Source organism: Companilactobacillus sp. HBUAS59699 (assembly GCF_036913575.1).
Taxonomy (GTDB): domain Bacteria; phylum Bacillota; class Bacilli; order Lactobacillales; family Lactobacillaceae; genus Companilactobacillus.
This window is the reverse complement of sequence record NZ_JAYKTV010000001.1, coordinates 634386-692056: the sequence shown is the minus strand read 5'-3', so window position 1 is coordinate 692056 and position 57671 is coordinate 634386. Positions and strand designations below refer to the sequence as shown.

Below are 57671 nucleotides of genomic sequence, written 5' to 3'. Positions count from 1 at the left end.
TATTCAATTAGCCGTCAACCACATTTCAAGGCTCAAAAACCTAATGAATTAGTTGTTTGGGTATACGGATTATTCTCAGATAAACCAGGAAACTTTGTAAACAAGAAGATCACTGAATGCAGTGGTGAAGAATTATGTGAAGAGTGGCTATATCATATCGGTGTTCCAACTGATAAGATCAAGGATATTGCTGAAAACCATGCAAGTACTATTCCAGCACATATGCCATATATCACTTCGTACTTCATGCCTAGAAAAGTTGGAGACCGTCCATTAGTAGTTCCAGAAGGTTCCAAGAACTTAGCATTTATCGGTAACTTCTCTGAAACAGAACGTGACACAGTCTTTACAACTGAGTATTCAGTACGTACAGCTATGGAGGCTGTCTACACATTGTTAGATGTAGATCGTGGTGTTCCTGAAGTATTCGCTTCAGCCTTTGACACACGTGTATTGATGAAGGCCGCATATTACTTGAATGATCAAAAGGGCTTGAAAGATATCAAACTTCCATTTAAGGAACGTATGGTAGAGAAACAAGTTCTTGAGAAGATTCATGGTACTTATATTGAAGAGTTGATGAAAGAAGCAAAACTTCTCTAATATAAGTCATGTTAAAGCAAAAGCAATCTCATTTGAGGTTGCTTTTTTGTATTATTCAGGCAGATTACTAATCAAAAATTCCGCAAGATTGTAGAATACGAGTATCAGAATGTGATATGCACTTGACATTCTTGATAAAGCTAGTAAAATGAAAAACTAAAAATTCGAACGTGGAGGTAAACAATATGAAAAAATATACTGTTTCAATGGACAAAAAGAAACATCTGTTTACCGTCGTAGAGAAAAATAATAAAAACGTTTCTGCATGCGGTAAATCGATCGAAGAGGCCGTTAATAAATTAATTAAAAAGAGCGCATAGTGAGTGCGTAAGTGGTGATTCTCAATTTGAGGATCACCACTTTTTTGTTACACTTAAATCACGATGATTTTTTGAGGGGGATGCAGATGCTTTTATTATTTTTATTACTAACGTTTGAATTTACGGCTTTATCGTTTATTCCATTTGTCTATGCGTTAGTTCAGAATCATAGCTCTAAGTTACGAATACAATTCCATGTTTTTGTCCAAATTGTTTTGTTCATAGTCGCGCTAGTGTTCATTTACTTCACTGGCCCAGATCAAACGTGGAAGGTTATTATTGAAGCTAATCTATTTACTTTTGCGATTTCTGCTGCGATCCATGGTGTTATCGTAGCTATTTCTAAACGCGAGATTCACAAGATCGAAGGCAACTTTTTTGTTGGAACGGTTGTTTCATTGATTGCACTGGGAATAATGATATTAGTAATAATTGCTGCAGGATATGCAACAACGAAGTCAGTCGCCAATATCACGGATGTAACCGAGAATTCAACGACTAAGACTGCACCAATGCCAGTGATCAACTCGAAGAGTAAAGAAGTTCCGGTGGTCAACTCGTATAAGACGGTGCGCAATCAAATGCAGAATTCACTGTCTAATGTTCCGGATTCAAATGTTTATTCGCTAAATCATGCTCGTGTGCAGTTTTATCATGATAAGTTAGTCTATATTTCACCACTAGACTTTGATGGATCATTCTTTAGATATAATCATTATAAGAAAGTTCCAGGGTACTTTATTGTCGATGCAACGTCTAAAAATGCTAAACCAAAATTTGTACGTAAGAGTATGAGATATACTCCATCAGCTTATTTTGGCCATGATGCTGGTCGAAGAATATATGCTTCAATAGTTGGTCGTGGCTTAGTCATGTCCGGTAGTGCTCCACAATTAGAAATCAACGAGGCAGGGCATCCTTATTATGTTCAGACTCTGTATAAGCAATATGGCTTATCAACTAGAAAAAATTATCGAAAAATTTATGTTGCAGTGTTAGATTCAGTCACTGGTAAAGTTCAAGTTTACAAGCAAGGTGATGAACCTAAGTGGATCGATGTTACATTCGATCCTAATATTGCTAGCGACAAGATTTATTCTTACGCTACTGAGCGCAATGGTTGGTGGAATGCCCACGGATTCGGTGGCTCACGTCTTGGAGTCATGAAGTCAGTCGAAAAAGTAGGTACTGAAGGATCTGATGATGTATTTACACCGATTGCTTATAAGAATAATATTTATTATTTCACGTCAATGACAAGTAATAATAAGAAACAGACTTCAGTTTTAGGATATATGTACGTTAATGCTAAGACAGGGAAGACGTATTATTATCGAGAAGAAGCTGATGCCATGACACCTAATCGTGCTGACAGTTTGGCTGAGAATCGGATGAAACAGACACAGTGGAAAGCTAATATGCCATTGTTGTACCAAATCGATGGCAAACCTACTTGGGTCGTTTCAATGATCGATGAAAATGGTGCTTTTATGTCATATGTCTATTTGTTGGCAAACGGTAATGGTACACAAGATACAGTTGCTGTAGGTACTGATGCCAAATCTACCTTGCAGAAGTATCGTAATTTGTTTAACGCAGATATGGGAACGGCTAGTTCCTCATATTCAGGTAAGAAGCAGAATTTTAATGGTACTGTGAAGCGTGTAGTTAAAGTCAATGACAATGAAATTGCCTTTTTGATGAACGACAATGAGAATGTCTTCTATGCTTCGATTAAAGATTATCCACGTAATATGTTCGTGCAGAGTGGGGATGAAGTTAGTTTTAGTGGATATAAAGATGGCAAGACAGTAGTTGTTGTTAAAGATATTAGTAATGAGAGTTTGTAATAAAATTAATAATAATGTATTGACAGGACAGCATATTAACAGGTAAACTGTTAATTGTTGTTTGATTGCCCGTTGGTCAAATGGTTTAAGACGCCACCCTCTCAAGGTGGAGTTATGGGTTCGATTCCCATACGGGTGATGATGTGTAAGAAAAGACCGGTAATAAGGAGTAAAACCCTTATATACCGGCCTTTTTTATTTTTCCTAAAAGTAATAATAGGTAATAAAATGTAGTGCGGGGTATTCAAAAGGGTATTCAATTTTAAATGATCATAAGGCTAATTCTTTTTATAACTTGCTTAATACAACTTTCATAATTCAAATAAAATATATTTATGTTTGAATATAAAAAATATCCAACTTCGTGTTGGATATTTTTATTACTATTTATAAATTTTATAACCACTTGAACTGAACACGGCACTACGTGCAATTGGTGTCCCGTCTTGTGTTTCAACTAGAATAGTAGGTACAGTATTCATATTCTCATTACTTAAGAATGTAATCATACGGTCATAGAGTGGATCAACATAGGCCTTTTTCTCTCTCTTGTTCAAAGCTGATATTTCATTAGGAACTGTGAATGAAGCCATTCCACGTGAATATTTGAACGAAACATCTGGATATTGATTATTTAAATATGCTTTCATATCAGCAACGAATGTCTGTTTATCTAATTTTTGATCATTTGCTTTAGTCGGTGTATTACTATCCGATGTGGCTTGACTATCAGACTTATTATTTTCATTGTCGTGACCTTGAGTTGGAGCTTTCTTAACGGGTACAGTGTAATTTGGATTAGTTACCGTAATGTCATAAGAATCGCTTTCTTGTAGTCCCCTATGGCGTGCAACAACACTATAAGTAATTTTCTTTTTAGTATCAGTTCCCTTCAAAGTTAATGACCACTTGCCATTGTTATCCACGTGAATTGACCTTATTTTTTCGTAGTTACTATCGTCTAACTCAATAGTGGCGTTCTTGGAAGCTGTACCAGTAATTGTTGCTTCTGTATTTTCATTCTGTTTAACTTTAATATCACCTATATCATCAGAATGATCAATGGATAACTTAGTATATGCGGAATCAGGAATATCGCCAACAGAAATATGAATTGTTTTTGATTTATTGGATCCGTTAATAGCGTTTAGTTTAAAATCAGAATTTGAATCTAAATTTCTAAATTCAAATTTACCTTTTGAATCAGAAGTAACGGTCCTTTTAACGTGATCTATTCCGTCAGACTCCTTTAGCTTGACCTTTAAATTCGGTTTGGTAGTTCCCTTTAATGTACCTTTAGTGTTAGTACCAGTTATTTTCACGTGCTTATTCGTTACTGCAAGTGCTGGTGTAGGGTGTGATAAATCGTAAATAGCCCCACCAATCATACCTATAGATGCCGGTATAAAGAATATGGCAACAACAATTGAAAGAAGAAACATAATATTTAAGTGAGTTTTGTCTTGTCTACGTTCTTGCCATGTTTTTCTTATTAAATAGATAATGCCTGCAATGACCATTAGCCCAGCTACTAATAAAGTAATGTCTAAAATCATTACGTTAATCCTCCCTGTTAAAAATATAAAGACGTCTAATAAGACAACTCATTAATTTTACTCATTATTTATTAATTTGTTAAATTGATATATTTTATTAATCATACTTTTTATTCAGGTTATATGAATTATAGATGTTAGGGAAAATGTTAAATTAACATTTAAATTACCGCTTTTTTTATGCCTCAATATCTAATTGACTATTATGTACAAAAAAATACCACTTGTTTACAAGTGGTATTAGGTGATTTTGATAACAATCAATCATTTAAATGTTGCATGGCATAGTTAGCCTCATCTTCAGTGAATTGTTCGCCGGCAGATGCAGTTAATTGGTCTTTAATGGCATCAGGTGACATAGCCATATCATCTTGATAACTTTTGGCTTTTTCTAAAGCATTTTTATTATAATTAACTTTTATATTGTCCACGGCATATTGTGCCTCTTCAGCTGTAAACTGTTCACCGCTTTGAGACACTAATTGATTGTAAATACCTTGTTTGGACATATACATTTCTTTAGCATACGTTGTGCCTTTTTTGAGAGCATTCTTATTGTAATCAGCTTTCAAATTATCTACAGCATATTGGCCAGCTTCTGCTGAGAACTGTTCACCAGCATCAGAAGTTAACTGATCATAAATTCCTTGTTTTGACATGTACATTGCGTTTGAGTATGTTTCCGCTTTTCTTAGTGCAGATTTATATTCAGTAGGTACGTTATCTTTTTTTGCTGATTCATCACTGCTAGATTTTGTAGCATCATCTGATTTTTTTACTTTGCTAACTTTTGTATTATCTGATTTGGAAGCAGTTTTATTGTCATCACTGCCACTATTAGACATATTAAAAATACCAATAAGAATAATAACTACAATCCAAAACCATATTTTTTTATAAAATGGCTTCTTTATTTTTTCCCTATTTTTACTTCTGGACATAATATTTCCCCCTGCAACAATATATTCAGCTTTTTGTGTCAATCAGTATTTGGACATGATTATTTAATAATTAATTTCCCCAAAGTCACTAATCTTGTGTTAGAACATAGTATATTATTAATATTATCATGTAATCGCTTTCTAAAAAATACTTAAATAATCAAAAAAGCCGTCACTACTGACGACTTTTAATAAATGCTATATAGAATAAAACACCAACTAGTACAATTGTATAAACCACGCTGGCGAGTCCAGCAAATTCCATGATTATCCAACCGGTGACTTTGGAAGTTGCCAATAATAACATCGACAATACTCCCCAGATAACTATTTTTCTCAAGACACTTTGATAAGCATCATTTAATTTTTTACGATCGTGTTCTTTCATTATAATAAGCCTGCTAAAATGGCAAGAAAATTGTTCAAGAAATGAACAGTAATGTTTGCCTTAATATTTTTGGTACGTGAGTACACTGCTGCGAGAATTATTCCCAATAGGACTTTGGATAGTGCATAGATCCAGTCGGTACTAGGAGAGAAGGGAGCGTGGACATAGCCGAAGATAATACCGCTCAACACTACTGATACTAGGGGATTATTAACGAAAAACCAATTCATGAATATTCCTCTAAAAAGTATTTCTTCTAATATGGGAGCGACAACGATTGTAAAAAAGACTAGAATAAGCATGTTATTCTTAGCAATTAATTCGAGGGCTGCCACGTTATCGTTGGTTGTTTTCATCATTGGTACGGTAATTAGATTTACTGCAAATACTAAGATTGATGCGATGATTATGATAAGCCATGTGGATTTATTAAATTTGACGGTTTTAAATTTTTGAACTCGTTTGAACACAAAATACAGAATTGCTGCAACGATCGCAAGTAGGACTAATGTGACTATTGGAGCAATTTTTAAATAGCTTGCATATTTTGCACCTAGATCTTTTTTGGTGAGAGTAAGTATACTTAATGGAATTTGTTCTGCTAAAAATAGCAATATAAATGCTATAATACGAAACAGTCCCTTGATCGGATTTAGAGTATTAGTTTTATTATTCAATGGGGAGACCACCTTGTTGATAATTATTATTAGTATTTTGATTAAATAAGTGCTTTAATACTATAATGAGTTTTTTATAAAGGAGTGAATGGATTGTTTAAGATTGCTCGTGGCAGGATCAACCTCTGGCAAGTACTTGGTGCGGTTTTATTTATGACTATTCAAGTAATTACCACGTTGTATCTGCCAAACATCACATCTGACATTGTTAACAACGGTGTTTCAACCGGTAACACTAATTATATTATACATGCCGGTATAAAAATGGTCTTGATTTCAATTGTCAGTGTTATTGCGGCCGTTGGTAATGTTTTGATGGCTGCTCAGGCATCACAAGGCCTGGGTCGCAAATTGAGATCTGATTTATTTAGAAAGATATTATTCTTCACTAATGATGAGTTTGATAAATTTGATACATCATCCTTAACTACTAGAACGACTAATGATGTTATTCAAATTCAAAATGTTATGATCATGATGCTTCGTATGATGATCATGGCACCAATTATGTTGATAGGTGCAAGTATCATGGCTTATCAAAAGAATGCGGAAATGACTAAGATCTTCTTGATTTCAATTCCTATTCTGATTGTCTTAGTTGGTCTTGTCATGTTTTTTGCTGTGCCATTGTTCAAAGCAATGCAGAAAAAGACTGATAGATTGAACCTGATCTTCCGTGAAGGATTGACTGGAGTTCGTGTTATCAGAGCATTCCGCCAAGATGCGTTTGAACAAGAGCGTTTCAAGGGTGCTAATGCTGATTATACAAACAATGCCATCAAGGTATTTACTATTGTAGCATTGATGTTCCCAATCGTTACATTGGTTATGAGTGGAACTAATGTAGGAATCACATGGTTAGGTGCCAAGTACATCGCTAACCAATCTATGCAAGTTGGTAACTTAATTGCCTTCATGACATATGCAATGCAAATACTAATGAGTTTTATGATCTTGTCATTAGTATTCGTATTTGTTCCTCGTGCTTCTGCATCAGCTGCACGTATCCAAGAAGTTTTCGCTACTGAAAGTACAATTGATACAGTCGCTAAGCCAGCCAAAGTAAAAGATGAACCATCACTAGGATTCAGTGATGTTAACTTCCGATATGACGGTGCTGAGAACTTAGCACTATCTAATTTGAATTTCAAAGTTGAGGCTGGTCAGACTTTGGCAATCATCGGTGGTACTGGATCAGGTAAGAGTACTTTGATCAATATGATACCTAGATTCTTTGATTCTGAAACTGGTGTTGTCAGTTTGAATGGTACTGATGTTAAGGCATTGAGTACGGAAGATATCAATGAAAAAGTTGCCATGGTTCCTCAAAAGGCTATTTTGTTCAAGGGAACTATTAGGAGCAATATGACTTATGGTAAGGACGGAGCTACTGATGACGAAATCTGGCATGCTCTTGAGGTTGCTCAGGCAGCTGATTTCGTTAAGGAATTAGATGGTCAATTGGACGCAATCGTTGAACAAGGTGGAGATAACTTCTCTGGTGGTCAGAAGCAACGTTTGGCAATTGCCCGTGCGCTTGTCAAAGATGCTTCGATCTATGTCTTTGATGATTCCTTCTCAGCTCTTGATTTCAAGACTGACTTAAACTTAAGAACCGCTCTAAAAGCTGACAAAAAAATCAGTAAGAGTGTAGTTGTTATTGTTGGTCAAAGAATCTCAACAGTTGCCGATGCTGATCAAATCGTTGTTCTTGATGACGGTAAGATGGTCGGATTAGGTACTCATGAGGAATTGAAAGAAAATAATAAGACTTATCAAGAAATTATCGAGTCTCAAATTAAGGAGGCTAAGTAATGGCTAAAGAAGATACTAAAGCTCCACAACCAACTGGCGGCCACGGTCCTGGTGGCCATGGACCAGGCTTAGTTGTGAAGCCAAAGAATTTTTGGAAGACAACAGGAAGATTAGCTAAGTACATGTCTTCGTATGTTGTTGGGATTGCTATTGTTTTGATCTTGGCAGTTGCTTCGGCTATTTTCCAAATCAGAACTCCTAAGATCTTGGGTGAAGCTACTACTGAGATTTATAAAGGTGTTATGACTGGTGCTGCTCAACAAAAAGCCGGTATTCAAGTCAGCCAATTACCAATCAACTTTACTAAGATCGAACACATTATTTTGATCGTTATGTTGATGTATTTAGCTTCAGCTTTATTTACATTTTTACAACAGTTTACTATGACTCGTATTTCACAGAAGACAGTTTATAAGTTAAGACGTGATTTGAAGTCTAAGATGGAACGTTTGCCGATCAGTTATTACGATTCACATTCTAACGGTGATATTATGTCACGTGCGATCAATGATATGGATAATATCGCCGGTACTTTGCAACAGAGTGTTACCCAAGTGGTAACTAGTACGGTTACTTTCATCGGTGTTTTGTGGATGATGTTCACTATTAGTTGGAAGTTAACTTTGATTGCTCTAGCAACTATCCCAGTCAGTTTGTTAGTTGTTGGTGTGATTGCACCACAGTCACAGAAGTTCTTTAAGAGACAACAGAAGTCACTTGGTTTGTTAAATAATCAAGTTGAAGAGAATTATGCTGGACACGTTGTGGTTAAGAGTTTTAATCACGAAGGGGATTCGATCGAAGTTTTTGAAAATGAAAACGAAAAGTTATACAAGGCTTCTTGGAAGGCTCAAATGATCTCTGGTATCGTTATGCCTTTGATGACATTCTTAAATAACTTAGGTTATGTTTTTGTAGCCATGTACGGTGGTATTTCCGTAGCCAATGGTAATTTACCACTTGGTGATATCCAAGCGTTCCTACAATACATGAATCAGTTCTCACAACCAATTTCACAACTTGCTAACTTGACCAATACTATTCAAGCAACTATCGCTTCAGCAGAACGTATTTTTGAAATCATCGATGAACCTGAGATGAACAATGATAAAGTCGATGTTCCAGATGTAGAAACTGACGATAAGGTTACTTTGGATCACGTTAAATTTGGTTATGAAGGTAAGCCGATCTTACTTGAGGACTATAATTTGCACGTTAAACCAGGTGAAATGGTAGCTATTGTTGGACCAACTGGTGCTGGTAAAACTACTATCATCAACTTACTTGAACGCTTCTATGATGTTAGCGGTGGTTCTGTTAAGATCAACGGAAAAGACGTTAGAAATATGACTCGTGAAGAGGTCAGAAGTCACTATGCGATGGTTCTTCAGGATACATGGCTCTTCACTGGATCGATTTATGATAATTTGAAGTATAGTAACGAGAATGCAACCAAAGAAGAGATCATCACAGCTGCCAAAGCAGCCCACGTTGACAACTTCGTTAGACAGCTTCCAGATGGATACGATACAGTTCTAAATGAAGAGGCATCGAATATTTCCCAAGGACAAAGACAATTAATAACAATTGCCAGAGCCTTCGTGGCTGATCCTGAAATATTGATACTTGATGAGGCCACTTCTTCAGTTGATACAAGAACTGAAGTTCATATTCAACATGCTATGGAAAGATTACTTAAGAATAGAACTAGTTTCGTTGTTGCGCATAGATTGTCAACAATTAGAGACGCAGATAGCATCATCGTTATGAATCACGGTTCAATTATTGAAACCGGAAATCATGAAGAATTGATGGCTAAGAATGGTTTCTATGCTGATCTTTATAACTCACAATTTGCCGGAAATGTGGCAATGTAATCAAAAATCCCAACACAACAGTGTCGGGATTTTTTTGTGTTAGAGGACTATTTTTACGATACAATTGAAGCATTAACAATCATGGAGATAATGGCATGAAAAAATTTCAACAAACAGAAGCACAAATTTTGGATCTAGTGAATCAACAAGTTGTACCGGGTGTTAGTTATGGTTTCATCAGTAATCAAGGCAAGAATGATATACAAACGAGTTATGATGAATCCAACTATGCTGGTAGTAAATCATGGATCCCTGAGATCACACCTCTTCAAGGTAATGAATTGTATGATCTAGCATCTTTAACAAAAATCATGGGGACTGTTCCAGTGATTTTGAAGTTGATTGACGAGAAAAAAATAAGCTTACATGATCCAATCAAAAAATATTTGTCACAATTTAAAGATGACCGAGTAGAAATATTTCACTTACTAACTCATACTTCTGGTATCGCTGGTTATATTCCCAACCGTGATAGTTTAAATGATCAACAATTGATCGAGGCTTTACTGAAGTTACCAGTGACTGATAATTTCAATAAAAAAGTTGTCTATACGGACACGGGCATGATCTTTTTAGGATTGATCATTGAAAAGATTTATAACAAACCAGTCCAAGAAGTACTTGAGGACTTTGTACGTAATACTTGGAATCTGACTGATACGACGTTTACACCTGATATCAAGCGTTGTACTCCTACCTATGAGGTTAATGGAGAAATGCTTACTGGTATACCAAATGATCCCAAAGCGCGCCAGTTGGGCAAACATTGCGGATCTGCAGGTATGTTTTCAAGCTTGATCGACGTAATGCAATTTTCTAGAGCAATGTTAAAAAAGGATTATAAGTTCTTATACAAGAATTTTACTGATTTGAACCCGGGACGTTCACTGGGGTGGGATATCAAACCTGGTAATATTTTGTTTCATACTGGTTACACTGGGCATTTTATTGCGTTGGATTATATTCATCAGAATGCAATGGTAGTTTTGACTAATCGAGTACATCCAATTGAACACAATCAAATCTTTTTGGAACGTCGTCAGACGATATTAGACAGTTTTATTAACGAAAGCAAATAAATAAAGCGAAGCCATTGGCTTCGCTTTATTTAATATATCCATTATCATTGAGGACTTTTCTAAGTCCTAACATAGCTGTATATGTTGCAAGAACGTAGATTTTTTTAGTTGGAATATTAGGAATTTGCTTAACAAAATCTTCGATTTCAACTGTTTCGATGTTCTTTTTCATATCTAAGCCAGCAATCTTAAAACGATAAGTGACGTCCTTGACACGTTTACCACCAGTGATGACTAGTGGAATTTGATCGTAATCGAAGTCTTCAAAATTAGCGTCCCAGATCCAACTAGTATCGATACCATCGGCATAGTTGGCATTTAATAAGAAGGCCAATGAGTAATCGGACTTATCACTTAGGATAGTTTCAATAACTTGATTAAGACCGACAGGATTCTTGACTAAGATAATGTTGACGTCTTTATCATCAACGGCGATTGTTTCTTGGCGACCGAAGACTTTTTCGTCATATGAGAAGGCCTTTCTCATTTGTTCGACGCTAATGCCCATTTCAGATGCGATTGCAAAGGCAGCCAGGGCGTTGTAGATGTTATATTTACCACCGATATTCATTGTGAAAGGATGACCATCGATTTCAAATTCAGTCTTGTTTGGTAACAGAGTTTTGATGTCAGTAACTTGATATTTAAGCTCGTTTTGTTTGAATCCACAGTTAGGACAGAAATAACTGCCTAAATTAGCATAAGAGATCGTATGATAGTGCATGATGTGGTTGCATTTAGGACACAAGACACCATCTGTATTAGTTGGTGCTTTGATATCGTCGTTCTCATGACCTTTACTAGAGAAGCCATAATAAACAACTTTGTTGGGCAGATCCTTTGAAGAAAAGATAGCTGCATCACCATTAGCGATAATTGTTGCTTCAGGTGCTAATTTGATTCCGTTAAGGATTTTTTGATAAGTAGTGTAGATTTCACCATAACGATCCATTTGATCACGGAAAATATTCGTAAGAACAAAGTACTTTGGCTTAATATACTTACAAATGATCTCAACGTTAGCTTCATCAACTTCCAGAACGGCTAATGGACGCTTACTCTTCTTGTGATGTGTAACAAAACTAGTAACAATACCTTGAATCATATTTGATCCAGTTGGGTTGGTTAAAACATCATCGTACTTTTGTGTGACCATTTTGTTGATCAGTGAAGTTGTTAGAGTTTTACCATTAGTACCAGTCACGATAACTAAGTCGTAGTTTTTACCGAGACTTTTTAAAATATCTGGATCGATTTTATAAGCAATCTTTCCTGGATATGAAGATCCACCGTTAAAGAACTTACTCAGAATGAAATAAGATGTTTTTCCAGTAAGTGTTGCAATGCTTGATTTAAATGTCATTTTAAAACCCCAATTAGTTTGTATTAAAAATATATTATCACAACTAATTTACATTTTATCTGATTTTGATTCAATTTAGTCAATGTTTAATATGTTCAAGCGCCATTTTTTTAGTTATAATCTTCAAGGACGTAAATTTGGAGGCAGAGTATTGGCGCAATTATTTTTTAAGTATGGTGCTATGAATAGTGGAAAATCGATTGAGATTTTGAAGGTAGCACATAACTATGAAGAACAAGGTAAGTCAGTTATTCTGATGACGAGTATTTTGGACACTCGATCAGGAACTGGTAAAATAAAAAGTCGAATGGGTTTGACTAGAGATGCAATCGCATTGAAGAAAGACTCGAATATTTATGATATTGTTAAGGGTGAGAATCCTGATGCAGCTTGTGTATTGATCGATGAGTGTCAATTCATGAATAAGGCTCAAGTTTTAGAAGCAACTCAAGTTGTAGATGATCTTGGAATACCAGTTATGGCATTCGGCTTGAAGAATGACTTCAAGAATGAATTGTTTGAAGGAACGAAGTATTTGTTGTTGTACGCTGATAAGTTGGAAGAAATGAAAACTATTTGTTGGTTCTGTACTAAGAAAGCAACGATGAATATGCGTGTCTCTGATGGCAAGCCTGTATATGAGGGTGCGCAAGTATCGATCGGTGGCAATGAAGCATATTATCCAGTATGTCGCCGTCATTATAATCATCCTCCATTGATAAATAATAATTAAGAAAGGAAAATAAATTAATTGGACAAAATACTAGAACAACTTGAAACACTAGTTGAAAGATATGCCGAACTACAAGAATTAATGAGTGATCCTGAAGTCATTAATGATACAAAGCGTTATATGGCCTATTCAAAAGAAGAAGCTGATATGCGTGACGTTGTTAAAGCATATAACCGTTACAAAGAATTACAAAAGAGCATTTCCGATAGTGATGAGATCATGCGTGAGACTGATGATCCTGAAATGCAAGCTATGGCAAAAGACGAAATGAATTCATCTAAGGAAGAGGCTGAAAAACTAGAGCATGAAATTACATTACTGATGCTTCCTAAGGATCCTAATGATGACAAGAATATCATTATGGAGATCCGCGGAGCTGCTGGTGGTGATGAAGCTAGTTTATTCGCAGCTGATCTTTTGAGCATGTACAGTAAATATGCTGAAAAACAAGGCTGGAACTTCGATATTATTGATGAAAACTCGACTGAGGTCGGCGGCTATAAAGATGTCGCTGTAATGATCACAGGTAGTCGTGTTTATTCTAAATTGAAGTATGAGAACGGGGCACACCGTGTTCAACGTATTCCAGCTACTGAGTCTGCTGGTCGTGTTCATACTTCAACCGCAACTGTCGCAGTTATGCCTGAATATGATGAAGTTGATATTGATATCGATCCTAAGGATATCCGTACAGATGTTTATCGTTCATCTGGTGCTGGTGGGCAGCATATCAATAAGACATCATCTGCTGTTCGTATGACCCATTTACCAACTGGTATTGTTGTTGCCATGCAAGACCAACGTTCACAACAACAAAACCGTGAAAAAGCTATGCAAATTTTGAAATCACGTGTTTATGATTACTATGAATCAGAGAACCAAAGTGAATATGATGAAAAGCGTAAATCAGCTGTTGGTACCGGAGATCGTTCCGAACGAATCAGAACTTACAACTATCCACAAAATCGTGTGACTGATCACCGAATTGGATTATCATTAAACAAACTAGACCGCATTATGAATGGTGAATTAGATGAAATCATCGATGCCTTGATTGTTAATGATCAAACTCAAAAATTGGAGCAAATTCAAAGTGGAGAGACTAAGTTATTCTAGTGCCCTGAAAAGGGCTTTTTTAATGCTAAAACAGCAAGACAAATATCCAGAAGATGCTGAATATCTGATGGAAGAATTGACTGGTTTCAACTACACACAGTTGCAGCTACACCGAAATGATCCGGTTCCTAGTAAAATTATGCGTCAATTTCGTGATGGTGTGGTTAGATTAGGGATGGATGAACCAGTGCAATACATCTTAGGTTATGGGTATTTTATGAATAAGAGTTTTACTGTCAGTCAGGATACTTTGATCCCTCGTCAGGAAACTGAAGAAATGGTTCAAAAAATCATTGATGATCATGACGGGAGAACTAAAAATATTTGGGATATTGGAACTGGTTCTGGTGTTATTGCAATAAGTCTAGCTTTGGAGTTTCCAGATGATGATATTTTAGCGACTGATATTTCTGAGGGAGCACTGAAAATCGCTCAGCTGAATGCTGATAATTATCAGACTAATAACGTCTTTTTGAAACAAAGCGATTTGTTTCAGAACGTCAAACCAGAACCGTTCGATATTATTGTTTCTAATCCACCATATATTTCTCAAGCAGAAAAAAAGGTCATGGATCAAAGTGTTATCAAATATGAACCGGATTTGGCTTTATATGGAGAAGAAAATGGATTAGAATTTTATCAAGACATATCGCAAAATGCTGACGATTACCTAAGTGACGATGGCATTTTGTATATGGAGTTCGGTTATCACCAAAAATCTGCTTTGGAAGAAATTTTTGCTAAAAATATGCCTGAGTATAATGTAGAATTTCATAAGGATATGAGCGGCAATTATCGATATCTTAAAGCTGAAAAGGAGAGGGTATAGATTTTGGAGACAGAGATATTAAAAAATACGCAAATAGCGGAAGCGGTAAAGTTTCTTGCCGATGGTAAGCTTGTGGCGTTTCCAACTGAGACTGTATATGGTCTTGGCGCTGACGCTACACGTCCAGATGTTGTGAAGGACGTATACGCTGCTAAGGGTCGTCCTAGCGACAATCCTTTGATCGTCCACGTATCTAGTCCAGAGATGGTTTGGAAGTATGCAGATACTAGTTATAAGCCAGTGGCAGAGAAGCTGATGAACAAGTTTTGGCCAGGCCCATTAACCATCATTATGCCTATCCAAGCTGGTGCATTGTCTAAAGAAGTAACAGGTGGTTTAACCACTGCTGCTTTTAGAATGCCTAATAACAAGACGACATTGAGTCTTATTGAGACATTTGGTAAACCGATCGTTGGACCATCTGCCAACACAAGTGGTAAACCAAGTCCAACTTTGGCTAAGCACGTTTATCATGATCTAAATGGTAAAATCTCGGCTATTTTGGACGATGGACCTACTAAGATCGGTGTGGAATCGACTGTTATTGATCTTTCAACAGCTATACCAGCTGTCTTGCGTCCAGGGATGATAACTGTAGAGGATTTGTTGCAAGTATTAGATAATGTTAATAGCGATCATCATAAAGTGGCCGCTGGGGAGACTCCAAAGGCTCCAGGGATGAAATACAAGCATTATGCACCAAGCGCACAAGTCGTTATTGTCGATAAGACTGAAGATTTCTCTGACGCCGTATCTATGTACGGTGACAAAAAATTAGGTATTATGGCAACAGATGACATTTTGTCTACAATTGCTGATGAGGATAATTTTATTAAGTTCTCATTAGGCAATGATATTTACAGTGCATCTAAAGAATTATTTGCCGGTTTGCGTGGATTAGACGGTAAAGGTGTCGAATACATCCTTGCACAAGGATTCCCAGATGCGGATCATGGCGAGGCATATAGAAACCGTTTGAACAAATCTGCCGGTCAAAAACATTTCACTAAGTAATAAAATGGCTATAAAAAAGCCAATAAAAAAAGGAGAGTTACAAAATGTCTAAATTTCAAGTACTAAATCACCCATTGATTCAACATAAGTTAACAATTATCAGAAACAAACACACAGGAACTAAGGTATTCCGTGAAGTTGCCAACGAAATTGGTGAATTGATGGTTTATGAAATTACTAGGGACTTGCCATTGAAAGATATCGAAATTGAAACTCCAATGGGTAAATCTACACAAAAGGTACTTGCTGGTAAGAAGCTGGCTGTTATTCCTATTCTTCGTGCCGGATTGGGCATGGTTGACGGTGTTCTAGAACTAATTCCTGCTGCCAAAGTAGGTCATATCGGTATGTATCGTGACGAAAAGACACTTCAACCTCACGAATATTTTGTAAAATTACCTAGTGATATTGATGAACGTGAATTGTTCATCGTTGACCCAATGTTAGCTACTGGTGGTTCAGCAAATATGGCCATTGAAGCACTTAAAAAACGTGGAGCAAAACACATGCGTCTAGTAGTTCTAGTTGCTGCCCCAGAAGGTGTTAAGGCTGTTCAAGAAGCTCACCCTGATGTAGACATTTACGCTGCTTCACTTGACGAGAGAATTACCGATAGCGGCTATATCTTCCCTGGTTTAGGTGATGCTGGTGATAGATTATTTGGTACTAAATAAAATAAAAACATTGTTTGAATATATTTTTAGAAGTGTTATTATTTTGTGGTATCAATTGTTTTCAATAAGCGAAGAAAGGGGGGGGTATTATTGGATGATAAATATAAGTTTATTGATTTCTTAGGTTTGAGATTCAATGTTGCTAATGACTTGTCAGCATTGATCTCCGCTATAATTGTATTTGTCTTCGTCTACTCGTTATCTCGTAAGGTTACGATGAGACCTGGTAAGGCTCAAAACGTACTTGAATGGATTATTGATTTTACAAATAATATTATTAAGTCGTTGATGCCTGATGCAGCGGTCAAACAATTCGGATTGTATGCTTTTGTATTGTTTACATTCGTATTCTTTGCAAACCAACTGGGATTAATATTCCAAGTTAAAGTAGGTGGTTATACTTATATTAAATCTCCTACGACGAATCCAATGGTAACCATGGCACTTGCCTTGATATCGTTACTGATCTCACATTATTATTCAGTGAAGAAGTTTGGATTTGGCGGTTATGTAAGCAACTACGTAAAACCCGTAGGTTTCTTGTTACCAATAAATATTCTAGAAGAGTTCACTAACTTCTTGACGTTATCACTACGTCTTTACGGTAATATTTTTGCCGGTGAAGTACTTCTTGCACTTATTGGAACTGTTGCTAAGAGTTTTGGAGTTGTTTCACTCGTGGTCGCTTTACCACTGGAAATGATTTGGCAAGGCTTTTCAGTCTTTATTGGAGCCATCCAAGCGTATGTATTTACCACATTATCAATGGTTTATATTTCACGTAAACTGGAACAAGAATAATTTTTATTGGAGGAATTTTAAATCATGAAAGAAATCGCGGCAGCTATTGCAGCTAGTTTTGCAGCTCTTGGAGCATCTATTGGTAACGGACTTGTTATCTCAAAGACAATGGAAAGTATGGCTCGTCAACCAGAAATTTCTGGTGACTTGAGAGCTACAATGTTCATCGGTGTTGGTTTGATCGAAGCTGTTCCTATCATCGCCATCGCTATTGCATTCGTTATTCTTTTCGTATAATACATACAGTATTGATTCGGCGATAATAAAATAAGTCGCCTTTTTATGTTTTATAGGAAAGGAAGGAGTGGAGAATATTGGCAAGTTTATTAGTGCTTGGAGCAGGTAAATTAGCTTTGGGTGACATGCTTTTTATTCTTATCTCATTCGTCCTTCTTACTGCACTTGTTAAGAAATTTGCATGGGGTCCTGTCACAAAAATGATGGATGCTAGATCAGAGAAGATATCCGGTGATCTGGATTACGCTGATCAAGAACGTGCACGTGCTGACAAGCTTGCGAAGGAACGTGAAGAAGCACTTAAGAATTCACGTGCTGAAGCTATCGACATCGTTAATAAGGCCAAGGAAAATGGAGAAGATCAAAAGAAATCCATCATGGCCGATGCCCATAGTGAAGCAGAATCAGTAAGACAAAAAGCTAAGTCAGATGCTGAACGAGCTAAGCAAGAAGCTATGAGCGATGCACAAAATGACATCGCCAGCTTGTCTTTGGAAGTAGCCTCAAAAGTTATTGCCAAGGAGCTTAATGCAAATGACCAAAAGTCACTGATCGACTCTTATATTAAGGAGTTGACTGTAAACAATGAAACTAAGTAAATTCCAAGTGGGAAAACGTTACAGTAGAGCGCTTTATGAAGTAGCACAAGAGCAAGATTCAGTTGATGATACTTTGGAAGAGATCAAATCTCTTGCAACAGTGTTTTCAGAAAATCCTGGTTTAAATATTGCTTTTTCAGGACGTTCAATTTCTCGCACTGAAAAATTAAAGATCGTAGATACTTTAAAATCTGGACACAGTGAGTTAGTTCAAGATTTTATCAGCATGCTTTTTGATCGTGATCGACTCAGCAACGTTGATGATATTGCTGATGCTTTTATCAAACGATATGATTCTGATAATGGTATCGTAGAAGTTACAGTGAAGTCAGTTGTTGAATTAGATGCAGATCAAGAAGCAAAGTTAAAGTCTGTGGTTAAAGATAGATTTTCAGTAAATAAAGTAAATTTAACGAAAATAGTAGATCCATCCATCATCGGTGGGATTATTATCCGTGTTGGTGATCAAGTTATAGATGGAAGTGTCGTTAAGAGATTTAACGACATTAAACATATGCTATTGGTTAACAAATAAGTCGAGGTGAAAAGAATGAGCATCAAAACTGAAGAGATTAGTTCACTGATCAAAGAACAGTTGAAGAACTATAAAAATGAACTCTCAGTTGATGAAGTAGGTACAGTTACATACGTCGGTGATGGTATCGCTCGTGCTAATGGCCTTGAAAATGCTATGGCATCTGAGTTACTTGAATTCCAAGACGGTACATATGGTGTAGCTCAAAACCTTGAAAGTGATGATGTTGGTATCATCATTTTAGGAAATTACGATCAAATTCGTGAAGGCGATACAGTTAAAAGAACTGGTCGTATCATGGAAGTTCCAGTTGGTGAATCATTGATTGGACGTGTCGTTAATTCTTTGGGTCAACCTGTTGACGGTTTAGGTGACATTAAGACAGATAAAACAAGACCTATTGAATCACCTGCACCAGGTGTTATGCAACGTAAATCAGTTTTTGAACCATTACAAACAGGTTTGAAGGCTGTTGATGCACTTGTACCTATCGGTCGTGGTCAACGTGAATTGATTATCGGTGACCGTAAGACTGGTAAAACTTCAATCGCTATTGATACAATTATCAATCAAAAAGACCAAGATATGATTTGTGTTTATGTCGCAATTGGTCAAAAGGAATCAACAATTAGAAGTCAAGTTGAAACACTAAGAAAGAACGGCGCAATGGATTACACTATTGTTGTCGAAGCTGGACCTAGTCAACCTGCTCCTATGTTGTACTTTGCCCCATATGCTGGAGCAGCTATGGGTGAATACTTCATGTATAATGGTAAGCACGTTCTTATCGTATATGATGATTTAAGTAAACAAGCTAATGCCTATCGTGAAGTGTCACTATTGCTCCGTAGACCACCTGGGCGTGAAGCATATCCTGGTGATGTTTTCTACTTGCACTCACGTTTACTAGAACGTGCTGCTAAGTTGAGTGACGATCTTGGTGGTGGTTCAATGACTGCCTTACCAATCGTTGAAACACAAGCCGGTGATATCTCCGCATATATCCCAACAAACGTTATTTCCATCACTGATGGACAGATCTTCTTGAGTAGTGATTTGTTCTATTCAGGTACTCGTCCAGCTATCAACGCTGGTGAATCTGTTTCTCGTGTTGGTGGTGATGCACAGATCAAGGCCATGAAGAAAGTTGCTGGTACATTACGTCTAGACCTTTCATCATACCGTGAGCTAGAATCATTTGCTCAATTTGGTTCTGACCTTGATGAAGCTACAAAGGCTAAGCTAGATCGTGGTAGCCGTACAGTTGAAGTTCTAAAACAACCTGTACACGCTCCAATGCCTGTTGAAAAACAAGTTTTGATCTTGTTTGCTTTGACAAGAGGCTTCCTTGATAAAGTTGCAGTTGATGATCTTCAAGAATATGAAGCTTCACTTTCTGAATTTTTCGACGCAAATCATGCTGATCTCTTAACAGAAATCAAAGAAAAAGGTACATTACCTGATGAAGATAAGATGAATGCCGGTGTAAAAGAATTCACTGAAAACTTCTTAGCTTCAAAATCTGAAAAGCAAGATAAATAATACAGGAGGTTTAAATTATGGCTGAGTCACTTATGGATATAAAAAGAAGAATTTCTTCTACTAAGAAAACCGGTCAAATAACAAGAGCCATGCAAATGGTTTCTGGTGCTAAACTCTCTCGTATCGAAAAGAAATCTATTGCTTATCAATTGTACGCAAAAAAAGTTGAAGACATTATTCGCCATTTAACAATGGGGAACTTGTTCAAAGAAATTCCAGTAACAGAAAATTCTTCTGATCCATGGAGTTTGAATAATCTTCTTAAAGTGCGTGAGGTAAAGAAAACAGCTTATGTTGTTTTAACTAGTGACCGTGGTTTAGTTGGTGGATATAATAGTAATATCTTGAAAGCCATGATGGATATTTTCCGTACTAAATATCATAATGACACAAGTAAATTTACTGTTATTTCACTAGGTGCTACTGGTACTGAATTCTTCAAAGGACGTGGAATCGATATTTCTTATGAATATCGTGGTTTACCAGATGTCCCTACAGTTAAGGATGTAACTCCAATTGTAAAGACGATTTTACAATTGTACCAAGCAGGTACATTTGATGAAATTTACATCTGTCACAATCATCACGTTAACTCTTTAGTTTCAAGATTTACTAACGATAAGTTACTACCTCTTGAACAAGCTAAGGATTCAACTCATGAAGAAGAGCATATTGCTAGTGAGTATATTACAGATCCAAGTCCTGAAGCGGTCTTGTCTGCGATTGTACCTCAATATATTGAATCTTTAATTTTCGGAGCAATGATGGATGCAAAGACAGCGGAACACGCTGCTTCTGTTACAGCCATGAAGAGTGCTACTGATAATGCGGATGAATTGATCTCAGATCTTTCATTACATTACAACCGTGCTCGTCAAGCTCAAATTACTACAGAGATCACTGAAATTGTCGGCGGTGCTGCTGCACTAGAATAGTTTAGAAAGGAGCCAAATAAATGAGTAGCAAAGGTAAAGTTATTCAGGTAATCGGTCCAGTTGTTGACGTTGAGTTTCCTTTAGACGGAGACCTTCCAGAACTTAATGATGCTTTAGTTATTAAGAAAAACGATGGATCAAGTATTACCCTAGAAGTTGCTCTAGAATTAGGTGATGGCGCCTTACGTGCTATTTCCATGAGTTCTACTGATGGACTTCAAAGAGGTGCTGAGGTTGTTAATACAGGCGCATCTATTTCTGTTCCTGTCGGAAAAGAAACATTAGGTCGTGTGTTTAACGTCTTAGGTGAAACAATTGATGGAGGCAAGGAATTCCCTGCTGATTTCAGAAGAGATAGTATTCACCGTAACGCACCTGCATATGATGAATTAAATACATCAACAGAAATTCTTGAAACAGGTATCAAAGTTATCGATCTTCTTGAACCATACGTTCGTGGTGGTAAAGTTGGATTGTTCGGTGGTGCCGGTGTTGGTAAGACCGTTCTTATCCAAGAGTTGATCCACAATATTGCTGAAGAGCATGGTGGTATTTCAGTATTTACTGGTGTTGGTGAAAGAACACGTGAAGGTAATGACCTTTATTATGAAATGAAGGAATCTGGTGTTCTTGAAAAGACAGCCATGGTTTATGGTCAAATGAACGAATCACCTGGTGCTCGTATGCGTGTTGCCTTAACAGGTTTGACAATTGCTGAGTACTTCCGTGATGTTGAAGGACAAGATGTTCTATTGTTCATCGATAACATCTTTAGATTTACACAGGCTGGTTCTGAAGTTTCAGCCCTACTAGGTCGTATGCCTTCAGCCGTTGGTTATCAACCAACATTGGCTACAGAAATGGGTCAATTGCAAGAAAGAATCACTTCTACTAAGAAGGGTTCAATCACTTCAATTCAAGCCGTTTATGTTCCTGCTGATGATTATACTGACCCTGCTCCAGCTACAACTTTCGCCCATTTGGATGCTACAACCAACTTGGAACGTAAGTTAACTGAACAAGGTATTTATCCAGCTGTTGATCCGCTAGCTTCTTCATCTTCTGCTCTTGATCCATCTATTGTTGGTGAAGAGCACTATAAAGTTGCTACAACTGTTCAACAAGTTCTTCAAAGATACCGTGAATTGCAAGATATTATCTCAATTCTTGGTATGGACGAATTGTCTGATGAGGAGAAGACTGTCGTTGCTCGTGCAAGACGTATTCAATTCTTCTTATCACAAAACTTCAGTGTTGCGGAACAATTTACAGGTAGACCAGGTTCTTATGTTCCTGTTGAAGAAACAGTTAAGGACTTTAAGGCCATTCTTGATGGTAAGTATGATGACGTTCCAGAAGATGCTTTCAACGGTGTTGGTGGTATTGATGACGTAATCGAAAAGGCCAAAGATATGGGCTGGACACCTGCAGACGAACAAAATGATGATAACGCTGCTGAGGCAGTCGCTAACTAATAAGGAGGGGATAATATGGCTGATCCAAATCATATTGTGACGGTCAATATTGTTACTCCTGATGGCGTTGTATATGACCATCATGGCAATCTAGTTATTGTGAATGCACTTGATGGGGATATTGGTATTATGGCTAGCCATGAACCAATTATCGCACCTATTAAGATTTCTGAGGTTCGTGTAAAGCGTACCGATGATCCGCATCATGAAGATGCCATCGCTGTTAACGGCGGATTCTTGGAGTTCAGCAATGATCTAGTTTCTATCGTGGCTAATAGTGCTGAAAGAGCTAGAGATATCGATTTAAGACGTGCTCAATATCAAAAACAAAAGGCTGAGGCAACGATTAAGACTGCCGAAGAGAAACATAATGTGGATGATTTAGCACGTGCTCAAGTTTCTTTGCGCAAAGCTATGAATAGAATTAATGTAAGTTCGCATAAATAAATCAATAAGACTAATCAATCAGAATTTTGCAGATTGACTAGTCTTTTTTTGCTTTCTTAAAAAAATAAAATTTTAATTTGTCAAATTATTTGATAATATTTTAAAGTAATCTTAAAGAACAAATTAAATTCAAATTACAAGTGTTACGATTGAAAAAAGTGAGGTTTTATTAATGACAAGTTTAGGAATAAATGCGATAATTACGCTGGTTAGCCATGTAGTATTCATTTGGATCAGCTTCAACGCTTTACAAGTTGTAGATTGGCGAAAAATTTATAACAAATCTAACCCTAGAATGTTACAATTACTTGTAGCGTTTGTTTCAATCGCTCTAGGGTATACTGTAAGTTCATTCTTTTTGAACATTATCAGTGTTTCACAAAACCTAACCTTACTTTTTTAAATGATTCCAACGTTTTGGAGGAGAATATTGTGCAACAAATAATCGTAAATGGACCTAGTCAATTAAAGGGAACAGTAAGAATTGAAGGGGCTAAAAATGCTGCGCTACCGATTTTAGCGTCAACATTGTTGGCTTCTGAAGGGAAGACTTCCTTATCAAATATCCCTCCGTTATCAGACGTTACAACGATGGCAAAAGTGCTCAGAGCCTTAAATGCTCAAGTAACATTTGATGAAAATGACGAAATTTTAACTGTTGATACTTCTAATGGAATTTCTACAACTGCACCAGAGGAATTAGTTGATAAGATGCGTGCTTCTATCGTCGTATTAGGACCTCTATTGGCTCGTAGTAAAGAAGCTCATGTAGCGATGCCTGGTGGCTGCGCAATCGGTTCTAGACCTATTGATTTGCATATCAAGGGATTGGAAGCAATGGGTGCTGAGTTCACACAAAACGGTGGCTACATCGATGCTAAGACAGATGGTTTACATGGAGCTAACATCTACTTGGACTTCCCAAGTGTAGGTGCTACTCAGAACATCATGATGGCTGCTTCATTGGCTGATGGTGTAACGGTGATCGATAATGTTGCTCGTGAACCAGAGATCGTTGATTTAGCAAATGTCTTGAACAAGATGGGTGCTGAAGTTAGTGGAGCTGGTACTAATACTATCCGTATTACCGGTGTAGAAAAGATGCATGGCTGCGAGCATATGATCATGCAAGATCGTATTGAAGCAGGCACATTTATGGTAGCAGCCGCCGTTACGAACGGTAACATCCTAGTTAAGGATGCAGTGGCAATGCACAACAAACCATTGATTTCTAAATTGGAAGAAATGGGTGTAACCATTGAAGAATCCGATGAAGGTATCAGAGTTATTGGTACTAATCAATTGAAACCAGTAGATGTGAAGACATTACCACATCCAGGTTTCCCAACTGATATGCAAGCACAAATGACTTTGGCACAGTTGCTCAGTGTTGGTACCACCGTTATGACGGAGACAGTGTTTGAGAATCGTTTTATGCATTTCCCAGAATTCGGAAAGATGAAGGCTGACTACAAGATTGAGGGTAATTCTGTAATAATGTTTGGACCTGCTCAATTATCAGGCGCTAACGTAGCGGCTACTGATTTGCGTGCAGCTGCAGCGTTAGTTTTGGCAGGATTAGTTGCTGAAGGTGAGACTAGAGTTTCAAATCTTCAATATTTAGATCGTGGATATTACCGTTTTACTGAGAAGTTAAGAGAATTAGGTGCAAATGTTAGACGTGTATCGATTGACGAGAGTGGTCGAGAAAGTCTAGTATTGAATACAGTATCTAGTGTTACTAAGTTGGCTTAAAATTAACTTAAGAAAGTGGTTCTCCACTTTCTTTTTTTATTGATAAATTAATATGATACGTCGGTTTATGATATACTTTTTGTGTTTAGATTTTGGAGGATACAGCATGGCAAAATATCTAGGAATTGATTTGGGTACAGCGAATGTACTTATAGATGTAAAAGGAGAAGGAATCGTTTTGAACGAACCTTCTGTAGTCGCAATTAATACCAAGAATGATGATGTCGTTGCAGTGGGTAAAGATGCTTACATGATGGTTGGTAGAACACCAGCTAATATCAAAGCAGTACGTCCACTCAAGGATGGTGTTATTGCAGACTTTAATATAACAGAAAAAATGCTTCAATATTTTATTGATAAGTTGAATGTCGGAGGACGTTTTTCGAAGCCTACAATTATGATTTGTGCTCCTACAAACGTTACTCCAGTTGAACAAAAAGCCATTATCGAAGCTGCTGAACAAGCAGGTGGCGGTAAGGTTTATTTACAACTTGAACCAAAAGTTGCAGCGGTTGGTGCTGGACTAGATATCTTTAAACCACAAGGTAATATGGTTATTGATATCGGTGGTGGTACTAGTGATATTGCCGTTCTATCAATGGGAGACGTCGTTACAAGCCGTTCATTGAGATTTGCTGGTGATAAGATGACCAGTGCCATTCAAGCCTTTGTAAAGCAACATCATGGCTTGATAATTGGTGAGAGAACGTCAGAACAGATCAAAATCGAAATTGGTTGTGCAATGGATGCTGATGAGAGTGTGACATTCTCAGCCAGTGGTATTGATATTGTTTCCGGATTACCTAAGGAAATCACGATCAACGAAAAAGAAGTAGAGAGCGCACTAAGTGATGGTGTTACTCAAATTATCGAAGCAGCTAAGGGCGTCTTGGAGCAAACTCCTCCTGAATTATCAGCCGATATAATCGATCGCGGAATTATGTTGACTGGTGGTGGAGCTTTACTAAAGAACCTTGACAAGCTTTTAGCTGAAAAGCTACAAGTACCAGTTTTGATGACTGAAAGTCCATTGGATTCAGTTGCTTTAGGAACAGGAATTTTGTTAGATAATATAGAAAAACATAAGAAATATTAAGGTGAAAAATGAAACGAGACTTTGGTAAAGAATATCGTCAAGGTATTTTTAAAAAAATTGGATGGGTTTTGTTACTTATGCTTATTTTTCTAGTCTTAGGTATGTTGATAGGTTCTGCTTTGGGTGGTTCTAATCCCTTAGCGGTCCTATGGCCCGGTACCTGGATGCACATGTTTGATTTCTTGAGATAGTTATGATGAAAAAAATATTAATTGGACTCGTCCGTATCTATCAAAAGTTTATTTCACCAGTATTGCCACCAAGTTGTCGGTATTATCCAACTTGTTCGACATATTTTATTGATGCAGTAAAGAAGCATGGTGCTATTTTAGGTTTTATTATGGGGATTGCTCGTATTTTACGTTGTAATCCATTTGTTCGTGGTGGTGTTGATCCTGTTCCGGATAATTTCACCATCTTTCGAAATCCTCATCCTGAAGATTACGAGGATGAAATTATTGCTCAGAAATTTCACAATAAAGAATAGGAAGATTTAATGTCAAAATCAAAAAAAGCAGTTGAAATCAACTTAAAAGATATCAGTGATGATCCAGAGAAGTATGAACTCTGGGACGGTAAGAAGTATATTGGTACTATTACTAAAGAAGGAGATCGTTATCTTTCATTTGTAGAGAGTACGGATACTCCTTTCAAATCAGTTAAGTTGGACGATGCTATAAATGAATTGTTAATGCAGTATAATCTACATAATCATTAATAGGTGTAAAAATGCAAATTAGAAATAGTAAGAAAGAAAATGATTCGGATTCAAGAATCGATTACGGAATAATTTTTTCCGTAATGATGTTAGCCTTAATTGGCTTAATGTCTATTTACGTTGCGACTATCCAAGATTCACAGAATCCAATGCGAAATGTTATATCGCAAGTAGCTTGGTATGTAATTGGAGCAATTATCATTGCTGTCATTATGCAGTTTGATGCAGAACAACTTTGGCAAGTGGCAAATTATGCGTACTACGGTGGGTTGGCGCTATTAGTGCTGGTCCTGATATTTTACAGTAGGTCATATGCGGCAACCACTGGTGCTAAGAGTTGGTTTGCAGTTGGATCATTTACTTTCCAGCCATCTGAAGTAATGAAGCCGGCCTTCATCTTAATGATGGGTAAGGTTATAACTAATCATAATAGTGAGTATCAAGTACACACTTTGAGAACGGACTTTTTACTACTTGGAAAAATGCTTTTGTGGACAGCACCAGTCATTGTATTACTTAAATTACAAAATGATTTGGGTACATTGTTGGTTTTCGTCGCTATCCTTGGCGGAATGGTTCTAGTATCAGGTATTGATTGGCGAATAATCTTGACAGCCTTCTTAATAGTAGCTGTCATCGGTGGTACGGCGTTGATGTTTGCGACGACTGATTGGGGTCGTTCAATTTTGACGCATGCCGGTTTTAGAAGTTATCAGTTTGCTCGTATTGATAGCTGGTTGAATCCATCTCAAGATACTTCTGAAAATGGATATCAGATTTGGCAGAATATGAAGGCTATTGGTTCTGGACAGCTATTTGGTAAAGGTTTTAATGTATCAAATGTTTACGTTCCAGTTCGTGAATCAGATATGATTTTCTCAGTTATCGGTGAGAATTTTGGTTTTGTTGGTTCATGTGTATTGATATTTTTATATTTCTTATTAATTTATCAAATGATTCAAGTAACTTTTGATACTAAGAATGAGTTTTATGCTTATGTTTCCACTGGTGTTATTATGATGATCTTGTTCCACGTCTTTGAAAATATTGGTATGAGTGTTGGTTTATTGCCGTTGACCGGTATTCCACTGCCATTTATTTCGCAAGGTGGTTCGGCACTTCTTGGAAATATGATTGGTATAGGATTGATTATGTCAATGAGATACCATCATAAGAGTTATATGTTCGAAAACGGTACATTTAAACAAAGGTAGGTTTTTTTCATGGCAACAGATAAGTATTTATGGGTTAAAAAAGGTGAGAATACAACACGTATAGGTTTGACTGCAGCAGGTCAAGAAGCCCTTGGAAAGGTTAAGTTTATTGACCTTCCAGTAGTTGGTCGTGAGATCAAAGTGGGAGATTCGACCGGTGAAGTGGAAGCTCAGAAGGCTGTTATTGAGTTTGAATCACCAGTTTCGGGTACAATAGTTATGGTTAATGATAAATTAACTGATAATCCAGAATTATTAAATGGTTCTGAGAAAGATGCTTGGCTTTTTGAAGTAAATAATTAAATATTTAAAACTTATAGTTTTATTGTTGCTTATTTCTTGCATGTTTTTTTAAGAACTGTTTAAATTATCCTGAAATTAATAAATGAATGGGGATAATTCAAATGAAAATTTTAGGTGAAAAAATTCGCCACTATAGAAAGCTCAGAGGTATTTCTCAATCTGAGCTTGCCGATGGTATTTGTACTCAAGCAACTGTAAGTCTTATTGAGAAAAAAGACAAAATTCCTAGCATGGAGATCTTGGTTCGCATTTGTGAAAGACTGGGTATCACAATGAACCTCGTAATTGTTAACGATGATAGTCAAATTTATTCTATTATTTCTGATATTAAAAATTCATTTTATAAAGATGATTATCAAGGTATCAGTGATAAACTAGATAAATTAAATGATATTAATGTTAACAATAAACAAGAGATTAAGTTAATTCATTTCTTCAATGGGTTAGTCGAATATGAAATTAACGAAAATTATGACAAAGCAATCTTTGACTTTAACCGTGCGATGAACGTTAATATTGCAAATATCGACATGTACGACATTTTGATCGATGTTTATACTGCAAAAGCATATGTTAACAAAAAGTCCTTAGATGAAGCCAAGGTGTACTATGGACAAGCTAAGGATCTTATTCAATCTAGTGCTGAGAAGATCAGTGAGGATAATTATCATGACAGTATCTTGATTTATGCTAATATGTCAAAATTGTCCTTAGACTTAGACGACAATCAAAAAGCCATCGATTATGCTAACGAAGGAATTTACATTGCTAAGAAGGAGCAATCATTGTTTAAGCTTGATACAATGTACTGCTCTATGGCTGAAGCAGGTACACGCGAAGGTCAAAAGTCCGATGAAGACTACATCAAAGCTTATGTAATTTCTAGCATAAATGACAATAAGAATATTTTTGATAAATTAAAGTCAAAAATTGATAATATGAATCTAAGTATTTTTAATAAATAGTAATTAAAAATTATTAATTTCAAATAAAAAAAGTGGGTTGATTAATTAAAATCAACTCACTTTTTTTTAATAATTTTTTTATTTTTTGCTTGGTTTTTGAATAGATTTGTTATCTAGATCAGTTCTTACTACAAGAACATCACATGCAGCAGTTCTTGTTACGTATTCAGTAACTGAACCGATCAACAATCTTTCCATTGCGTTAAGACCAGTTGCACCGATCATGATTAAGTCAACGCCTAACTTCTTAGGGAAGTCAGTAGCAATGATTGCTTTTGGGGCACCGTATTCAATGCTGTAATCGATGTCTGTCAATCCAGCATCTTTGGCAGTTTGTACATAACTCTTTACTGTTTCTTTAGCTTTTTCTGTTATTTGTTCAACCATTGTTGAATCAAAACTTGATACATTTTGGAAAGCACGTGTATCAATTACATGTAGTAGATGTACTGCGGCATTATTTCTTTTAGCAACTTCCACAGCCTTTTTGAAAGCTAGTTCTGCTTCGAACGATCCGTCAATTGGTACGAGAATGTTTTTGTATTGTTGTAACATATTATCACCTCATTGATTAATTATATAACTTGCTTACAACCTTATTTTAGTTGATTGAGGCTGATAAATACAGTCATCTGCGAATATTTGCCAAATAAATTGAGAAACCAGCAGCAACTACACTTCCTAGAATTAAAGTAATAAAATTGGCTTCTTTACTGCCAACTATCATGATGATTATTCCTGCGATAGAAATCAATACTAATAAGACCGATGTAATGATCATCATACTTTTCAGTGTTAAGTTTTCATCTGGTGAGTAGATCAAGAATTTACCGTTACGATGACTCCACAAATTATATGCTAGTGCTAATAAGAAAATAATAAATATTAGCATTAAAATTTTAATTACCATTATTAATGTTCACTCCGTTTAGCTTTATTTTTCAGATTATTTAATTGTTCAAGGCGCATTTTTAATGCTTGTTCATATTTACCAGTTGTATTTGGCCGATAAAAAATTTCATTGACTAGCTTGTCTGGTAGGTATTGTTGATAGACCCAAGCATTAGGATAGTCGTGTGGAAATTTATATCCAACGCCGTGTCCGAGTTTCTTGGCTCCCGAATAATGAGCATCTTTCAAGTCATCTGGAACTGATGCAGCTTTGCCACTACGAACATCTTTCAAGGCGGCATCGATTGCGACCATTCCTGAATTGGATTTAGGACACAGACATAAGTCGATCACAGCATCAGCTAACGGAATCCGTGCTTCGGGTAAACCAACCATTTGTGCCACTTGTGCGGCCTGTACGGCTCTTTGACAAGCTTGAGGGTTAGCTAGACCAATATCTTCATAAGCACAAACTAAGAGCCTCCTAATGGCGGTTGTGAGTTCTCCGGCTTCCAGCAGACGAGCAAGATATAACAATGCGGCATCTGGGTCACTTCCACGAATTGATTTTTGAAAAGCTGAGATAACATCATAGTGACTGTCGCCATCTTTATCAGCCGAGATGGCTTTTTTTTGCACTGATTCTTCAATTGATTTTAAGTCGATGTGAATGATCCCATCTAATTCCTCAGTTGATAATACTGAGAGTTCCAATCCTTTGAGAATACTTCTTAAGTCACCGTTGGTAGAACTTACCAGCAAGTTTAGAGCATCGTCGTCCAATTTGACGTTGTATTCACCAAGACCATTTTCTTTATCGGCAAGTGCACGACGCACCGCTTTTTTTAAATCATCTGGTTCAAGTGGTTTTAATTCAAATATCTGAACACGAGAACGAATAGCTGGGCTAATGTTGATATAAGGATTCTCGGTTGTGGCACCGATCAAAATAATTGATCCACTTTCTAATAATGGTAATAAAAAATCTTGTTTTGTTTTATCAAGCCGATGGATTTCGTCTAATAATAAAACAACTGTTCCGCTCATTTTTGCTTCTTCAGCAACGATCTGTAAATCTTTTTTACTGTCGGTCGCTGCATTTAGCTTGCGAAAGGCGTACTTAGTACTTCCAGCAATAGCACTGGCAATACTAGTCTTACCGATCCCGGGTGGTCCGTAAAGAATCATTGACGATAGCATCTTGGCATTTACCATTCTGCGAATGATCTTATTAGGACCAACCAAGTGTTGTTGACCGACGATATCATCGATACTAGTCGGTCGCATGCGATATGCTAGTGGTTTTTGCATAAGTCCTCCTATATAGTACAATAATTATATTCTACAACAGAGAGTGAAGTAGAGGGGATAAACTTTTAGATTGTCTAGAATTGTGTAATGAAAGGAATTTATCATGTTTGATAAGAGTGATTTTGATGTATTTAAAGATGATACTTTGTCTGGTCGTCTTGATTTAATCAGAAAGCAACTAGACCCAAAGTTTGAAATATTTGGCAATAAATTACTTGATAGACTTGAACAAGATTATCAACAAACATTTTATTTAAAAATTGCTAAACACCAAAGAAGAACCAAAAATCCACCACCGGATACTTGGTTAGCAATAAATTTAGATAAGAGTGGTTACAAAAAGACGCCACACTTAGAGTTAGGTCTCTGGCCGGATCGTTATTTCATAACATTTAGTTTATTGGCTGATGCTCGCAAACGACAGGATTACTATCCTTTGATCAAGTCTTGGAATGATCAAGTTATATCAGAAGAGTGGCTAGTTTCAAATGACCATACAGTGGCCGCAATGAATGATGCGAACCATTATTTAGCGGCTGTAGATCGATATTCAAAAATTAAATCGAGTGATTTTGTAATTGGTTTTGATCTATCTAAAGATTCATCGCAGGTAAGTGATGGCAATTATGATGAATTGCTGTTCAATAAATTTATTGCGTTAAGTAAATTTTTAGTAGATGCAAACAACGAGGTTGCAGAAAAATAATTAATTATATTAAATCAGCACGTTATGATAATCCGCCTCAATTATCATAACGTGCTGATTTTTGCTTGTAGAAATAAAAAAACATCCACACAAGGTGAATGTTTTGATAAATATTAAAGGATTTGGTTGTAGTATTCAACAACTAGTGATTCATCAATATTTGGTTCTAGTTCGTCACGTTCTGGGTTACGTACTAGAGAACCTGTCATTGTGTTTTCGTCGAATGTAACAAAACCAGGACGTCCAACAACATTTTCAAGGTTAGCCTTAACAATAGATAAGTCCTTTGATTTTTCACGAAGGCTGATCTTTTGACCAATTTGAACTTCGTATGATGGAATATCAACACGTTTGCCATCAACAGTGATGTGACCGTGGTTTACAAGTTGACGAGCTTGTGGACGTGAACTTGCAAGACCTAATCTGTAAACCATGTTGTCAAGACGTGATTCAAGAAGAACCATCAAGTTAACACCGTGGATACCGTCAAGTTTACCAGCACGCAAGAACAAGTTACGGAATTGACGTTCGTTAACGTCATACATGAAACGTAGCTTTTGCTTTTCTGTTAATTGTTGACCGTATTCTGAAATCTTACGACGACTGTTTGGTCCATGTTGACCAGGAGCATAGTTACGACGAGCGATTTCCTTACCTGTACCTGAAAGTGAGATTCCTAAACGACGTGATAATTTCCAACGAGGTCCTGTATATCTAGACATAAATAAATTCCTCCAAAATTTTGTATGGAGTAAAATAATTAACAAGAGTTTAGCATTCGTGCAGTTGCCGCTACAAGTTTCACCACATGCAGCCGTGGGTTACTAATTGAACAAATATGTCGGTAACTGTTGACGTTCTTGCCGCTCTTTGCTGCATATTTTACACAAAGAGTAGTGTAACTTGAATGACGAACAAAGTCAAAAGAAATTTTTGAGCCAATATTTAAAACTTTATTATGAAAGACTATTAAAATAAATTGTAAGGTTGTTCTCTGGTATAATTCAAGTTATATGATATCGAATCATCATTAGGGGTGTTAAAGTGTCGAAAATAATTATTGGAATAATTATTTTGATCTTAGTCTTCCTATGGTACATGTGGTTTTTACAGAAGAAAAACGCAGGTACGCTTAACTCATATAAGGAACGTGCTGATGAGTTAAAGGAAGATAGATTGAATGATAAATTAAAAAAATTGGAAGAAATGAAGCTTGCTGGTGCTAGTAGAGATCAATTCAGTAAGCTCAAATCTAATTATCAAGAACAATTGAATGAAGTTGTTCCTTCTATTTTACGTGAGATTCGTGGTTCCGAATATAAGAATACACAGTTCAAAGTATTTGGAGCGGCTAAGCAACTGAAGCAAGTTGATCGGTCTTTGAATGAATTGAAGGAAAAACTCGATCATATATCAGAAGAGTTGGATGAATTATCTAAGAGCGATGAATTAAATGCTACTCAGAGTGAAGCACTCCAACAAACTTATGAGGATTTGCGTAAGAGAATTCTGACACAGTCGTTCAACTACGGAACTGCAGCTGATAAGTTAGAGGATGAATTAACCGAGATTGCCGGTCTATTAGACAAAGAAACACAATTGACTGATAAAGGTGATCACATTGAGGCTAGCCAATATCTGGATGATGTCAAAATAAAGCTAGGCTTAATAACTGATCAGCTCAAGGTCATTGAGCCATTACATCACGAGTTAACTGATGTTTTTCCTGGGCAAATTGAAGAAATCAATTCGGTTTATCAGAAACTAGTCAATCAGAAATTTAATTTTGAGGAAGATATTGAGGCATTGATCAAAGATGTCCAAAACAGTTTGGATCTGTCTAATTCAGAATTAGGTGAATTGAACTTTGATCATGTTAATAATACTAATGAAGAAATTAGACAAAATATCGATCACTTGTATGATGTTTTGACAATTGAAATAGATGCTAAGCAAAATGTTTTGAAGCAACAAAAACCAGTGCTTGATTACATAAACCACGCTAAGTTCCAGCACAACCGATTGGACAGCAGAATTCAAAAGTTAAGCAATAATTATATTTTGGCAGAAGGCGACGTTAAACAATTTAAGGATAACCTAGTTACTTTAAATACGATCCGCACTAACTACGATCAAGATGTACAAGATATAGCTGATAAGAATTCGATCTTTTCTCAAGCTGAAAATGACTTCAAAGCAATTGTCAGTCAATTGGATGAAATTGAATCTAGTGAAAAATCGATCAACGATAACTTTAATCAAATGATCTCGAGTGAACGTATTGCACGCAACAGTGTTAATAAGTATGCCAAACGCTTAGAAATCCAAAAGAAGGTCGTAGAACAACTACGTCTTAATGGTTTACCAGATGATTATTTGGATTATTTTTACATGGTATTTGATGAGATCAACAAACTCTATAATGAGTTAGATGCTGAACAGATCAACATGGAAGATATCAGTAAGCAGGTAATCGTAACTCAAGAAGATCTTGAAAACTTGGTACAGAAAACAACTGATTTGAAGATGAATGTTAGATTAGCTGAGAAGTTATTACAATACGCTAACCGTTATGCTGATAAGGATGCTGACTTTGCGGATCAATTGTCACGAGCACGTGCTTTGTTTGACGAAGATTACGAATATGGTAAGTCAGTTGAAACAATTTCTGCAGCTTTGGAACGAGTTGAAGCAGGTTCAGTTGAAAGAATAAAAGAAACAATTAATGCATAAATATGAAATTTGCGTTATCTTATAGTATGGTAAAAAAATTAAGGCCGTTAAGGCCTTTTTATTTTGGTGGGAAAAAATATGATTTATTTTGATAATAGTGCAACAACAAAAATCGAGAAGACAGTTCTTGATACTTATAATGCAGCTAGTTTGAATTACTTTGGTAATCCATCTAGTTTACATAAATTAGGTTTAAAGGCTTATGAATTACTAGAAACATCACGTAAGCAAATTGCTGAATTAATGGGATTAAAACCTTACGAAGTGGTATTCACTAGTGGTGGTACTGAAGGCAATAATTGGATCATTAAGGGAACAGCATTTAAGAAACGTGAGTTTGGTAAACATATCATTACAACTTCGATCGAACATCCTTCAGTTATGAATTCGATGCATCAACTTGAGGAATTAGGATATGACGTAACTTATTTACCAGTCGATAAAACTGGTCATGTCAGTGCTGAAGATTTGAAGAATGCTATTAGAGATGATACTATCTTAGTTTCAACTATGGCAGTTAATAACGAGATCGGATCAATTCAACCGATTCACGAAATGGCTCGTGTGCTGGATGATTATCCAAACATCAGTTATCACGTTGATGGAACACAGGCTATTGGTAAGAATATTGAAGATAAGTTCATTGATCCACGAGTTGACTTCTATACTTTCTCTGGTCATAAATTCCATGCTCCACGTGGAATTGGTTTTATTTACATGAAAGCCGGTAAGCAATTGGAACCATTAATGGCTGGTGGCGGTCAAGAGAAGAACCTTAGAAGTGGTACTGAAAATACACCTGCTATTGCCGCAATGGCTAGAGCTTTGCGTTTGTTGAAGGAAAATGAAGCTCAAAAGGCTGATAAGATGACTAAACTCAAGACTGAGTTGATCGAACACATTCAAAGTCTGCCAAATACGCACGTTTTCTCCAAAGTAGCTGACGACTTTGCTCCACACATTATTTGTTTCACAATTGATGGAGTTCGTGGTGAAACAGTTGTGCATACTTTCGAAGATCGCGACATTTATATCTCAACTACAAGTGCATGTTCATCTAAAAAGGGACTAGAATCAAGTACCTTAAAGGCAATGAGCACACCAGAGAAAATTGCTACAAGTGCCGTTCGTGTCAGTCTTGATGAGAACAATACTGAAGCTGAAATGAAAGAATTTATTAAGAATTTGGATGAAATACATGATCATTTCCAAATTTTAAATTAGGAGAATTTAATGGAATATACTGAAATTATGGTTCGCTACGGCGAATTATCAACAAAGGGTAAGAACCGTAAGAGCTTCATCGATCGTCTACACGGTAATGTTGCCAAGGTGTTAAAAGATTACCCTAACTTAGTTATGAGACCACATCGTGATCGTCTGCATATCCAGTTGAATGGTGAAGATGCTAAGCCAATCATGGAAAAACTCAAGAATGTTTTTGGTATTCAAACTTTTTCGTTGAGTGTTAAAGTCTCAAAGGACTTTGAGGATGTCAAAGCTAAGGCTATTGAAATGATGCATGAAGCATATAAGCCTGGTATGAGTTTTAAGGTGGGAACTAAACGTTCAGACCATACATATAAACTCGATACTAACCAAGTTAATCTCCAATTAGGGGATGCAATCTGTGATGAATTTCCTGGAATCGATGTTGAGATGAAGCGTCCTGACATCAAGATCTCAGTTGAAGTTCGTCAAGATGGTATTTATCTCTCATACTTAACTATCAAAGGTGCCGGTGGTTTGCCAGTTGGTACTGCCGGAAAAGCTATGTTGATGCTGTCAGGTGGGATCGATTCACCTGTTGCTGGTTATCTTGCAATGAAGCGTGGGGTTGATATTGAAATGGTTCATTTCTTCAGTCCACCTTATACTTCAGAACAAGCTTTGAACAAGGCTAAGGAATTAACTAGTAAGTTGACTGTTTTTGGTGGTAATATCAAGTTTATTGAAGTACCATTTGCAGAGATCCAAGAAACAATCAAGTCATCCGTTCCAGAAGGATACTTAATGACGATTCAACGCCGCTTCATGTTGAGATTAACTGACATGTTGCGTGAAAAAGAGCATGGTTTGGCCATCTTTAATGGTGAAGCCGTTGGACAAGTAGCATCTCAAACCCTTGAGAGTATGGCTGCCATCAATGATGTTACAACTACACCAATTTTGCGCCCAGTTGCTACTATGGATAAGACTGAAATTATCCGTTTGGCTGAAAACATTGATACATTCAATTTATCCATTCAACCATTTGAGGACTGTTGTACGGTCTTTGCTCCACCAAGTCCTAAGACACGTCCTAGTATCGAGAAGACTCGTAAATTTGAAAGTTCACTTGATATTGACGGCTTGATCGAACGTTCATTAGCTGGAGTTAAGATCACAACTATTGAACATGGAGATCACTTCATGGAACAGCAACAAGAAGATATCAGCAGTTTGCTATAAAATTATAATTGACGTTTTGTGAAATATGTTTTATTATCAAATCAACAGCTTTGAGCAGGAGTGTTGAATTTAATGGCTTCAGAGAGTGCATGTTAGCTGAGAATTGCACGGCCAGAGACTTCGATTGTTACCTGTGAGCTATCAAAATATTGATCGGGCCACCGTTATCTGTTGAGAGGAGAGTCTAATAATGGATTCTCAATTTAGGTGGTACCGCGAGCATTCGTCCTATATAGGACGAATGCTTTTTTATTTTATGGAGGAAATTTTATGAGAGAAATCGACATGGATACTAAATATAATCCAAAAGAAGTCGAAGAAGGTCGTTATCAAGCATGGCTTGATGAAGATGTCTTCAAACCTTCTGGTGACAAAAAGGCAAAGCCTTATTCAATCGTTATCCCACCACCAAATGTTACTGGTAAGTTGCATTTGGGTCATGCTTGGGACACAACGATTCAAGATACTTTGATTCGTTACAAGCGTATGCAAGGTTACGATACTTTGTATCTACCAGGTATGGATCATGCCGGTATTGCTACACAAGCTAAGGTTGAAGCTAAACTACGTGAACAAGGTATTTCCAGATATGATCTTGGACGTGAAAAATTTGTCGACGAAGTTTGGAAGTGGAAAGACGAGTTTGCTTCAATTATCAAAGCACAATGGGGTAAATTAGGACTTTCATTGGATTATTCTCGTGAGAGATTCACCTTGGATGAAGGTTTATCAAAGGCTGTTCGTAAGGTCTTCGTTAAATTGTATAACGAAGGTTTGATCTATCGTGGTGAATACATCATTAACTGGGATCCAGAACTTCAAACAGCACTTTCTGATATTGAAGTTATCCATAAGGATGACAAGGGTGCTTTTTATCATGTTAAATACCCATATGCTGATGGATCAGGTTACATTGAAATTGCTACCACACGTCCTGAAACAATGTTTGGTGATATTGCTATCGCAGTTAACCCAAGTGATGAGAGATATAAGGACATTGTTGGCAAGGAAGTAATCGTTCCTCTAGTTGACCGTAAAGTTCCAATCATTACAGACCACTATGTTGATAAAGAGTTCGGTACTGGTATGGTTAAGATCACACCTGCCCATGACCCTAACGACTTCTTGGTTGGTAATCGTCACGACTTACAACGTATCAATACTATGAACGCTGACGGTACAATGAATGAGAATGCTGGTAAGTACAATGGCATGGATCGTTTTGACGCCCGTAAGGCTATTGTTAAGGACCTCGAAGATGGCGGCTACATGCTAAATGTTGAACCAATCGTTCACAGTGTTGGACATTCAGAACGTTCAAACGCTCAGGTTGAACCAAGATTATCAACTCAATGGTTTGTTAAGATGAAGCCACTTGCTGAAATGGCTCTTAAGAACCAAGAAGGCGACAATAAAGTAAAATTTGTTCCTGATCGTTTCGAAGATACCTTCAAACAATGGATGGATAATGTTCATGATTGGGTTATCTCACGTCAATTGTGGTGGGGACATCAAATACCTGCATGGTATAACAAAGAGACTGGCAAGATGTATGTCGGTGAAGAAGCTCCTAAAGATATTGAAAACTGGACACAAGAGAGTGATGTTCTAGATACTTGGTTCTCAAGTGCTCTATGGCCATTTTCAACTATGGGTTGGCCTGATGAAAATTCATACGACTTCAAACGTTATTTCCCAACCGATACTCTAGTTACCGGTTACGATATCATCTTCTTCTGGGTATCAAGAATGATTTTCCAAAGTTTGAAGTTCACCGGTAAACGTCCATTCGAACACGTTGTTATTCACGGTTTAATTCGTGATGAGCAAGGTCGTAAGATGAGTAAGTCACTTGGTAATGGTATTGATCCAATGGATGTTATTGAGAAGTACGGTGCTGATGCACTTCGCTGGTTCTTAATGAATGGATCAACTCCTGGACAAGATACACGTTTCAGTTATGACAAGATGGATTCAGCCTGGAACTTCATCAATAAGATTTGGAACGCCAGCCGTTTCGTTATTATGAATCTTGATGACGACACTCCAGCTATGGACGATCTATCGAAGGTAACTCGTTATGACTTGTCAGATAAGTGGATCTTGGCTAAGTTGAATCAAACTGTTAATGAAGTTAATCGTTTGATGGACAAGTTTGAATTCGGTGAAGTAGGTCGTAACTTGTACAACTTCATCTGGAATGATTTCTGTGATTGGTACATTGAAATGAGTAAAGCTACACTTACTGGTGAAGATGGTGAAGCTAAGGATCAAAAGAGAATGATCCTAACTTATGTTTTGGACAAGATTCTAAGATTGATGCACCCAATTATGCCATTCGTAACTGAAAAGATTTGGTTATCAATGCCTCATAATGGTAAGTCGATCTCACTCGCATCATATCCAGAAAATCATGATGAGTTCAAAGATGAAAAGGCAATGAACGATATGGATGTTCTGATCGACTTGATCAAGTCAGTTAGAAAGATTCGTCTTGAAGCCAATGCTCCACTTTCAAAGGCAGTCGACATCCTTATCAAGCCACAAAATGACGATATCAAACAAGTTGTTTTGAATAACACTGAATATGTTGACAGATTCCTACATCCAAAGGAATTGAAAGTTGAAACAGATCTAGAGGCTCCAGCACTGGCTATGACTGCAGTTACAAACGGTACTGAAGTTTATATTCCACTAGCAGAATTGATTGATCTTGATGAAGAAATTGCACGTCAAGAAGATGAATCGGCTAAGATGGATAAAGAAATAACTCGTTTGGATAAGAAATTATCTAATAAAGGTTTCGTTGAAAAAGCACCTGAAAAAGTTGTTAATGAACAAAAAGAAAAATTAGCTGATTACCAAGCCAAACAAGCTAAGATCAAACAACGTATTGATCAATTGAAAGCTAATAAATAATTAAATAATGGGGGAAGGACATTTATTTGTCTTCCTCTTTTTTTATGTATGAAAGGAATATAATGCTTAATAGTTATCAAGAAGCAATTGAATATATTCATTCTCTTCCCAAATTTCATCGGACAAACAAGTTAGATCGCATCAAGTCAGCTCTTGACAAGTTGGGCAATCCGCAAAACTCTTATCCGACGATTCACGTCACAGGAACTAATGGCAAGGGAACTGTCTGTAATTACTTGTCTAATCTATTTGAAGCAAATGATCAACGTGTAGGGATGTTTACATCACCATTCATCAATGTTTTTAATGAACGAATTCAAATCAATCACAGAATGATAGGTAATGAAGAGTTGCTGGATCTTGTCAACCACATCATTAGTTTGATTGATGAAAATTCTCTTTCAGAGTTTGAATTCGTAACTTGTATGGGCTTTTTGTATTTCAAAGACAAGGTGGATGTGGCAATAATTGAAGTTGGGATTGGGGCTAAACACGACAAAACTAACGTTATTAAGCCTGATGTTTCAGTTATTACCTCGATTGCGATGGATCATGAGCAATTGATTGGACCAACGATTCAAGATATTGCCGTGGAAAAGTCCGGTATTATTAAAAAAAATACGCCGTTGGTCACAGGATATTTGCAAGATTCGGTCCGAAAAATTATTTTGGAATGTGCAAGTAAATTGAATAGTCCAGTGTATGAATATCAGCACGGTTTGAAAATAAAAAATTTAAAGATAAATAATTTTGAAATTTATTTTGAATTTAAAAATTTACCCGTAAAAATTACAGGTATTGAAGAAACTACTGCGATAAATGCGGCAATCGCCCTTCAAACCTTCGTTTGTTATCAAGAAAAAAACAATTTGAATTATAATTTGGAACAAGTAATTGCCCAAATCGATGCAAAAAAGATCCCAGCAAGACTACAAATCGTCAATAAAAGACCACTAGTAATCCTTGATGGGGCACATAATTTGGCAGCAATTGATAATTTAATCAATTCTTTAATAACAAATGAGCCTAATAAAGATATAATTACTATGTATGCAGGGATGAAAGACAAAGATCGTCATGATATTTTGGACTTTCTGACCAGCAATACTAAGAAAGTTTTTGTTACCAGTTTAGATATGCCTCGTGCAGCAAAGTTTGATGATTACGATTTTTCAAATTATGATAATGTTGATTATATTGATGATTATTATGATTGCTTACATAGAATTATTGATAATCTAAATGATCAGCAAATTTTACTTGTTACTGGATCTTTTTATTTAGTTTCAGAGTTAGAGTCATATTTTTCGTAGTTTAAAGTATAATGGTAAACTTACGAGAGAGAATCACCAAAAACGGTATTAAGTCAATGGAGACTAGCGAGCTAGTCGCGGTAATATTAGGTAATGGAACTAAAGGTAAAAATGTAATAGAAATTGCTGACAAGATAGTTTCTGAATCTTACAATTTGAATTTAAATATGGAGCAGTTATTGTCATACAAGGGAATTGGTACAGCTCAAGCATGTAAGATACTGGCAGCATTTGAATTAGGCCAGAGAAAACTTGAAGCTGATTCCTTATTAAATCAAGTTGCGGATCTATCTAGTTTGAGTAAGCATTTAATTAAAAAAATTGGTAACTCACCACAAGAGAAATTAGTAGCTGTTTATTTAGATAATGGTTATCATGTGATTGCGGAAAAAATAATATTTATTGGAACAACGGATGCAGCGACGGTGCATCCTCGCGATATTCTTAGAGAAGCATTGTATATATCTGCTACTCAAGTCGTCATAGCCCACAATCATCCGAGTGGACGACTTTACCCTTCCGAAAATGATAAAAATTTTTCTTTACGGTTATTAAAATGTTGTCAGTTAATGGGAATTAACTTGATCGATCATCTGATTGTGACAAAAAATGCGTATTCCAGTTTAAAAACAGAAAAAATTATTTAGGTATGTCTTTGGATTACTTTAAATTGGTCTTTTGTATGATATAATTTTGGATAGCGTAAAATGTGGTGTGTACTTTAAAGGAGAGAATATAAATTGTTTGGTATTGGATCAAAAAAATTAGGAATAGATTTGGGAACTGCTAATACTCTTGTCTATGCCGAAGGTAAAGGCATCGTTTTAAACGAGCCATCAGTCGTTGCAAAGAACAATAATACTGGAGAAATCGTTGCCGTTGGTTCCGATGCTCGTGAAATGATCGGTCGTACTCCTGGTAGTATCTCAGCAATCCGTCCTATGAGAGACGGTGTTATTGCGGATTACGATACAACTGCAGCAATGATGAAGTATTTCATCGAAAAGACTGCTGGAAATTCAAAGCCATCTGTTATGGTTTGTGTTCCAAGTGGTGTTACAGAAGTTGAAAAGAGGGCTGTTATTGAAGCTACTCAGCATGCGGGTGCTAGAGAAGCTTATGTAATCGAAGAACCATTTGCTGCTGCAATTGGTGCTGGACTTCCAGTTATGGATCCAACAGGTAACATGGTTGTTGATATTGGTGGTGGTACTACTGACGTAGCTACTATTTCACTTGGTGGTATTGTTTCATCACGTTCGATCCGTGTTGCTGGTGATAAGTTCGACGATTCGATCTCAGCTTACATCAAGACAAACTTCAACTTACAAATTGGTGAAAGAACTGCCGAAGACGTTAAGATCCAAGTCGGTTCTGCTTCAATCGAAAAAGCTAAAGAACTTGAAACAATGCAAATCCGTGGTAGAGATTTGGTTACAGGTCTTCCAAAGACTATTCAATTGACTGGTGAAGACATAGCAACAGCTATTCATGAAGATGTTCAAGAAATCATTGAAACGATCAAAGAGACTCTTGAAGAGACATCTCCTGAAATTGCTGCTGACGTGATCGATCACGGTATTGTACTTACTGGTGGTGGAGCATTATTACATCATTTGCCAGAAGTAATTTCTGAAGCAACTGGAGTACCTGTATTCATTGCTCAAGACCCACTAGATTGTGTAGCCATCGGTACTGGAGAATCACTTAAAAATATCGATGTAATGCGTCGTCAAAAATAAGCGGGTTAATCCCGTTTTTTTTGTTTACTGTAGGAGGAAGCAATGCAAAAGTTTTTTTCAAACAAAAAGTTAATCATTCTAATGGTAATTCTTATCGTGACTTTTGGACTTTTAGCGGTAACTGTAAATATTCGCGATAACAAAGAGACTCCTCCTGCCATCCAGCAAGTGGGGAATGACGTTGTTAGTGTTGTTGGTGGAGTGTTTGCCTATCCAACCAATGCTGTTAAGAACGCTTCTTCAGAATTTTCTGATTTGTACAATACATATACAGAAAACAAACACTTGAAGGCAAGAATAGATGATTTAGCTCAAAATCAAGCAAAATTAAAAGTTGTTCAAGAAGAGAATCAAAAGTTAAAAGAAGAGTTGAAATTAAATGCAACGTTAACAGACTATACGACTGTTAATGCGTCTGTATTGAGTCGCTCACCAAGCAGCTGGCAAAGTTATTTGACGATCAATCGTGGTAGTACGAGTGGTCTAAAGAAAAATATGCCAGTTATGTCTGGAAAAGGTTTGATTGGACGTATTATTGAAGTTGATAAGGTCAGTTCTAAGGTTGAATTGATCTCAACTAACAATGAATTAAATGACAAGTTTGCTTCTGAAATCTTGGATGACAATAATAATGCCGTTACTGGTATCGTTAGTCGTTACGATAGTTCATCTGGTAAATTAGTCATGGAAAATGTCAATTCTACTAAGGGCATCAAAAAAGGCCAACGAATCATTACATCTGGTTTAGGTGGTAGAACACCTCGTGGATTATACATTGGTAAAGTTTATGGAATTAAAAAAGACAATTATGGTATGACTAATTCCGTATATATAACTCCAGCAGCTGAGCTAAGAAACTTTACTGTTGTTACAGTTATTAAATCGACTGTTAGTGGTGAAAAATAATGAATATCAAAACACGAAAGATCGTCGGACAAGTTATATTTTTGCTGCTGGCTTTTTATCTTGATGGTCTTATGAAGTGGGCATTCTTAAATAATATGAATACCGGTGACTTCATGATTTTGCCACAGATCATGCTGATGGCAGTTGTACTGTTAACTATGAGAATTAATAATCGTCGTCAATTATTGATCTATGGAATATTGTTTGGTCTGATATACGATTCCTATTACTATGGGATCATCGGACTGTATACAGTTCTTCTACCACTTATCATGGTAGGGATCGATCATTTTAAATTCTTATTTGTTAAAGCCAATATGGGTTATGAATTGTCTATTTATTTCTTAGCTTTGACATTCTTGCAATCAGGAATTTATGTTCTAGAAAGATTGCTTCAACAAACAAGTACAAACGTTTTTGATTTTATAACTTATGTATTAGGACCAACGTTGTTATGGAATATGATTTTGTTCTTCATAATTTACGTTCCACTAGCAAATCTTAGTGATTGGTTGGTTAAATATAGGAGGGATAGTAAATGAGCAACGTTACTCTTAAAGGTAGCAAAGAAGGGTATGTTGTAATCATTAACGATGAAAGTGACTTCCAACAAGCATTGAAAGACTTGAAAGAACTAATTCTTAAACAAAATATTGGCTCTGCTGAAGATGATGTCATTCAATTTACTATTAAGACTGGTAATCGTCTTTTGACTGATGCTCAGGTGAAAGAAGTTAAGAAGACTTTTACTGAGTATCCTCAAATTGAAATCAAAGAAATTAGTTCAGAAGTTGAGTCAAAACTTGAAGTATCAAAACTTTTAAAAGCTAATAAGATGAACATTGAAACGGGCATTGTTCGTAGTGGTCAAAAGTTAGAATTTGAAGGCGATGTATTATTCTTGGGTGTCCTTCATGAAGGAGCACAGATCAGTACAGATGGATCTGTCTATATACTGGGTAAGGTAAATGGCATTGTCCAAGCTGGTTTCCCAGATAATACGAGTGCAGCAATTTTTGGCAATTTAAAGCATGCCGCTCAATTACGTATTGCTGATGTTATTGAAATAATCACGGACGAAAATGAGGGTGATCTTCATAATCATCAGTTTGCATACATTGACGATATGCACTCTATTAGTGTTAATGATTTACAAGATTACAAAGAGGTTATGAGTGAATCTAGAAAAAGGACGGTTTAGTTATGGGGATATCTATTGTTGTAACGTCTGGTAAAGGCGGCGTTGGTAAAACAACTACAACCGCTAATATTAGTTCCGTCTTAGCAAGCCTTGGCAAAAAAGTTTGTATGGTGGATCTGGATATCGGACTTAGAAATTTGGATGCTGTTTTGGGGCTTACCAACAGAATTGTTTATGACATCGTTGATGTGGCACAGAATCGAGTTGTTTTATCGCAAGCGTTGGTTCGTGATCCGAGATTTGAAGACAATTTGTATTTATTAGCGGCTTCGCAGTTTGCTGACAAGTACGTCCTTGATCAAGATTCTGTTAGAAGAATTATTACTTATTTGAAGCAAAGATTTGATTTTGTAATGATCGATTGTCCGGCGGGGATCGAGTACGGTTTTCAAAATGCTGTCACGGTTGCTGATGGGGCAATCGTTGTTACTAATCCCGAATTAGCGTCCGTCAGTGATGCTGATCGAGTGGTTGGGATTCTTGAAAGTATGAAGATGCCGATTACACCACATTTGATCATTAATCGTGTTCGTAAGAATATGATCAACAAAGGAACTTCGATGAGGATCGATGATATCGTTAATCATTTACGCATTCCATTATTGGGAGTAGTCATTGATGAAGACGATGTTATTGCTGCTTCAAATGCAGGTAGAACGGTGATTTCTGATAAGAACAGTGATGCTGGTCACAGTTATCGAAATATTGCTCATCGAATGCTTGGCGAAAGTATACCGTTAGATATTTTTAATGATGAAAAAAAGACGGGATTCTTTAGCAGAGTATTTGGTAGAAAAAAGTAACAGTGATATAATTATGTTAATTAAATAGTCAACACAGGGGGAGCCAATGGCTGAGAGTGATTAAGTTCAGACCCTTTAAACCTGTTATGTTAATACATGCGTAGGGATAGTGTTGTTCAAGTAAAAAACTCGAACTCTCTTGTGATGGCTTAAATCAGAAGGGAGTTTTTTTGTGTCAAGAAATAATAATTTGGTGGTTTTAACTGAAGGTGCAATCATTGTTGCAGCATCTACAGCACTAGCCTTCATACCACATAATCTAGGCGCTTCATCGATTTCAATTGTGTATGGTTTGATTCCTATGTCAATATATGCTTTGAGAAGAGGCCTAAAGCCGGGATTAATTGCTGGACTAGTTTGGGGACTGTTGGACCTTATTTTAAGAGGATTCAGTAGTGGTGGTTTTTTGAATCCGCTACAAGGGTTCGTTGAATATCCAATAGCTTTTGGAGCTATTGGACTTGTCGGCTTGGGAAGTATGCAAGTGAAGAAAAGAATTGAAGATGGAAAAAATCCGATAGGTTTAATAATGCTCTATTCTGGAATTGGATTCGTAGCTAAGTACTTCTTCCATTTCATTGCTGGTGGTATTTATTGGGGAATGTATGCACCAAAGACCATGAATCCATGGATCTATTCATTGGTTATCAATGGTGGAAGCTTTATTGCCAATATGATAATGATGTTTGTCCTGATGTTGATACTAAGTCCGGTTTTAAAGAAATTTATTATTGTCAAAGATTAAAAAAATAGTGTTCAAGTAGAGATTGCTTCTACTTGGACACTATTTTTTGTTTGTTTTAAATAAAGCTCATGAGTGATCCTAAGATTACTCCGCCAATTGTTACTAAAATCATTAACCAAACGACCACTTGGGTAATTTTTGTTAAAGTGCTTTTAGGCTTTTTTTCGTCGTTCAAACGTTCCACCACCTAGTATTTATATATGAAGAATATTACTTCACATGAACTAATTATGCAACAATTGTGGTGAAAATACACTATTTTTGGGATTATCCCCCACCGTTATATATGTTGATAAATCAAGTAATAAAACGTTTTACATATATCAGTGTCATTTTTCACAATATGAAGTGGTTAATTGTGGTGATTTGTGGTAAATTAGAAAGTGTTAAAGAATTGAGGTGAACTGTGGATGTTCATGGGGGAGTTTCATCACACCATTGACAGTAAAGGTCGAATAATTATCCCTGCAAAATTTCGTAAGGAAATTGGGGATATTTTTGTAATTACTCGTGGTATGGATGGCTGCTTATTTGGATATTCCATGGAACAATGGAGCAAGCTTGAGGCTCAGTTGGATAAGTTACCTTTAACAAAGAAGGATGCCCGTGCTTTTACTAGATTTTTCTATTCCGCCGCTGGTGAAATGGAATTTGATAAGCAGGGACGCGTCAACTTGTCGTCGTCTTTAATAGATTTTGCTAAATTAAAAAAGAATTGCGTAGTAGTTGGTGTTTCAGACCGAATTGAAATTTGGGATGAAGAAAGATGGAATGAATTTAATCAACAAGCTGAAGACAATTTTGAAGAAATATCGGAGAAAATGACAGATTTTGACTTCTAATGAATTTACACATAAAACAGTATTATTAAAAGAAACAATCGATGAGGTTAATCCTAGAGATAACGCCATTTTTGTTGATGCAACTTTCGGTCGTGGTGGTCACACTAAAGAACTATTGAGCCGCGTCAACAATAGTACCGTTTATGCGTTTGACCGTGATGAAGCCGCTATAAAAACTGGTGAAGAGATTGAAAATAATCCCGATATTATTGGTTCTAACAAACTCATATTGATTCGTGATAATTTTGAAAATATGAAAGAGCGCCTGAATGAATTGAACGTCACCGCTGTTGATGGTGTAGTTTACGATTTGGGTGTATCCTCTCCACAATTCGACGATGCTGTTCGTGGATTTAGCTACAAAAAAGAAGCTAGATTAGACATGCGAATGGATCAGCGCCAAGAACTTGATGCTGAAAAAATCGTCAATGACTGGTCATATAACGAATTGGTAAGTATTTTTTATAAATATAGTGACGAAAAATTCTCTAAACAAATAGCACGTTCAATTGAACGTACTAGGGAAGACCATCGTATTACATCGACGTTAGAATTAGCTGATATTGCTAAAAATGCAATTCCGGCTGCAAGACGTCGTACTGGTGGACATCCAGCTAAGAGAATTTTTCAGGCTATCAGAATTGCGGTCAATGATGAACTCGGATCACTTGAGAGATCATTAGAACAAGCGATCGATTTATTAGCTCCTAAAGGCAGAATCAGCGTTATTACATTCCAATCTAAAGAAGATCGAATTGTAAAACACATTTTCAAAGAAAATTCAGAAATTGACTTACCGCGGGGATTACCGGTGGTACCAGACAATTTAAAACCATTATTGAAACAAATCACTAGAAAACCGATTTTACCTAGTGAAGATGAATTAGACGAAAATAATCGTGCACACAGTGCAAAATTACGTGTTGTTGAGAAGATTTAGTTATGGAGAATTTATGATGAGAGAAAGCACAGCCAGAAATCTACCAAATTATGAAACAGTAGAACAACCACAATCAAATCCAGCCGCAGCACCTAAGCCTGCGACTCATAAAGTAGCGTTATCAAAATTAGAGGCAACGTTGATCGTTGGACTCGCTTTTTTAACGTTGATTTTGATGGTTTCATTAGTAAGTATCAAGGTTTCCATGACTTCTGATCAAAATAATTTAGATCACATCTCAACAGAAATAACAAAAGTAAATACAGATAACGTAAACTTACGTCAAGAGATTTCTGAAATGACCAGCTTTGATCGTCTTTCAGCCTTTGCCAAGAAACATAACTTAAAAATGAGTAACAAAAACGTAAGGAACGTATCGAAATGAAATTTGGAAAAATATTTAAAAATAAGGCAAGACGCAATCATTATATCGTTGGTGGAATAATATTGATTGCGACTGCCCTTTTTTTTATTGTCTGTATATATCGATTTGCTTCTATATCGACTCGTAAGGAATATAGCGGCGTTAATCTAGAGCAAAGAACCAAAATGAAATATGAACGTGTATCAAAAGTTAATGCTAAACGTGGCGATATTTTGGATGTTAATGGTGACATGATTGCCGGAGACTCTACTATTTATAATATTTATGCTGTGCTATCTAAGAAGTCTAAGACTACTGATGGTAAGGCTGATTATGTAAAGAATAAGCAGAAGACGGCTCGCGTCTTGAGTAAGTATTTGCCATTGTCTAGAAAAGAAATTATTAAGTTTCTTAATCCTAAAAATAAAGATCAATATCAAGTAGAATTCGGCCAAGCCGGACGTAGTTTGTCGATCGAAATTAAAAATAAAATCAAGAATCAAGATCTTCCCGGGATTCATTTCGTAGAATTACCGTCAAGATCGTATCCTAATGGAGTCTTTGCTACTAATTTAGTTGGTATAACTAAGGCAGATAATGCCAATGATACTAACAGTAATATTAGTGGTGTTATGGGAATTGAAAAATATTTCAATAAGCTTTTGAGTGGTAAAAATGGTAAGAGAGTTACTAAGGTGGATTCAAACGGTAACGAACTTCCTGGTTCTCAAGTGATTGAGAAGAATTCTGTTGATGGATCGAATATTTATTTAACTCTGAATAGTCGTATTCAACAATATGCAGAGATTTTGGCACAAGAAGTTTCTGAAAAATACGCTCCTAAGAACTTACAGATCGTAGTTATGAATGCGAAGACAGGTGCGATTGAAGCCGCCACGCAACGACCAACATTTAATCCAACGACTAAGAAGGGATTGAGCAATAGCTGGCGTGATACATTGGTGGAAGATCAATATGAACCTGGTTCGGTTATGAAGATTCTGACGCTATCAGCCGCAATTGATTCCGGTAATTACAAACCTAATGAGCTGTATAAATCCGGTTCGGTAGAGGTCGGTGGTCGAACGATCAGTGATTGGAATAACGCTGGCTGGGGTTATATTCCTGTTTCTGAGGCCTTCCCTAGATCATCTAATGTTGGGATGGTTCATCTTGAAGAAGAGATGGGCTCAAAAACTTGGATGGAGTATATGAAGAAGTTCCATATCGGTGATAAGACCAATGTAGATTTACCCGGTGAAGTTTCAGGGAGTATTTCTTATGAACACGCCAGTGACCAAGCTATGACTTCCTTTGGTCAAAGTGTCAACGTCAATGCTATGCAGATGTTGCAGGCTTTCTCCGCCATCGCTAACGGCGGTAAGATGATCAAACCACAGATTATTCAAAAAATCGTTGATCCAACTACAGGTAAAACTACTAAGACATACAAACGAACAGTGGTCGATACACCGATCAAAGCAAGTACTGCTAAACAAGTCCAAAAGGCAATGCGCCAAGTCGTCACGAAGACTTATGGTACTGGTATTGTTTATAATGTTCCTGGTGTCAAGGTTGGAGTTAAAACTGGTACAGCCCAGATTGCATCGCCAAGTGGTGGTTATTTGACTGGTAGCAACAATTATATATTCTCTGTTGCTGGATTGATTCCATATAATGATCCCAACTACATTGTGTATATAACGATGCAACAACCACAACAAATGACAGAGTCACCTGAAAAAATCCTGTCAGAAGTATTTAATCCACTAGTCAAGAGATTGGTAAGTCAAGGTAAGTCACCAACCAATACAACTGAGGCCGGCAGTCAATATGTAAGTATTCCTAGCTTGCTCAACGATACGACCGACGAAGCTACTAAAGAAATCAAGAAAATGGGCCTGCAAACTGGTATTATTGGTACCGGTAATAAAGTTGTTCAACAGCTGCCTGCTAGTGGTGAGAAGGTCATGCCTGGTCAACGAATCGTGCTATTGACTAATGGTGCAATGACTATGCCTGATTTGACGGGTTGGTCAAAGAATGATGTATTGAAATTTGCCGAAGTCACTGGTACACATGTGACGACCAAGGGCGATGGATATGTAACAAAACAATCCATCGAAAAGGGCCAAGTAATAAGTGACAGTGGTAAAATTATAGTTACATTGAAAAACAAATAAATTGTTAAATAATTAAGGGGATTTTTATGGAACTAAGTAATATTGTTATAGATATCGCTAGTGCTGCGGCAATTGTCGCCATTTTGATGCCATTCTTGATTGGTTATCTAGTAGCACATAAAGAAGGTCAATCAATTCGTGAAGAAGGACCTAAATGGCACGAGAAAAAATCAGGAACACCTACGATGGGTGGACTTTTGATAATACTCGCCACTGCTGTAACCAGTCTCTGGGTCGGTCTTTGGCAAGGCCAACTAACACATTCATTATTGATCACAACTTTTGTTATCGTAATTTATGGATGTATTGGTTTTATTGATGATTTCATCAAGGTATTCAAGAAACGTAATCTAGGTTTAAAAGCATTACAAAAATTAATTTTACAAATTATTGTTGCTGCAATTTTCTTGTACGTATACAACAATGATCAATTTCCAATGAACTTTTCAATTCCTGGATTGTTTTCAATCGATTCAGCAGTGATTTTCATCTTATTTACAATTTTCTGGTTAGTTGGATTTTCCAATGCAACTAATTTAACTGATGGACTAGATGGTTTGCTTGGTGGTCTAGGAACAATTTCTTATGCAACATACGGATATATATCTTTGTATCAGAATCGTATTGACCTAGCTATCATTTGTTTTGCGGTTGTAGGTGCATTATTAGCATTCCTAGTATTCAACCACAAACCTGCTAAGATCTTTATGGGTGATGTTGGTTCATTAGCATTAGGTGCTGGTTTAGCAACTATTTCGATCCTGTTAGGTAGATATTGGTCACTATTGTTGATCGGTTTGGTTTATGTTATTGAAACCGCCAGTGTTATGTTGCAAGTATTTTCTTTCAAGGTATTTCATCGTCGTATTTTTAAAATGACACCTATTCATCATCATTTTGAAATGTTAGGGTGGAATGAGTGGAAAGTTGATATTGTTTTTTGGATCGTCGGTATTATTTGTTCAGGAATTTATTTAATCTTATTTATGTAGGAAGTCAGTCATGAAAACAAAAAGTAATTATTCAAATAAAAAGATATTAGTTTTAGGTTTAGCCAAAAGTGGTTATGCGGTAGCTAAATTATTGAAAAAAATGAACTCAGATGTAACGGTAGTTGATTCAAATCCTCTTGAAGGAAATGATGAGGCAAAACAATTATTGGATGAAGGTTTCGACGTTATTACCGGTAGTAATGATGCTAGTTTAGTGGATGATTCGTATGATTATGTTGTTAAGAACCCTGGTATTCCATATACTAATGAACTAATCAAGCATGCTCAGAAAATTGGCGTTCCAGTAATCACTGAACCAGAAATTGCTTACAGTTATTCAGATGCAACGATGGTTGCTGTTACTGGTACCAACGGAAAAACAACCGTTACCACATTGATTCAATTGATGTTGGCACATTCACCTAAGTTTAAGAAGTCTTACTATGCTGGAAATATCGGTATTCCTATTTCAGATGTAATTCAAAAGGCTACTGCTGATGATGTGGTCGTTACTGAATTATCTAGTTTTCAATTGCAAGGAACGATCGATCTGCATCCACATGTTGCAGTCTTGAACAATATTTATTCAACACATTTGGATTTTCATGGCACTCGCGAAAACTATATTAAGGCTAAGATGCATATAACTAAGAATCAAACTAAAGATGATTACTTTGTTGTTAATTGGAATACTGAAGAATGGCGCAACCTGGCTAAACAATCTAAGGCTGTTATTAAGCCATTCTCAGATGAGCAAGAATTAACAGATGGTGCTTACGCAAAGAATGGGGAATTGTATTTTAATAAAGAATTCATTATGAACGCTGATTCAATTCAAATCCCTGGTGAACACAATGTTCAAAATGCTTTGGCTGCCATCAATGTCGCTAAGTTATTTGATGTAAGTAACGAAGATATAATCGATGTTCTTACTTCCTTCAGAGGCGTTAAGCATCGTATTCAATACGTTGACAAGTTCAATGGTGTGAAGTTCTACAATGATTCTAAGGCAACTAATACTGAAGCTACGATTGTTGCTTTAACGGCCTTTAAACAACCAATCGTATTGATTGCTGGCGGTCTTGATCGTGGTAATGGTTTCGATGAATTGATTCCTTCTCTCAAGGGAAAAGTCAAGAATATCATCGTATATGGTCAAACAGCCGATAAGATGGTTGACACTGCTAAAAAAGCTCAAATCAGCAGTATTACTAAAGTCAAAAATCTAAAAGAAGCTGTTCCAGAAGCATATCGTCAAAGTAGTGAAGGAGAAATCGTCTTATTGTCACCAGCTGCTGCTAGTTGGGATCAATTTGATAATTTCGAACAACGTGGAGACCAATATATTGCAGAGGTCGAAGCACTAAAAGGGGAAAACTAATGGACAAACTACGAGTTATAGTATCCGGTGGTGGTACCGGTGGTCATATTTATCCCGCAATGGCATTGATCAAGCGTCTAAAAGAGCGTGACATGATTGATGATGTTTTGTACGTTGGAACTGAAAAAGGCTTAGAGAGCAAAATTGTCAAGCAGGCAGGTATCAAGTTTGAGACGATTGAAATCAAAGGCTTTAAACGTAAATTAACATTGGAAAATGTCAAAGTTATGCAATTGTTTCTTTCAAGTGTCGGTAAGTCTAAGAAAATCGTTAAGAATTTCAAACCAGATATTGTTATCGGTACTGGTGGTTATGTATCAAGTGCGGTTGTATACGCTGCTCATAGATTACACATTCCTACGATTATTCATGAACAGAATTCAATTGCCGGTGTTACTAACAAATTCTTAGGTCACTTTGTAGATCGAATTGCGATTGCCTTTAAAGAAGCACAAGATCAATTTTCTGAAAAACGTAAGATCGTCTTCACTGGTAATCCTCGTGCTCAGGAAGCTGTTGGCATCAAACCCAATGATCGCTTGAAGGAATTGAATTTAACTCCAGGAATTCCAACCGTGATGATTTTTGGTGGTTCTCGTGGTGCAACTCCGATCAACAAGGCAGCTATAAGTTCAATGGATAATTTTTCTAATGAAAATTATCAAGTTTTATTTGTTACCGGAAGGGTACATTATGACGATGTGATTAAAAAAATCGATAAAAAGTACTTAAACAGTGCAAATATCTCTGTATTACCATATATTGATAATATGCCCGAAGTTTTACCAGATATTAATTTGATCGTTGGTCGTAGTGGTGCAACAAGTATCGCCGAGATCACTGCTTTGGGTATTCCATCAATATTCATTCCTAGTCCTTACGTTACTCATGATCATCAGACTAAGAATGCAATGTCAGTAGCTAAAAATGGTGCAGCAAAAGTTATTCCTGAATCAGAGTTGACTGCCGATGGATTGTTTAATGAAATCAATCAGATTATGAATGACGAAGGTGTTCAGAAAAAAATGTCTGAAGCATCTAAGAAGACAGGTGTTCCTGATGCATCTGATCGATTGATCAAAGTTATGACTACTTTAGTAAATAAATAATGTTGAGGTTTTACGATGGCAAAGAAAAAGAGAAACAACGTTAAGAATATAGTTATTTTTTTCATTGCCGCAGTAATTATCTTTATTGCCTATCTTGGTTCTCCTTTGAGTAAAGTTCGCAATATCTCGGTAAAAGGCGTGAACGATTTAGGTGCACAACAGGTCATTGATGCAACTGATATCAATGAGAATAAACTACTAATGAGTGTGTTTTTTGAAAAGAAATCAATAGCTGAACGAACGCAAAAGAAATTACCGTCGATCAAAAAAGTTTCGTTTAAAACTGGTAATTTACGTGATTTGACGATTGATGTAACTGAGTATCAAACTTTAGGATTGATTTATAAGAACGGCTATTATTATCGGATAATCGACAATGGGCGCATTATAAATCAGAAGATGAAAGCTCCTATTGGTAATTATCCGATATATAGTGGTTTCAATAATAAAAAAGAATTAAAAAAAATATCAAATATATATAAAAATTTAAATGATAATGTTAAGACCAATGTTTCTGAATTTTATAATTCTCCAACTAAACTGAATCCATACCGTGTAAAAATTGATATGAACGATGGTAATAAGGTCGTAGCTGATATCAGAACGGTTCAAGCCAAAATGAAATATTATCCTGGCATTGCTTCACAGATGAAAAAGAAAGGTGTCATTAATCTTGAAGTAGGTGCTTATTCTTATCCGTTTAAAGATAAGAAATAGGTTTAATATAGTCAATTTTGTGTTAAAATTTTCTAATGAATAGATTTTTTTCTAGGTAAGGGAGGCTGCCACGATTAATGGACAATTCTGAATTTTTTGTAGGTCTAGATATAGGTACCAATTCAATCAAAGTAGTGGTTGCTGAATCGTCAGGTGACAAAGTTAGTGTCGTCGGCGTTGGCAGCGAGAGATCTGAAGGAGTCAACCGTGGCGTTATAGTCGACATAGACAAAGCTGCAGGTGCAATTAAGAAGGCTGTAAAGAAGGCCGAGACTCAGGCAAATATAACGATACGTGATGTGGTAGTGGCAATATCTGCCAACATGTTACAAATCGAAAAGTGCCAGGGAATGATTGCAGTTGGTACTGAATCAAAAGAAATAAATGAAAATGACGTAAGACAAGTTATGGCTGCGGCCATGGTACAAAACTTACCTAGTGAACGTGAAGTTGTTTCACTGATTCCTAAACAGTTCTCTGTGGATGGATTCAATAATATACGTGATCCAAGAGGTATGATTGGTGTTCGTCTAGAGATGAAGGGCCTAATTTATACCGCACCGAAGACAATCGTTCATAATACAAAAAAAGCTATCCAACAAGCTGGTTTAAATATTACTCATAAAGTTATTTCACCAATGGCGTTGAGTCAAGTTGTCTTAGACGACGGTGAAAGTGACTTTGGTGCAGTTATTATTGATATGGGTGCTGGTCAAACAACCGCCTCTGTTGTTCATGATCATAACTTGAAACTTTCAACAGTTGATTTTGAAGGTGGAGATTACGTAACCCATGATATTTCAGTCGTTTTGAATACAACGATTGAAAATGCCAGTCAATTAAAACTTTATTATGGAAATGCGGATGTTGATGACGCTGCTACTGAAGAGACAATCAGTGTAGATGTAGTAGGAAAGAATGAACCTGAAGCAATTTCTGAAGAATATTTAGCTGAAATAATCGAAGCTAGACTTGAACAGATTTTTACAAGATTAAAAGATCCACTTGAAGATGCTGGAGCATTATCACTTCCTGGCGGAATTGTATTGACTGGTGGTGTGGCTGCCACACCAAACGTTGAAAAACTCGCTAGACGAATTTTTAATGTTAAAGTTAAGAGTTACATTCCTTCGCAAATGGGAATGCGTTATCCTTCTTATTCGTTAGGATTAGGATTAGTAACATACGCTTCGAGACTAAATGACATAGGTGTCATCGCTGATAACGTTGTGAATGGTGCTGCAATCAGTTTGAAGAATTCAAATCCTCAACCAGCAGTTCAACAACAAACTAAAAAAGAACCAGAACCAACACCAGTTCAATCCAATCCTGAGCCTAAGCAAAAGACTCAAGAGCCAAAACCTGAAAAGGGTAAGCGGATGAACAAGGTTAAGGACTTCTGGAGTAAGTTTTTCGATTAAACATTAATTATTAATAAAAGTAAAAGTAGTAGGAGGAACTCCTTAATGGAATATTCATTGGATTCAAATAACAATACGGGAGCAGTTATTAAAGTTATCGGTGTTGGTGGCGCTGGTGGTAATGCCGTTAACCGAATGGTTGATTCTGGCATCAAAGGTGTGCAATTTATTGCTGCCAATACTGATGTGCAGGCATTGGAAAGTTCACAAGCTGAAACTAAAATTCAATTAGGACCTAAATTGACAAGAGGCCTTGGTGCAGGTTCTAATCCAGAAATAGGTCAAAAAGCAGCTCAAGAAAGTGAAGAAGCTATTAAAGAAGCTCTTGACGGAGCAGATATGATCTTTATTACTGCCGGAATGGGTGGTGGTACAGGTACTGGTGCTGCCCCTATTGTCGCAGGCATTGCCAAAGATAGCGGTGCTTTGACTGTTGGTGTCGTTACACGTCCATTTGCTTTTGAAGGCTCAAAACGTTCACGTTTTGCTGCTGATGGTATAACTGAATTGAAAAAAGACGTTGATACCTTAGTTATTATTTCAA

Annotated in this window: 61 protein-coding genes, 1 tRNA gene, 1 riboswitch and 1 other annotated feature (2 of these 64 cut by a window edge); of the genes, 52 read left to right on the top strand and 10 right to left on the bottom strand. The window is 36.6% G+C overall.

Annotation, left to right across the window (positions count from 1 at the left end; genetic code table 11):
- The 4 genes from U8519_RS03485 to U8519_RS03470 form a co-directional block, all read left to right on the top strand.
- Positions 1 to 603, top strand: the 3' end of a protein-coding gene (locus tag U8519_RS03485; protein WP_334328929.1) for an oleate hydratase. 1170 nt of this gene lie to the left of the window's left edge; 603 of the gene's 1773 nt are visible here — the last part of the coding sequence; its start codon lies beyond the left edge, outside the window; the stop codon is at positions 601 to 603.
- 170 nt (positions 604 to 773) lie between these two features.
- Entirely contained in the window at positions 774 to 923 is a 150-nt protein-coding gene (locus tag U8519_RS03480) for a DUF5945 family protein (protein ID WP_334328928.1), read from the top strand.
- 86 nt (positions 924 to 1009) lie between these two features.
- A complete protein-coding gene (locus tag U8519_RS03475) occupies positions 1010 to 2773 on the top strand; it encodes a hypothetical protein (RefSeq protein ID WP_334328927.1) in 1764 nt (587 codons plus the stop codon).
- A 66-nt stretch (positions 2774 to 2839) separates the two neighbouring features.
- A tRNA-Glu gene (locus tag U8519_RS03470) sits at positions 2840 to 2912 on the top strand.
- Between the two features lie 244 nt (positions 2913 to 3156).
- Here the strand turns inward: U8519_RS03470 and U8519_RS03465 are convergent.
- From U8519_RS03465 to U8519_RS03450, 4 genes are all read right to left on the bottom strand, one after another.
- Entirely contained in the window at positions 3157 to 4329 is a 1173-nt protein-coding gene (locus U8519_RS03465) for an Ig-like domain-containing protein (protein ID WP_334328926.1), read from the bottom strand.
- A 260-nt stretch (positions 4330 to 4589) separates the two neighbouring features.
- Positions 4590 to 5270 carry an Ltp family lipoprotein gene (locus tag U8519_RS03460; RefSeq protein WP_334328925.1) on the bottom strand — a complete coding sequence of 227 codons (681 nt, stop codon included), beginning with the start codon at positions 5268 to 5270 and terminating at the stop codon, positions 4590 to 4592.
- Positions 5271 to 5445: 175 nt separating this feature from the next.
- Positions 5446 to 5658, bottom strand: coding sequence for a hypothetical protein (locus U8519_RS03455; RefSeq protein ID WP_334328924.1), 213 nt, complete (start codon positions 5656 to 5658; stop codon positions 5446 to 5448).
- Positions 5658 to 6335, bottom strand: a complete 678-nt coding sequence (locus U8519_RS03450) for a CPBP family intramembrane glutamic endopeptidase (RefSeq protein ID WP_334328923.1) — start codon at positions 6333 to 6335, stop codon at positions 5658 to 5660. The genes U8519_RS03455 and U8519_RS03450 overlap by 1 nt, the downstream gene beginning before the upstream one ends.
- 93 nt (positions 6336 to 6428) lie before the next feature.
- On the opposite strand from U8519_RS03450, the gene U8519_RS03445 reads away from it, so the two are divergent.
- The 3 genes from U8519_RS03445 (at position 6429) to U8519_RS03435 (ending at position 11106) form a co-directional block, all read left to right on the top strand.
- The gene (locus tag U8519_RS03445; protein WP_334328922.1) at positions 6429 to 8150 is read left to right on the top strand and encodes an ABC transporter ATP-binding protein; all 1722 of its coding nucleotides are present in this window, start codon (positions 6429 to 6431) and stop codon (positions 8148 to 8150) included.
- Positions 8150 to 10027, top strand: a complete 1878-nt coding sequence (locus U8519_RS03440) for an ABC transporter ATP-binding protein (protein ID WP_334328921.1) — start codon at positions 8150 to 8152, stop codon at positions 10025 to 10027. Before U8519_RS03445 ends, U8519_RS03440 begins: the two co-directional genes overlap by 1 nt.
- A gap of 95 nt (positions 10028 to 10122) precedes the next feature.
- Positions 10123 to 11106, top strand: coding sequence for a serine hydrolase domain-containing protein (locus tag U8519_RS03435; RefSeq protein ID WP_334328920.1), 984 nt, complete (start codon positions 10123 to 10125; stop codon positions 11104 to 11106).
- Positions 11107 to 11131: 25 nt separating this feature from the next.
- Here U8519_RS03435 and U8519_RS03430 read toward each other — a convergent pair whose 3' ends face one another.
- Positions 11132 to 12469: a Mur ligase family protein gene (locus U8519_RS03430; RefSeq protein WP_334328919.1), complete on the bottom strand. Its 1338-nt coding sequence runs from the start codon at positions 12467 to 12469 to the stop codon at positions 11132 to 11134.
- 151 nt (positions 12470 to 12620) lie between these two features.
- Here U8519_RS03430 and U8519_RS03425 point away from each other — a divergent pair, with 151 nt between their 5' ends.
- The 22 genes from U8519_RS03425 (at position 12621) to U8519_RS03320 (ending at position 29457) form a co-directional block, all read left to right on the top strand.
- Positions 12621 to 13202 (top strand): thymidine kinase, encoded by a 582-nt coding sequence (locus U8519_RS03425; protein WP_334328918.1) that lies wholly within the window; start codon positions 12621 to 12623, stop codon positions 13200 to 13202.
- A gap of 18 nt (positions 13203 to 13220) precedes the next feature.
- The gene (prfA, locus tag U8519_RS03420; protein ID WP_334328917.1) at positions 13221 to 14318 is read left to right on the top strand and encodes a peptide chain release factor 1; all 1098 of its coding nucleotides are present in this window, start codon (positions 13221 to 13223) and stop codon (positions 14316 to 14318) included.
- Positions 14263 to 15147 (top strand): peptide chain release factor N(5)-glutamine methyltransferase, encoded by an 885-nt coding sequence (prmC, locus tag U8519_RS03415; RefSeq protein WP_334328916.1) that lies wholly within the window; start codon positions 14263 to 14265, stop codon positions 15145 to 15147. Before prfA ends, prmC begins: the two co-directional genes overlap by 56 nt.
- A gap of 3 nt (positions 15148 to 15150) precedes the next feature.
- Entirely contained in the window at positions 15151 to 16161 is a 1011-nt protein-coding gene (locus U8519_RS03410) for an L-threonylcarbamoyladenylate synthase (RefSeq protein ID WP_334328915.1), read from the top strand.
- 44 nt (positions 16162 to 16205) lie between these two features.
- Positions 16206 to 16835 (top strand): uracil phosphoribosyltransferase, encoded by a 630-nt coding sequence (upp, locus tag U8519_RS03405; protein ID WP_334328914.1) that lies wholly within the window; start codon positions 16206 to 16208, stop codon positions 16833 to 16835.
- A 90-nt stretch (positions 16836 to 16925) separates the two neighbouring features.
- Positions 16926 to 17636: a F0F1 ATP synthase subunit A gene (gene atpB / locus U8519_RS03400; protein ID WP_125568594.1), complete on the top strand. Its 711-nt coding sequence runs from the start codon at positions 16926 to 16928 to the stop codon at positions 17634 to 17636.
- 24 nt (positions 17637 to 17660) lie between these two features.
- Positions 17661 to 17873, top strand: coding sequence for a F0F1 ATP synthase subunit C (gene atpE, locus U8519_RS03395; protein WP_025024264.1), 213 nt, complete (start codon positions 17661 to 17663; stop codon positions 17871 to 17873).
- A gap of 125 nt (positions 17874 to 17998) precedes the next feature.
- Entirely contained in the window at positions 17999 to 18472 is a 474-nt protein-coding gene (gene atpF, locus U8519_RS03390) for a F0F1 ATP synthase subunit B (protein ID WP_442892119.1), read from the top strand.
- A complete protein-coding gene (atpH, locus tag U8519_RS03385) occupies positions 18459 to 19007 on the top strand; it encodes an ATP synthase F1 subunit delta (RefSeq protein ID WP_334328912.1) in 549 nt (182 codons plus the stop codon). Before atpF ends, atpH begins: the two co-directional genes overlap by 14 nt.
- 15 nt (positions 19008 to 19022) lie before the next feature.
- A complete protein-coding gene (gene atpA / locus U8519_RS03380; protein ID WP_334328911.1) occupies positions 19023 to 20549 on the top strand; it encodes a F0F1 ATP synthase subunit alpha in 1527 nt (508 codons plus the stop codon).
- A 17-nt stretch (positions 20550 to 20566) separates the two neighbouring features.
- The gene (locus U8519_RS03375; protein ID WP_334328910.1) at positions 20567 to 21484 is read left to right on the top strand and encodes a F0F1 ATP synthase subunit gamma; all 918 of its coding nucleotides are present in this window, start codon (positions 20567 to 20569) and stop codon (positions 21482 to 21484) included.
- A 20-nt stretch (positions 21485 to 21504) separates the two neighbouring features.
- Complete coding sequence (atpD, locus tag U8519_RS03370) at positions 21505 to 22959, top strand: F0F1 ATP synthase subunit beta (protein ID WP_334328909.1); 1455 nt, start codon at positions 21505 to 21507, stop codon at positions 22957 to 22959.
- Between the two features lie 15 nt (positions 22960 to 22974).
- A complete protein-coding gene (locus U8519_RS03365; RefSeq protein WP_334328908.1) occupies positions 22975 to 23406 on the top strand; it encodes a F0F1 ATP synthase subunit epsilon in 432 nt (143 codons plus the stop codon).
- A gap of 172 nt (positions 23407 to 23578) precedes the next feature.
- Positions 23579 to 23809 (top strand): DUF1146 family protein, encoded by a 231-nt coding sequence (locus tag U8519_RS03360; RefSeq protein ID WP_125568610.1) that lies wholly within the window; start codon positions 23579 to 23581, stop codon positions 23807 to 23809.
- A 29-nt stretch (positions 23810 to 23838) separates the two neighbouring features.
- Complete coding sequence (gene murA, locus U8519_RS03355) at positions 23839 to 25161, top strand: UDP-N-acetylglucosamine 1-carboxyvinyltransferase (RefSeq protein ID WP_334328907.1); 1323 nt, start codon at positions 23839 to 23841, stop codon at positions 25159 to 25161.
- 106 nt (positions 25162 to 25267) lie between these two features.
- The gene (locus tag U8519_RS03350; protein WP_334328906.1) at positions 25268 to 26257 is read left to right on the top strand and encodes a rod shape-determining protein; all 990 of its coding nucleotides are present in this window, start codon (positions 25268 to 25270) and stop codon (positions 26255 to 26257) included.
- A gap of 8 nt (positions 26258 to 26265) precedes the next feature.
- Positions 26266 to 26448: a DNA-directed RNA polymerase subunit beta gene (locus tag U8519_RS03345; protein ID WP_334328905.1), complete on the top strand. Its 183-nt coding sequence runs from the start codon at positions 26266 to 26268 to the stop codon at positions 26446 to 26448.
- Positions 26449 to 26453: 5 nt separating this feature from the next.
- Entirely contained in the window at positions 26454 to 26744 is a 291-nt protein-coding gene (gene yidD, locus U8519_RS03340) for a membrane protein insertion efficiency factor YidD (RefSeq protein WP_334328970.1), read from the top strand.
- 9 nt (positions 26745 to 26753) lie between these two features.
- Positions 26754 to 26975, top strand: a complete 222-nt coding sequence (locus U8519_RS03335) for a DUF2969 family protein (protein ID WP_334328904.1) — start codon at positions 26754 to 26756, stop codon at positions 26973 to 26975.
- Between the two features lie 11 nt (positions 26976 to 26986).
- Positions 26987 to 28189: an FtsW/RodA/SpoVE family cell cycle protein gene (locus U8519_RS03330; protein ID WP_334328903.1), complete on the top strand. Its 1203-nt coding sequence runs from the start codon at positions 26987 to 26989 to the stop codon at positions 28187 to 28189.
- A 9-nt stretch (positions 28190 to 28198) separates the two neighbouring features.
- Positions 28199 to 28492 carry a glycine cleavage system protein H gene (locus U8519_RS03325; protein ID WP_334328902.1) on the top strand — a complete coding sequence of 98 codons (294 nt, stop codon included), beginning with the start codon at positions 28199 to 28201 and terminating at the stop codon, positions 28490 to 28492.
- 101 nt (positions 28493 to 28593) lie between these two features.
- A complete protein-coding gene (locus tag U8519_RS03320) occupies positions 28594 to 29457 on the top strand; it encodes a helix-turn-helix domain-containing protein (protein ID WP_334328901.1) in 864 nt (287 codons plus the stop codon).
- A gap of 78 nt (positions 29458 to 29535) precedes the next feature.
- Here U8519_RS03320 and U8519_RS03315 read toward each other — a convergent pair whose 3' ends face one another.
- The 3 genes from U8519_RS03315 to U8519_RS03305 all read right to left on the bottom strand — a co-directional run bounded on the left by U8519_RS03315 (position 29536) and on the right by U8519_RS03305 (position 31659).
- Positions 29536 to 30012, bottom strand: coding sequence for a universal stress protein (locus tag U8519_RS03315; protein WP_334328900.1), 477 nt, complete (start codon positions 30010 to 30012; stop codon positions 29536 to 29538).
- Between the two features lie 73 nt (positions 30013 to 30085).
- Positions 30086 to 30367, bottom strand: coding sequence for a hypothetical protein (locus tag U8519_RS03310; RefSeq protein ID WP_334328899.1), 282 nt, complete (start codon positions 30365 to 30367; stop codon positions 30086 to 30088).
- A 2-nt stretch (positions 30368 to 30369) separates the two neighbouring features.
- Positions 30370 to 31659 carry a replication-associated recombination protein A gene (locus U8519_RS03305; protein WP_334328898.1) on the bottom strand — a complete coding sequence of 430 codons (1290 nt, stop codon included), beginning with the start codon at positions 31657 to 31659 and terminating at the stop codon, positions 30370 to 30372.
- A 103-nt stretch (positions 31660 to 31762) separates the two neighbouring features.
- Here U8519_RS03305 and U8519_RS03300 point away from each other — a divergent pair, with 103 nt between their 5' ends.
- Entirely contained in the window at positions 31763 to 32365 is a 603-nt protein-coding gene (locus U8519_RS03300; protein ID WP_334328897.1) for a DUF1054 family protein, read from the top strand.
- Positions 32366 to 32478: 113 nt separating this feature from the next.
- Here the strand turns inward: U8519_RS03300 and rpsD are convergent, their stop codons facing one another.
- Positions 32479 to 33087 carry a 30S ribosomal protein S4 gene (gene rpsD, locus U8519_RS03295; protein ID WP_334328896.1) on the bottom strand — a complete coding sequence of 203 codons (609 nt, stop codon included), beginning with the start codon at positions 33085 to 33087 and terminating at the stop codon, positions 32479 to 32481.
- A gap of 322 nt (positions 33088 to 33409) precedes the next feature.
- Between rpsD and U8519_RS03290 the strand changes: the two genes are divergently transcribed.
- The 12 genes from U8519_RS03290 to thiT all read left to right on the top strand — a co-directional run bounded on the left by U8519_RS03290 (position 33410) and on the right by thiT (position 47178).
- Positions 33410 to 35098 carry a septation ring formation regulator EzrA gene (locus U8519_RS03290; protein ID WP_334328895.1) on the top strand — a complete coding sequence of 563 codons (1689 nt, stop codon included), beginning with the start codon at positions 33410 to 33412 and terminating at the stop codon, positions 35096 to 35098.
- Positions 35099 to 35176: 78 nt separating this feature from the next.
- The gene (locus U8519_RS03285; protein ID WP_334328894.1) at positions 35177 to 36322 is read left to right on the top strand and encodes a cysteine desulfurase family protein; all 1146 of its coding nucleotides are present in this window, start codon (positions 35177 to 35179) and stop codon (positions 36320 to 36322) included.
- 9 nt (positions 36323 to 36331) lie between these two features.
- Positions 36332 to 37549 (top strand): tRNA uracil 4-sulfurtransferase ThiI, encoded by a 1218-nt coding sequence (gene thiI / locus U8519_RS03280; protein WP_334328893.1) that lies wholly within the window; start codon positions 36332 to 36334, stop codon positions 37547 to 37549.
- Positions 37550 to 37590: 41 nt separating this feature from the next.
- Positions 37591 to 37783 (top strand) — a binding site (T-box leader).
- Between the two features lie 36 nt (positions 37784 to 37819).
- Positions 37820 to 40468 (top strand): valine--tRNA ligase, encoded by a 2649-nt coding sequence (locus U8519_RS03275; RefSeq protein ID WP_334328892.1) that lies wholly within the window; start codon positions 37820 to 37822, stop codon positions 40466 to 40468.
- Between the two features lie 62 nt (positions 40469 to 40530).
- The gene (locus tag U8519_RS03270) at positions 40531 to 41781 is read left to right on the top strand and encodes a bifunctional folylpolyglutamate synthase/dihydrofolate synthase (protein WP_334328891.1); all 1251 of its coding nucleotides are present in this window, start codon (positions 40531 to 40533) and stop codon (positions 41779 to 41781) included.
- An 11-nt stretch (positions 41782 to 41792) separates the two neighbouring features.
- On the top strand, positions 41793 to 42428 hold the full coding sequence (radC, locus tag U8519_RS03265; protein WP_334328890.1) for a RadC family protein: 636 nt from the start codon (positions 41793 to 41795) through the stop codon (positions 42426 to 42428).
- A 93-nt stretch (positions 42429 to 42521) separates the two neighbouring features.
- The gene (locus U8519_RS03260; protein WP_125567746.1) at positions 42522 to 43523 is read left to right on the top strand and encodes a rod shape-determining protein; all 1002 of its coding nucleotides are present in this window, start codon (positions 42522 to 42524) and stop codon (positions 43521 to 43523) included.
- Between the two features lie 42 nt (positions 43524 to 43565).
- On the top strand, positions 43566 to 44429 hold the full coding sequence (mreC, locus tag U8519_RS03255; RefSeq protein ID WP_334328889.1) for a rod shape-determining protein MreC: 864 nt from the start codon (positions 43566 to 43568) through the stop codon (positions 44427 to 44429).
- Complete coding sequence (gene mreD / locus U8519_RS03250; protein ID WP_334328888.1) at positions 44429 to 44971, top strand: rod shape-determining protein MreD; 543 nt, start codon at positions 44429 to 44431, stop codon at positions 44969 to 44971. The genes mreC and mreD overlap by 1 nt, the downstream gene beginning before the upstream one ends.
- Positions 44968 to 45630, top strand: a complete 663-nt coding sequence (locus U8519_RS03245) for a septum site-determining protein MinC (protein WP_334328887.1) — start codon at positions 44968 to 44970, stop codon at positions 45628 to 45630. Before mreD ends, U8519_RS03245 begins: the two co-directional genes overlap by 4 nt.
- A gap of 2 nt (positions 45631 to 45632) precedes the next feature.
- Positions 45633 to 46433 carry a septum site-determining protein MinD gene (gene minD, locus U8519_RS03240; protein ID WP_334328886.1) on the top strand — a complete coding sequence of 267 codons (801 nt, stop codon included), beginning with the start codon at positions 45633 to 45635 and terminating at the stop codon, positions 46431 to 46433.
- Positions 46434 to 46459: 26 nt separating this feature from the next.
- Positions 46460 to 46558: riboswitch (TPP riboswitch) on the top strand.
- 47 nt (positions 46559 to 46605) lie between these two features.
- Positions 46606 to 47178, top strand: coding sequence for an energy-coupled thiamine transporter ThiT (gene thiT, locus U8519_RS03235; protein WP_334328885.1), 573 nt, complete (start codon positions 46606 to 46608; stop codon positions 47176 to 47178).
- Between the two features lie 55 nt (positions 47179 to 47233).
- Here thiT and U8519_RS03230 read toward each other — a convergent pair whose 3' ends face one another.
- Entirely contained in the window at positions 47234 to 47353 is a 120-nt protein-coding gene (locus tag U8519_RS03230; protein ID WP_125567734.1) for a DUF4044 domain-containing protein, read from the bottom strand.
- 235 nt (positions 47354 to 47588) lie between these two features.
- Here U8519_RS03230 and mraZ point away from each other — a divergent pair, with 235 nt between their 5' ends.
- The 10 genes from mraZ to ftsZ form a co-directional block, all read left to right on the top strand.
- Positions 47589 to 48020 carry a division/cell wall cluster transcriptional repressor MraZ gene (gene mraZ / locus U8519_RS03225; RefSeq protein WP_334328884.1) on the top strand — a complete coding sequence of 144 codons (432 nt, stop codon included), beginning with the start codon at positions 47589 to 47591 and terminating at the stop codon, positions 48018 to 48020.
- Positions 48010 to 48960, top strand: coding sequence for a 16S rRNA (cytosine(1402)-N(4))-methyltransferase RsmH (gene rsmH / locus U8519_RS03220; RefSeq protein ID WP_334328883.1), 951 nt, complete (start codon positions 48010 to 48012; stop codon positions 48958 to 48960). Before mraZ ends, rsmH begins: the two co-directional genes overlap by 11 nt.
- Before the next feature lie 13 nt (positions 48961 to 48973).
- The gene (gene ftsL / locus U8519_RS03215) at positions 48974 to 49345 is read left to right on the top strand and encodes a cell division protein FtsL (protein ID WP_334328882.1); all 372 of its coding nucleotides are present in this window, start codon (positions 48974 to 48976) and stop codon (positions 49343 to 49345) included.
- Positions 49342 to 51507 (top strand): penicillin-binding transpeptidase domain-containing protein, encoded by a 2166-nt coding sequence (locus U8519_RS03210; protein WP_334328881.1) that lies wholly within the window; start codon positions 49342 to 49344, stop codon positions 51505 to 51507. The genes ftsL and U8519_RS03210 overlap by 4 nt, the downstream gene beginning before the upstream one ends.
- Before the next feature lie 26 nt (positions 51508 to 51533).
- Complete coding sequence (mraY, locus tag U8519_RS03205; RefSeq protein WP_334328880.1) at positions 51534 to 52499, top strand: phospho-N-acetylmuramoyl-pentapeptide-transferase; 966 nt, start codon at positions 51534 to 51536, stop codon at positions 52497 to 52499.
- Positions 52500 to 52509: 10 nt separating this feature from the next.
- Positions 52510 to 53880: a UDP-N-acetylmuramoyl-L-alanine--D-glutamate ligase gene (murD, locus tag U8519_RS03200; protein WP_334328879.1), complete on the top strand. Its 1371-nt coding sequence runs from the start codon at positions 52510 to 52512 to the stop codon at positions 53878 to 53880.
- Positions 53880 to 54989, top strand: coding sequence for an undecaprenyldiphospho-muramoylpentapeptide beta-N-acetylglucosaminyltransferase (murG, locus tag U8519_RS03195; RefSeq protein ID WP_334328878.1), 1110 nt, complete (start codon positions 53880 to 53882; stop codon positions 54987 to 54989). Before murD ends, murG begins: the two co-directional genes overlap by 1 nt.
- 15 nt (positions 54990 to 55004) lie before the next feature.
- Entirely contained in the window at positions 55005 to 55706 is a 702-nt protein-coding gene (locus U8519_RS03190; RefSeq protein ID WP_334328877.1) for a cell division protein FtsQ/DivIB, read from the top strand.
- A gap of 77 nt (positions 55707 to 55783) precedes the next feature.
- A complete protein-coding gene (gene ftsA / locus U8519_RS03185; protein WP_334328876.1) occupies positions 55784 to 57127 on the top strand; it encodes a cell division protein FtsA in 1344 nt (447 codons plus the stop codon).
- Positions 57128 to 57172: 45 nt separating this feature from the next.
- Positions 57173 to 57671 carry the start of a cell division protein FtsZ gene (gene ftsZ, locus U8519_RS03180; protein WP_334328875.1) on the top strand. 731 nt of this gene lie beyond the right edge of the window, so the window shows 499 of its 1230 coding nt (coding positions 1–499); its start codon is at positions 57173 to 57175; the stop codon falls past the right edge of the window.

Coding starts and splice junctions, on each gene's coding strand:
- mreD (WP_334328888.1), top strand. CDS start 44,429: ATGAATATCAAAACACGAAAGATCGTCGGACAAGTTATATTTTTGCTG.
- U8519_RS03375 (WP_334328910.1), top strand. CDS start 20,567: ATGGCTGAGTCACTTATGGATATAAAAAGAAGAATTTCTTCTACTAAG.
- rpsD (WP_334328896.1), bottom strand. CDS start 33,087: ATGTCTAGATATACAGGACCTCGTTGGAAATTATCACGTCGTTTAGGA.
- U8519_RS03305 (WP_334328898.1), bottom strand. CDS start 31,659: ATGCAAAAACCACTAGCATATCGCATGCGACCGACTAGTATCGATGAT.
- U8519_RS03245 (WP_334328887.1), top strand. CDS start 44,968: ATGAGCAACGTTACTCTTAAAGGTAGCAAAGAAGGGTATGTTGTAATC.
- U8519_RS03325 (WP_334328902.1), top strand. CDS start 28,199: ATGGCAACAGATAAGTATTTATGGGTTAAAAAAGGTGAGAATACAACA.
- yidD (WP_334328970.1), top strand. CDS start 26,454: ATGAAAAAAATATTAATTGGACTCGTCCGTATCTATCAAAAGTTTATT.
- U8519_RS03315 (WP_334328900.1), bottom strand. CDS start 30,012: ATGTTACAACAATACAAAAACATTCTCGTACCAATTGACGGATCGTTC.
- U8519_RS03465 (WP_334328926.1), bottom strand. CDS start 4,329: ATGATTTTAGACATTACTTTATTAGTAGCTGGGCTAATGGTCATTGCA.
- U8519_RS03350 (WP_334328906.1), top strand. CDS start 25,268: ATGGCAAAATATCTAGGAATTGATTTGGGTACAGCGAATGTACTTATA.
- ftsA (WP_334328876.1), top strand. CDS start 55,784: ATGGACAATTCTGAATTTTTTGTAGGTCTAGATATAGGTACCAATTCA.
- thiI (WP_334328893.1), top strand. CDS start 36,332: ATGGAATATACTGAAATTATGGTTCGCTACGGCGAATTATCAACAAAG.
- U8519_RS03360 (WP_125568610.1), top strand. CDS start 23,579: ATGACAAGTTTAGGAATAAATGCGATAATTACGCTGGTTAGCCATGTA.
- U8519_RS03300 (WP_334328897.1), top strand. CDS start 31,763: ATGTTTGATAAGAGTGATTTTGATGTATTTAAAGATGATACTTTGTCT.
- atpA (WP_334328911.1), top strand. CDS start 19,023: ATGAGCATCAAAACTGAAGAGATTAGTTCACTGATCAAAGAACAGTTG.
- U8519_RS03365 (WP_334328908.1), top strand. CDS start 22,975: ATGGCTGATCCAAATCATATTGTGACGGTCAATATTGTTACTCCTGAT.
- atpH (WP_334328912.1), top strand. CDS start 18,459: ATGAAACTAAGTAAATTCCAAGTGGGAAAACGTTACAGTAGAGCGCTT.
- U8519_RS03190 (WP_334328877.1), top strand. CDS start 55,005: ATGGCAAAGAAAAAGAGAAACAACGTTAAGAATATAGTTATTTTTTTC.
- upp (WP_334328914.1), top strand. CDS start 16,206: ATGTCTAAATTTCAAGTACTAAATCACCCATTGATTCAACATAAGTTA.
- U8519_RS03435 (WP_334328920.1), top strand. CDS start 10,123: ATGAAAAAATTTCAACAAACAGAAGCACAAATTTTGGATCTAGTGAAT.
- prmC (WP_334328916.1), top strand. CDS start 14,263: ATGATCAAACTCAAAAATTGGAGCAAATTCAAAGTGGAGAGACTAAGT.
- U8519_RS03275 (WP_334328892.1), top strand. CDS start 37,820: ATGAGAGAAATCGACATGGATACTAAATATAATCCAAAAGAAGTCGAA.
- U8519_RS03345 (WP_334328905.1), top strand. CDS start 26,266: ATGAAACGAGACTTTGGTAAAGAATATCGTCAAGGTATTTTTAAAAAA.
- U8519_RS03270 (WP_334328891.1), top strand. CDS start 40,531: ATGCTTAATAGTTATCAAGAAGCAATTGAATATATTCATTCTCTTCCC.
- mraY (WP_334328880.1), top strand. CDS start 51,534: ATGGAACTAAGTAATATTGTTATAGATATCGCTAGTGCTGCGGCAATT.
- U8519_RS03330 (WP_334328903.1), top strand. CDS start 26,987: ATGCAAATTAGAAATAGTAAGAAAGAAAATGATTCGGATTCAAGAATC.
- mreC (WP_334328889.1), top strand. CDS start 43,566: ATGCAAAAGTTTTTTTCAAACAAAAAGTTAATCATTCTAATGGTAATT.
- U8519_RS03320 (WP_334328901.1), top strand. CDS start 28,594: ATGAAAATTTTAGGTGAAAAAATTCGCCACTATAGAAAGCTCAGAGGT.
- U8519_RS03310 (WP_334328899.1), bottom strand. CDS start 30,367: ATGGTAATTAAAATTTTAATGCTAATATTTATTATTTTCTTATTAGCA.
- atpF (WP_442892119.1), top strand. CDS start 17,999: ATGCTTTTTATTCTTATCTCATTCGTCCTTCTTACTGCACTTGTTAAG.
- U8519_RS03285 (WP_334328894.1), top strand. CDS start 35,177: ATGATTTATTTTGATAATAGTGCAACAACAAAAATCGAGAAGACAGTT.
- mraZ (WP_334328884.1), top strand. CDS start 47,589: ATGTTCATGGGGGAGTTTCATCACACCATTGACAGTAAAGGTCGAATA.
- ftsL (WP_334328882.1), top strand. CDS start 48,974: ATGATGAGAGAAAGCACAGCCAGAAATCTACCAAATTATGAAACAGTA.
- atpD (WP_334328909.1), top strand. CDS start 21,505: ATGAGTAGCAAAGGTAAAGTTATTCAGGTAATCGGTCCAGTTGTTGAC.
- U8519_RS03440 (WP_334328921.1), top strand. CDS start 8,150: ATGGCTAAAGAAGATACTAAAGCTCCACAACCAACTGGCGGCCACGGT.
- U8519_RS03430 (WP_334328919.1), bottom strand. CDS start 12,469: ATGACATTTAAATCAAGCATTGCAACACTTACTGGAAAAACATCTTAT.
- murG (WP_334328878.1), top strand. CDS start 53,880: ATGGACAAACTACGAGTTATAGTATCCGGTGGTGGTACCGGTGGTCAT.
- radC (WP_334328890.1), top strand. CDS start 41,793: ATGGTAAACTTACGAGAGAGAATCACCAAAAACGGTATTAAGTCAATG.
- murD (WP_334328879.1), top strand. CDS start 52,510: ATGAAAACAAAAAGTAATTATTCAAATAAAAAGATATTAGTTTTAGGT.
- minD (WP_334328886.1), top strand. CDS start 45,633: ATGGGGATATCTATTGTTGTAACGTCTGGTAAAGGCGGCGTTGGTAAA.
- U8519_RS03335 (WP_334328904.1), top strand. CDS start 26,754: ATGTCAAAATCAAAAAAAGCAGTTGAAATCAACTTAAAAGATATCAGT.
- U8519_RS03210 (WP_334328881.1), top strand. CDS start 49,342: ATGAAATTTGGAAAAATATTTAAAAATAAGGCAAGACGCAATCATTAT.
- atpE (WP_025024264.1), top strand. CDS start 17,661: ATGAAAGAAATCGCGGCAGCTATTGCAGCTAGTTTTGCAGCTCTTGGA.
- U8519_RS03455 (WP_334328924.1), bottom strand. CDS start 5,658: ATGAAAGAACACGATCGTAAAAAATTAAATGATGCTTATCAAAGTGTC.
- U8519_RS03460 (WP_334328925.1), bottom strand. CDS start 5,270: ATGTCCAGAAGTAAAAATAGGGAAAAAATAAAGAAGCCATTTTATAAA.
- U8519_RS03475 (WP_334328927.1), top strand. CDS start 1,010: ATGCTTTTATTATTTTTATTACTAACGTTTGAATTTACGGCTTTATCG.